Origin of the sequence: Thalassoglobus sp., assembly GCF_048270125.1 — a bacterium.
Classification (GTDB): Bacteria; Planctomycetota; Planctomycetia; order Planctomycetales; family Planctomycetaceae; genus Thalassoglobus.
Map to the genome: position 1 here is coordinate 1 of NZ_JBLWTN010000036.1, position 57,671 is coordinate 57,671.

Annotated in this window: 44 protein-coding genes and 1 tRNA gene (1 of these 45 running past the window's edge); 23 read left to right on the top strand and 22 right to left on the bottom strand. The window is 50.7% G+C overall.

Annotation, left to right across the window (positions count from 1 at the left end):
• Positions 1-106: 106 nt before the first annotated feature.
• Positions 107-328, top strand: a complete 222-nt coding sequence (locus ACN0YR_RS23040; RefSeq protein WP_417851564.1) for a hypothetical protein — start codon at positions 107-109, stop codon at positions 326-328.
• Positions 329-838: 510 nt separating this feature from the next.
• On the opposite strand, the gene ACN0YR_RS23045 is transcribed toward ACN0YR_RS23040, so the two are convergent.
• Both ACN0YR_RS23045 and ACN0YR_RS23050 read right to left on the bottom strand, forming a co-directional pair.
• Positions 839-2,284 (bottom strand): DUF1501 domain-containing protein, encoded by a 1,446-nt coding sequence (locus ACN0YR_RS23045; RefSeq protein ID WP_417851565.1) that lies wholly within the window; start codon positions 2,282-2,284, stop codon positions 839-841.
• Between the two features lie 189 nt (positions 2,285-2,473).
• A complete protein-coding gene (locus ACN0YR_RS23050; protein ID WP_417851566.1) occupies positions 2,474-3,892 on the bottom strand; it encodes a sialate O-acetylesterase in 1,419 nt (472 codons plus the stop codon).
• Between the two features lie 176 nt (positions 3,893-4,068).
• Here ACN0YR_RS23050 and ACN0YR_RS23055 point away from each other — a divergent pair, with 176 nt between their 5' ends.
• Entirely contained in the window at positions 4,069-5,277 is a 1,209-nt protein-coding gene (locus ACN0YR_RS23055; protein WP_417851567.1) for a hypothetical protein, read from the top strand.
• 107 nt (positions 5,278-5,384) lie between these two features.
• On the opposite strand, the gene ACN0YR_RS23060 is transcribed toward ACN0YR_RS23055, so the two are convergent.
• The 3 genes from ACN0YR_RS23060 to ACN0YR_RS23070 all read right to left on the bottom strand — a co-directional run bounded on the left by ACN0YR_RS23060 (position 5,385) and on the right by ACN0YR_RS23070 (position 8,953).
• Positions 5,385-6,968 carry an N-acyl-D-amino-acid deacylase family protein gene (locus ACN0YR_RS23060; RefSeq protein WP_417851568.1) on the bottom strand — a complete coding sequence of 528 codons (1,584 nt, stop codon included), beginning with the start codon at positions 6,966-6,968 and terminating at the stop codon, positions 5,385-5,387.
• A gap of 228 nt (positions 6,969-7,196) precedes the next feature.
• Positions 7,197-8,249 (bottom strand): SGNH/GDSL hydrolase family protein, encoded by a 1,053-nt coding sequence (locus ACN0YR_RS23065; protein ID WP_417851569.1) that lies wholly within the window; start codon positions 8,247-8,249, stop codon positions 7,197-7,199.
• A gap of 221 nt (positions 8,250-8,470) precedes the next feature.
• Positions 8,471-8,953 carry a SixA phosphatase family protein gene (locus ACN0YR_RS23070; RefSeq protein ID WP_417851570.1) on the bottom strand — a complete coding sequence of 161 codons (483 nt, stop codon included), beginning with the start codon at positions 8,951-8,953 and terminating at the stop codon, positions 8,471-8,473.
• Positions 8,954-9,054: 101 nt separating this feature from the next.
• Here ACN0YR_RS23070 and ACN0YR_RS23075 point away from each other — a divergent pair, with 101 nt between their 5' ends.
• Positions 9,055-10,563, top strand: a complete 1,509-nt coding sequence (locus tag ACN0YR_RS23075) for a DUF1570 domain-containing protein (protein WP_417851571.1) — start codon at positions 9,055-9,057, stop codon at positions 10,561-10,563.
• A 114-nt stretch (positions 10,564-10,677) separates the two neighbouring features.
• Positions 10,678-10,751 (top strand) — tRNA-Met (locus ACN0YR_RS23080).
• Between the two features lie 395 nt (positions 10,752-11,146).
• Here the strand turns inward: ACN0YR_RS23080 and ACN0YR_RS23085 are convergent.
• The 4 genes from ACN0YR_RS23085 to ACN0YR_RS23100 form a co-directional block, all read right to left on the bottom strand.
• Positions 11,147-11,710 carry a hypothetical protein gene (locus ACN0YR_RS23085; RefSeq protein ID WP_417851572.1) on the bottom strand — a complete coding sequence of 188 codons (564 nt, stop codon included), beginning with the start codon at positions 11,708-11,710 and terminating at the stop codon, positions 11,147-11,149.
• Positions 11,711-12,256: 546 nt separating this feature from the next.
• Positions 12,257-14,017, bottom strand: coding sequence for an ArnT family glycosyltransferase (locus ACN0YR_RS23090; RefSeq protein WP_417851573.1), 1,761 nt, complete (start codon positions 14,015-14,017; stop codon positions 12,257-12,259).
• Positions 14,018-14,289: 272 nt separating this feature from the next.
• Positions 14,290-14,862 carry a helix-turn-helix domain-containing protein gene (locus ACN0YR_RS23095; protein WP_145196568.1) on the bottom strand — a complete coding sequence of 191 codons (573 nt, stop codon included), beginning with the start codon at positions 14,860-14,862 and terminating at the stop codon, positions 14,290-14,292.
• A 1,100-nt stretch (positions 14,863-15,962) separates the two neighbouring features.
• The gene (locus ACN0YR_RS23100; RefSeq protein ID WP_417851574.1) at positions 15,963-16,307 is read right to left on the bottom strand and encodes a hypothetical protein; all 345 of its coding nucleotides are present in this window, start codon (positions 16,305-16,307) and stop codon (positions 15,963-15,965) included.
• 216 nt (positions 16,308-16,523) lie between these two features.
• Between ACN0YR_RS23100 and ACN0YR_RS23105 the strand changes: the two genes are divergently transcribed.
• From ACN0YR_RS23105 to ACN0YR_RS23125, 5 genes are all read left to right on the top strand, one after another.
• The gene (locus tag ACN0YR_RS23105) at positions 16,524-17,234 is read left to right on the top strand and encodes an OmpH family outer membrane protein (RefSeq protein WP_417851575.1); all 711 of its coding nucleotides are present in this window, start codon (positions 16,524-16,526) and stop codon (positions 17,232-17,234) included.
• Between the two features lie 57 nt (positions 17,235-17,291).
• Positions 17,292-18,221: a UDP-3-O-acyl-N-acetylglucosamine deacetylase gene (gene lpxC, locus ACN0YR_RS23110; protein ID WP_417851576.1), complete on the top strand. Its 930-nt coding sequence runs from the start codon at positions 17,292-17,294 to the stop codon at positions 18,219-18,221.
• A 33-nt stretch (positions 18,222-18,254) separates the two neighbouring features.
• Positions 18,255-19,112 carry an acyl-ACP--UDP-N-acetylglucosamine O-acyltransferase gene (gene lpxA / locus ACN0YR_RS23115; RefSeq protein ID WP_417851577.1) on the top strand — a complete coding sequence of 286 codons (858 nt, stop codon included), beginning with the start codon at positions 18,255-18,257 and terminating at the stop codon, positions 19,110-19,112.
• Between the two features lie 142 nt (positions 19,113-19,254).
• Positions 19,255-20,361: a Gfo/Idh/MocA family oxidoreductase gene (locus tag ACN0YR_RS23120; RefSeq protein WP_417851578.1), complete on the top strand. Its 1,107-nt coding sequence runs from the start codon at positions 19,255-19,257 to the stop codon at positions 20,359-20,361.
• Between the two features lie 403 nt (positions 20,362-20,764).
• Complete coding sequence (locus ACN0YR_RS23125; protein WP_417851579.1) at positions 20,765-21,283, top strand: hypothetical protein; 519 nt, start codon at positions 20,765-20,767, stop codon at positions 21,281-21,283.
• Between the two features lie 112 nt (positions 21,284-21,395).
• Here ACN0YR_RS23125 and ACN0YR_RS23130 read toward each other — a convergent pair whose 3' ends face one another.
• The gene (locus tag ACN0YR_RS23130) at positions 21,396-21,800 is read right to left on the bottom strand and encodes a VOC family protein (protein WP_417851580.1); all 405 of its coding nucleotides are present in this window, start codon (positions 21,798-21,800) and stop codon (positions 21,396-21,398) included.
• A 390-nt stretch (positions 21,801-22,190) separates the two neighbouring features.
• On the opposite strand from ACN0YR_RS23130, the gene ACN0YR_RS23135 reads away from it, so the two are divergent.
• Together ACN0YR_RS23135 and trhA are read left to right on the top strand one after the other, a co-directional pair.
• Positions 22,191-23,024, top strand: a complete 834-nt coding sequence (locus ACN0YR_RS23135) for a TIGR03067 domain-containing protein (RefSeq protein WP_417851581.1) — start codon at positions 22,191-22,193, stop codon at positions 23,022-23,024.
• A gap of 199 nt (positions 23,025-23,223) precedes the next feature.
• Positions 23,224-23,874 (top strand): PAQR family membrane homeostasis protein TrhA, encoded by a 651-nt coding sequence (trhA, locus tag ACN0YR_RS23140; RefSeq protein WP_417851582.1) that lies wholly within the window; start codon positions 23,224-23,226, stop codon positions 23,872-23,874.
• Between the two features lie 61 nt (positions 23,875-23,935).
• On the opposite strand, the gene ACN0YR_RS23145 is transcribed toward trhA, so the two are convergent.
• Complete coding sequence (locus ACN0YR_RS23145; protein ID WP_417851583.1) at positions 23,936-25,564, bottom strand: glycine--tRNA ligase; 1,629 nt, start codon at positions 25,562-25,564, stop codon at positions 23,936-23,938.
• A 461-nt stretch (positions 25,565-26,025) separates the two neighbouring features.
• Between ACN0YR_RS23145 and ACN0YR_RS23150 the strand changes: the two genes are divergently transcribed.
• The 3 genes from ACN0YR_RS23150 to csrA all read left to right on the top strand — a co-directional run bounded on the left by ACN0YR_RS23150 (position 26,026) and on the right by csrA (position 29,501).
• Positions 26,026-27,270: a M16 family metallopeptidase gene (locus tag ACN0YR_RS23150; RefSeq protein ID WP_417851584.1), complete on the top strand. Its 1,245-nt coding sequence runs from the start codon at positions 26,026-26,028 to the stop codon at positions 27,268-27,270.
• A 191-nt stretch (positions 27,271-27,461) separates the two neighbouring features.
• Positions 27,462-29,015 carry a lysine--tRNA ligase gene (gene lysS / locus ACN0YR_RS23155; protein WP_417851585.1) on the top strand — a complete coding sequence of 518 codons (1,554 nt, stop codon included), beginning with the start codon at positions 27,462-27,464 and terminating at the stop codon, positions 29,013-29,015.
• Positions 29,016-29,240: 225 nt separating this feature from the next.
• Positions 29,241-29,501: a carbon storage regulator CsrA gene (gene csrA, locus ACN0YR_RS23160; RefSeq protein ID WP_417851586.1), complete on the top strand. Its 261-nt coding sequence runs from the start codon at positions 29,241-29,243 to the stop codon at positions 29,499-29,501.
• 178 nt (positions 29,502-29,679) lie between these two features.
• On the opposite strand, the gene ACN0YR_RS23165 is transcribed toward csrA, so the two are convergent.
• Together ACN0YR_RS23165 and ACN0YR_RS23170 are read right to left on the bottom strand one after the other, a co-directional pair.
• Entirely contained in the window at positions 29,680-30,438 is a 759-nt protein-coding gene (locus ACN0YR_RS23165; RefSeq protein ID WP_417851587.1) for a class I SAM-dependent methyltransferase, read from the bottom strand.
• Between the two features lie 194 nt (positions 30,439-30,632).
• Positions 30,633-31,454, bottom strand: a complete 822-nt coding sequence (locus ACN0YR_RS23170) for a hypothetical protein (protein ID WP_417851588.1) — start codon at positions 31,452-31,454, stop codon at positions 30,633-30,635.
• Between the two features lie 260 nt (positions 31,455-31,714).
• Between ACN0YR_RS23170 and ACN0YR_RS23175 the strand changes: the two genes are divergently transcribed.
• Positions 31,715-31,939, top strand: a complete 225-nt coding sequence (locus ACN0YR_RS23175; protein ID WP_417851589.1) for an RNA-binding S4 domain-containing protein — start codon at positions 31,715-31,717, stop codon at positions 31,937-31,939.
• An 86-nt stretch (positions 31,940-32,025) separates the two neighbouring features.
• On the opposite strand, the gene dinB is transcribed toward ACN0YR_RS23175, so the two are convergent.
• Positions 32,026-33,225 carry a DNA polymerase IV gene (gene dinB, locus ACN0YR_RS23180; RefSeq protein WP_417851590.1) on the bottom strand — a complete coding sequence of 400 codons (1,200 nt, stop codon included), beginning with the start codon at positions 33,223-33,225 and terminating at the stop codon, positions 32,026-32,028.
• A 178-nt stretch (positions 33,226-33,403) separates the two neighbouring features.
• Here dinB and ACN0YR_RS23185 point away from each other — a divergent pair, with 178 nt between their 5' ends.
• Complete coding sequence (locus tag ACN0YR_RS23185; protein ID WP_417851591.1) at positions 33,404-35,206, top strand: ArnT family glycosyltransferase; 1,803 nt, start codon at positions 33,404-33,406, stop codon at positions 35,204-35,206.
• Between the two features lie 86 nt (positions 35,207-35,292).
• Here the strand turns inward: ACN0YR_RS23185 and ACN0YR_RS23190 are convergent, their stop codons facing one another.
• The 3 genes from ACN0YR_RS23190 to ACN0YR_RS23200 form a co-directional block, all read right to left on the bottom strand.
• A complete protein-coding gene (locus ACN0YR_RS23190) occupies positions 35,293-38,628 on the bottom strand; it encodes an SNF2-related protein (protein WP_417851592.1) in 3,336 nt (1,111 codons plus the stop codon).
• Between the two features lie 411 nt (positions 38,629-39,039).
• Positions 39,040-39,885 (bottom strand): SDR family oxidoreductase, encoded by an 846-nt coding sequence (locus ACN0YR_RS23195; RefSeq protein WP_417851593.1) that lies wholly within the window; start codon positions 39,883-39,885, stop codon positions 39,040-39,042.
• Between the two features lie 79 nt (positions 39,886-39,964).
• Positions 39,965-41,071 (bottom strand): DUF2817 domain-containing protein, encoded by a 1,107-nt coding sequence (locus ACN0YR_RS23200; RefSeq protein WP_417851604.1) that lies wholly within the window; start codon positions 41,069-41,071, stop codon positions 39,965-39,967.
• A 53-nt stretch (positions 41,072-41,124) separates the two neighbouring features.
• On the opposite strand from ACN0YR_RS23200, the gene ACN0YR_RS23205 reads away from it, so the two are divergent.
• The 3 genes from ACN0YR_RS23205 (at position 41,125) to ACN0YR_RS23215 (ending at position 44,535) form a co-directional block, all read left to right on the top strand.
• Positions 41,125-42,483 (top strand): SGNH/GDSL hydrolase family protein, encoded by a 1,359-nt coding sequence (locus ACN0YR_RS23205; RefSeq protein ID WP_417851594.1) that lies wholly within the window; start codon positions 41,125-41,127, stop codon positions 42,481-42,483.
• A gap of 201 nt (positions 42,484-42,684) precedes the next feature.
• On the top strand, positions 42,685-43,815 hold the full coding sequence (locus ACN0YR_RS23210) for an FtsW/RodA/SpoVE family cell cycle protein (RefSeq protein ID WP_417851595.1): 1,131 nt from the start codon (positions 42,685-42,687) through the stop codon (positions 43,813-43,815).
• 69 nt (positions 43,816-43,884) lie between these two features.
• Positions 43,885-44,535, top strand: coding sequence for a hypothetical protein (locus tag ACN0YR_RS23215; RefSeq protein WP_417851596.1), 651 nt, complete (start codon positions 43,885-43,887; stop codon positions 44,533-44,535).
• A gap of 306 nt (positions 44,536-44,841) precedes the next feature.
• On the opposite strand, the gene ACN0YR_RS23220 is transcribed toward ACN0YR_RS23215, so the two are convergent.
• Both ACN0YR_RS23220 and rpsO read right to left on the bottom strand, forming a co-directional pair.
• On the bottom strand, positions 44,842-47,004 hold the full coding sequence (locus ACN0YR_RS23220) for a polyribonucleotide nucleotidyltransferase (RefSeq protein ID WP_417851597.1): 2,163 nt from the start codon (positions 47,002-47,004) through the stop codon (positions 44,842-44,844).
• A gap of 661 nt (positions 47,005-47,665) precedes the next feature.
• Complete coding sequence (gene rpsO / locus ACN0YR_RS23225; RefSeq protein ID WP_145196603.1) at positions 47,666-47,935, bottom strand: 30S ribosomal protein S15; 270 nt, start codon at positions 47,933-47,935, stop codon at positions 47,666-47,668.
• Positions 47,936-48,292: 357 nt separating this feature from the next.
• Between rpsO and ACN0YR_RS23230 the strand changes: the two genes are divergently transcribed.
• From ACN0YR_RS23230 to ACN0YR_RS23240, 3 genes are all read left to right on the top strand, one after another.
• Positions 48,293-50,158 carry a vWA domain-containing protein gene (locus ACN0YR_RS23230; protein WP_417851598.1) on the top strand — a complete coding sequence of 622 codons (1,866 nt, stop codon included), beginning with the start codon at positions 48,293-48,295 and terminating at the stop codon, positions 50,156-50,158.
• A gap of 174 nt (positions 50,159-50,332) precedes the next feature.
• Positions 50,333-52,213 carry a vWA domain-containing protein gene (locus tag ACN0YR_RS23235; RefSeq protein ID WP_417851599.1) on the top strand — a complete coding sequence of 627 codons (1,881 nt, stop codon included), beginning with the start codon at positions 50,333-50,335 and terminating at the stop codon, positions 52,211-52,213.
• Positions 52,214-52,456: 243 nt separating this feature from the next.
• Positions 52,457-53,470, top strand: coding sequence for an aldose epimerase family protein (locus ACN0YR_RS23240; protein WP_417851600.1), 1,014 nt, complete (start codon positions 52,457-52,459; stop codon positions 53,468-53,470).
• An 84-nt stretch (positions 53,471-53,554) separates the two neighbouring features.
• Here ACN0YR_RS23240 and ACN0YR_RS23245 read toward each other — a convergent pair whose 3' ends face one another.
• Both ACN0YR_RS23245 and hisF read right to left on the bottom strand, forming a co-directional pair.
• Positions 53,555-53,803 (bottom strand): hypothetical protein, encoded by a 249-nt coding sequence (locus ACN0YR_RS23245; RefSeq protein WP_417851601.1) that lies wholly within the window; start codon positions 53,801-53,803, stop codon positions 53,555-53,557.
• Positions 53,804-53,822: 19 nt separating this feature from the next.
• Positions 53,823-54,692 (bottom strand): imidazole glycerol phosphate synthase subunit HisF, encoded by an 870-nt coding sequence (gene hisF / locus ACN0YR_RS23250; protein ID WP_417851602.1) that lies wholly within the window; start codon positions 54,690-54,692, stop codon positions 53,823-53,825.
• Positions 54,693-55,159: 467 nt separating this feature from the next.
• Here hisF and ACN0YR_RS23255 point away from each other — a divergent pair, with 467 nt between their 5' ends.
• Complete coding sequence (locus ACN0YR_RS23255) at positions 55,160-56,749, top strand: hypothetical protein (RefSeq protein ID WP_417851603.1); 1,590 nt, start codon at positions 55,160-55,162, stop codon at positions 56,747-56,749.
• A gap of 197 nt (positions 56,750-56,946) precedes the next feature.
• On the opposite strand, the gene ACN0YR_RS23260 is transcribed toward ACN0YR_RS23255, so the two are convergent.
• Positions 56,947-57,671, bottom strand: the 3' portion of a protein-coding gene (locus tag ACN0YR_RS23260) for a peroxidase family protein (protein WP_417851605.1). Its footprint extends 688 nt past the window's final position; the window shows 725 of its 1,413 coding nt (coding positions 689-1,413); its start codon lies beyond the right edge, outside the window — the gene reads right to left on this strand; its stop codon occupies positions 56,947-56,949.

Sequence of the window (57,671 nt, forward strand, 5' to 3'; positions counted from 1 at the left end):
CAAAGAGTTCCAACTGCCGCGAACACTGTGTATCATCCATCATTCGCCTCCCGTGCTGTAGAAGTTATTTTGTAACAACAACTTATACCCACGCGGAGGCGTCTCAGTGTCAACCCGGTGCGCAATTCAGGCTAGAGTGATGGGGCTCAATCCTGCCATTTCCTCCAAAGCTAAAGAAGATCCTGCGTCACGAAGTGTCGAACTCGATGCAGAGAAATTTCGTCAAAGTGATATCGTCGAACAACCGATCTGTTGGTTGGATGAATACCGTAGCATTCTTTCTCGTTTCGAGAAGGCAGCCAAGAACTTCGGTGGCTTGCTCAAGTGACATTCATTCATTGAACGTTTCCTAAAGCTTACATACCTCAACTTTGTTTTCATGCAGACCCAAGCACCAGTCTCAAACATCATGCTCGCCACGTCATTGTTGGCCCGCTACTTATTTAAGTTGCCATAGCAGCAACTGTCGGGCAAACAAAAGCGATGCACCAATAATTAAAATGTATGCACAAATCATTCTCCATCCGAGAAGTGAACGCGCTTGATAATTTGAAGAGGCCAATACATTTCGAGCAAGGAAGAGAAACAACAAGATTGAGGTCGCCTTCGTTGCTATCGCAACGGCTAATCCTCTATAGGACGATTCCGCTAATGCAAGTGCTTGGGTCCCAATTTCTATCCCAAGCAGATCTAACCAGATGGCTGTTAACAAGAACTGTGTTTGAGTCTCTTTCTGGCTACGAACCTTTTGTTTCTGACCTTCGCTGTTTCGGCGATATCGGCTCATATTCAATTTAACGGAAAATGAATTTGATCTGGACCACGATTCGGGTGCGTTTCAAAATAGCTCTGTGATTGGGAGGCCGTTTTCCTGGACAGCGAAGCGTGGGCGGTTTTGGTCGTCTTCGTAGGTGGTGTCGAGCGGGACTCCCATGTGGCGGTAGATGGTGGCTGCCAGGTCGCCCGGCTTAACAGGGCGATCTTTAATTTCTCCGCCATCTTTGGATGTCGCTCCGATCACTTGACCGTGTCGCAGGCCGCCTCCGGCGAGTGCCATCGACATCACGTTCGGCCAGTGGTTTCGACCGTCTGTGCTGCCTTGTGTCCCCATGACTGGGGTCCGGCCGAATTCTCCCATGGAAATCACAAGTGTCTCGTCGAGGAGACCGCGATCTTTAAGATCGCTGACGAGTGTCGTCACGATGTGATCGTAAAGTGGAAGAATCGGACCAAGTCCGCGAGAGATTCCTCCGTATGGCGGAATGTTGTCTCCGTGATTGTCCCAGGTTCCGGAAGCGGTGTGATAGCTGAGATCGATGGTCACGAAGCTGACACCAGATTCAACGAGGCGACGTGCCAGCAGTGCTTGTTGAGCCCACAAATGGTCACCGTATTTTTCACGGGATGCGGGATCTTCTTTTGATAGGTCAAAGGCTTCGCGTGCCGCACCACCCAAGAGCATTTCATAGGCTTGCCGCCCGTAGCTATCGAGGGCACTCATTGCGTTGGATTGATCGAGTCCTCGCTGTAAGTCGTCCAGATCTTTGAGGAGTCCTCTCCGATTTTGAAGCCGATCGTGGTTCAGTCCAGATGGGAGGCCGAAGAGTTGTGCACCAGAGGTTCCTCCGAGCGGTTTTCCGACAAGATCAAGCTTCGGCAAAATGGCAGCCTTGTTCCCATCGAAAGGATCGTATTCTCGACCGAGCCAGCCGCCCCATGCAACATGACTTTCATGCTTTTGAAAGACGACATAAGGAGGCATTCCAGGAACATTTGCGCCTCGGTGTTTAGCGACAATTGAACCGATCGCGGGGTAACGATCTCCTTTGGGATTCGATCGTGGAGCGGCGTCGCGGTGACCGGTTTGCATCACCTGATTTGGTTGGTGGCTGCTCTTGCGGCAATCGACCGAACGGATGATTGAAAAGTCTTCCATCATGGCAGCTTGCTTCGGCAAGTGCTCACAAATTTGAATACCGGGGACAGATGTTTCGATGGGAGAGAAAGGGCCACGGTTGATCGCGGGACGTGTCGGTTTCATGTCCCACATGTCGATATGGCTGGGACCACCTGTCATCCAGAGGAGAATGACACTTTTTCGTGAGAGCGGTTTTCCATCTTTTGATGCAAGCTCTCTCGCCTGCAGCAAGCTTGGTAATGACAGCCCGGCGACACCGGCCAGCCCCGCTTTCAGCATGTTCCTTCGACTGCGGACAACGACACCCTCGTTGGAGAGCGGATTCCAACTGGAAAATGCATGCGATGCGTGAGAATTGACAGCCATAGTCGCCCTCGAAGGTCAAAATTCGTAGTCCACATTATAAGTTCCGCTGACGGGACAAACAACGTGTCTTCCTGAAATCGGCAAATTGGAATCGGTTCAGCCTGTTGAAATCATTGATTTTCACGCAAAAATCGCCACTGAATCTCTCCAGTGACGATTGTTCACGTCGAAAACATAATGATTGAACGCTTACTTCTCACCGGCTCGGAATGGTGAGGCTGGCAAGCCGTTCTTGTTGGACAAGTTGGGTTCGTCTGTCTGGTGCCAGGAGTAGCGGACAGATTTTGGTGCTTCAACGGCATCGGCATGGACGACAACGGTGTTGCCTTCAATGCTTGCGTTTGCGTCCACATAGTTGCCATCGGCTCCGGCGATTTGGAAGTGTGATGGGGCTTTCCCATCGCGGGTTGTCAGGCCATCTCCCACATGATCGAAGCTGACGATGATCTTGTTCCCGTCGACCTTCATCGATTTGTAAAGCGGTCCGGAGTAGACAATCCCTTTCTTGCCGTAATCCTTCGCCAATGCCCACAACGCGAGTCGCTTGCCGACATCCTGTTTGTTGCGAGGATGGATGTCTGCTGTGTTTGAAATATCAACCGTGACAGCCATCCCGGTGTGCGGAATCGAAAGCGTTGCTGTCTGTGCTTCCTGAATTTCGGCCAGCGCAGTTTCACTTCCACCGTACTTGTAAGGGGCCAGTTGCACGAAGTAAAACGGCATTTCCGGTTTGTTCCAGAGGGAGCGCCAACCTTCAATGAGTGCTTTCTTCTTTTCAAAGTAAAGCATTCCTTCGCCACGATTAGATTCGCCTTGATACCAGAGCGCCCCACGAATTCCGTAAGGGACCAACGGAGCAATCATCCCGTTGTAAAGTGCCAGCGGTGATTGATGATTGATTGCACCGTTCGCCTTTCTTTGTGGGAAAGAGTCGAGGTTGTCTGCAATGTTTTTCAATGCCGGAACATTTTTGAATCCGACAGGGGGAGTCCAGGGTTCGATACGTGTGCCACCCCAGTTGGAACCGATCAGACCGATTGGAACATCGAGTTCCTTGTGAAGCATACGAGCGAAGAAATAGCCAACGGCAGTAAAGTTTGGAACAGTTTTAGGAGTCGTTGCCTCCCAGCCTGATGATGTGACATTCTTTTGAGGAGTCGCCATCGGGGTGTGAGGAATTTTGATGTGCCGAATGTTAGGGTAGTTTGCGGCAGCGATCTCTTCTTGCGGGTTGTCTGAATTACGGACGATCCATTCCATGTTCGATTGGCCAGAGCAGAGCCAAACTTCTCCGACTGCAACGTTCTTTAATGCAACTTCATTCGTTCCTTTGATTTTCAATTCGAGGCCGTCGCCAGCCTTCATCGATTTTAAGTTGACGAGCCATTTCCCGTCGCTGTCCGCTTTCGCACTGGCAGTCTGGTCGCCAATCGAAACGGTGACTTGAGTGCCGGGATCATCCCAGCCCCAGATCGGGACTGCTTGCTCTCGTTGCAAAATCATGTTGTCCCCAATGATCGAGGGGAGTTTGAGTTCTGCAACAGCTGCCGTCGACAGCAATACCAGTGTCGACATGCACATGATCGTCAAGTGAACGTTTTTCTTCATCGGGGTCTTCTCTTGGTTCCAAAGTGGCTTTGCCAGCTTTCATCAAAGCATCAGCGTTCATTGATCACGATAGCCACCGCATGAAAAACCTTCAAGCTGCGGTCTCAGAGAGATCTTGACGAGACAAAACCGGTCCCCTTAAAAGCAGGGACATGAACTCATAGCAGGTAAATCCAATGCATCGAGTCTCTCAGCAGGAGTCCCAGCATCTCCAAATCCTTCTCTGCTTGTTTTTACTGAGCGTTTCTTACGTTCAGGAGATTGCAGCGGATGAAATCCGCGCCTCGCAACCGGTAGAAACTACCGATGGGGCACGAATCTTGGATGAATTCGAACTTCCAAAATTCGACCTGGAATTCGAGCCTGACATTGGTGGATTGAAGCCGGTCGAGTATGTGCAACCGCTGTGGGCTCCTTCGTCTCAGTCGGTTGATGAACCAGCAGGTTCAGAGAATTTCGATGCACTCGCTCCGTTGGACTTAGAGACAAAAACGAACCCCGAACAGGCTCGTGGGAATAAAGTCAAAGTTGTGGAAGAGAATGTGGACCTCCGGGTTCCCACTACTTCTTCGCCTGAGGAGGCAGATGTTGTCTCTCCGAGTTGGGTGAATCCGTTCATCGACGACCACATTTACCTGTGGCATGAAAACCGCGAAGAGCTTGAAATACTGTTTCAAGACAAAGATGGTTTCGGAATGACGACACTCGCCTTCGACGGAAAGGTTCATGATGACGAGGGGCCGATGTGGGCGAATTTTAAATTTGCCTGGCACTTTCTGAAAGGACCTCTTCAGCCAGATGTTCGTGCTCAAACTTACGACCTGACATTTGAACTCAATCATGCCGAGCAACTCAACGATACCTGGGGTGTTCACTTTCAGATTTCACCCACTTGGGCGACAGACTGGGATAACAAAACGGGTGACGCCTTTCGTTTGATTGGTGGTGGTTTGATCTCAATGAAGTACGACGATGGAGTCTCACTCTTGTTGGGGGCGACCTACCTGGATCGCCCGGACCTCCCGATCGTTCCGACAGCTGGCGTGAGAATTTGGGGTGAAGAATTCGAGCTCGATCTCGTTGTTCCCCGACCTCGCATTGCATGGAGAACAGATACTGGCGAGAACGAAAAAGAGACGTGGGTCTATTTCGCAGGGGAACTCGGCGGAGACTCTTGGGCCATTGAAAGAGAATTCAATCGTAAAGATATTCTGGGCTACCGTGATTATCGCCTGCTCGTTGGCTGTGAAACCAAGGAGCAGGACGGATCACGACAAGTTCTCGAGTTCGGCTGGGTCTTCCACCGCCGGCTCGACTTCGACCGCTACGGCGGCAGCCAGCATCTGGGCGACACAGCCGTGATTCGAATGGGGCAGACGTATTGATTGCAGACATGCGAATTGATTGCAGGCATGCGAAGTGAATCGCAATCTCATGACTTCATAAACAACTCGCTACGGGCAAGACGTCAGGACCAAGATGCGGGCTGTGTCTACTTCGCTGAGTGTCGGAGAGCTTTGCCTGCCAATGCGCCAGTCACTTTTCCATGCGTCATCGCGGGAACTCCATTGACGTAAACGAAGACCATCCCGTCGGCGTATCGATGTGGGTCGGTGAAGGTCGCTGTGTCGATGAACTCTTTTTCGTTCCAGACCACAACATCGGCTGCGAAGCCTTCTCGCAGGTATCCCCGATCTGTCATTCCCATGATATCCGCCGGGAGTCCGGTCGAGCTTCGCACGGCGTGTTCAATCGGAATGTTCTGTTCACGGATCGCATAAAATCCAATCTTCCGAGGGAATGTTCCGTAGCTGCGCGGGTGAGGGACTTCGTCACTGGGGATTCGAGCGGAGCCATCCGAAGCGGTCGCCACCCAAGGGAGCGTCATGACATATCGGACGTCATCTTCGTTGATGCTGTGATTGACGATGCTTGCTCCACCGTTCTCTTCGATGTGAATGATCAGATCGTACGGAGTCATTTTTTCCTGCTCAGCGATTTCGTCCAACCGCATTCCCGCCCAGTCAGGACGCGGACGGTGTCGCGAAATTTGAATGCGATGGCCGTTGTCCGTCAACTCGATTTTACGTTCGATCGATTCACGAATCCGCCGACTCTCTTTCGTGTCGCTGGCGAGACGCTCCAATGTCTTTTTCCGCCCGCCGGCGCGGGCCCAGGACGGAATCGTTGTGGCGCTCAGGGACGTACTTGACGCAGTGTAGGGGTATTGATCGGCAGTGATCGGCTGACCTTTTGCCTGCGCCTCCTGAATGATTTCTACAGCAGTTCGCACGAGCCCCCATGAGGATTTCCCGGACGATTTGAAGTGAGAAATGTGCAGGGGTAAATCGCCTTGCTGTCCAATTTGAATCGCTTCTTTCACAGCTGCCAGAAGTTGCGTTCCTTCACCCCGAATGTGACTGGCGTAAATACCATTGTGTTCTCCGACGACTTTAGCGAGTTCAATCAGCTCTTCGGTGTCGGCGAAAGAACTGGGGACGTAGATGAGACCGGTCGACATCCCCCAGGCTCCGTCTTGCATTCCCTTTGCCATCAACTCTCGCATCTGCTTGATTTCTTCAGGTGTCGCTTTGCGCTTTTCGTCACCGATCACTTCGTCACGAATCGCACCTTGCGGAATCAAATGTGCCACGTTGACTCCGATCCCAAGGTCATCAAGCGTCGAATAATACTTGTCGACATCAATCGGCCCGCTGCCACAGTTTCCGGTCAGCATGGTCGTGCAACCTTGCGTCAGATAGTTCATTGCTGATCGTGTGTCGTTTCGAGTAACGCCTCGGTCGCTGTGATTATGCAGGTCGATAAATCCGGGACTCACAGAGAGCCCTTTGCAATCCACGCGGACTTTCACTTTCCCGATCGGGAATTTTCCAACCGCAACGATCTCTTGACCACGAATGGCAACGTCCCCGATTTCCGGCTTCGCACCATCTCCCAAATACAGCAAGCCTGCTTCAAGCAGAACATCGGCGTCAACAGCTTTTTGGTCGGAGTCCTGGGCGCTGGCAACTGTCGACAAAACAGAGATCGTCAAACAGAACAGGAAAGTGCCCATGGTCAAGATTGACCTGTTCTTCAACAACCTGTCCAGCAAGGCAGAACTCGTGATTGTCGACCGATCGCAGTTGATCATCCGCGTTAATCGTTGAAGCATTTTGAACCCATGTGTCACGACGTCAAATTTCACGTCTGGATGAAGAGACCAAGATGAATTAACCAAATTGTGAAGGTCTCATCCTATCTTTCAGCGATCGAGAAATCCATTAAGCTCACGTCCTGAACATCATTGAATGACGACGCTCGTTTTGGAGACCGCATTGGTTTGTTGAGTTGAAAGTCGCGCCGGCACAACCTCAGCGATTTTGTTGAGATACAATCTTCGAATGGCATCGTAGCCACGGTCGTTAGGATCTTCGAGATTATCGAAATACCAATAATACGGATCTTCTTTTCGATAGGTTGCTTTCCAGAATTTTTTGCAGTGAATTCCATGACCCTGAAACGTGGAGTGAAGATCAACGAGGTGCACGTTCGGCCGTTGTTCGCACGTCGTTTTGATGATCTGGTTGTACCGCTGCAACACCTCCAGGCCATCATCCCAGGCAGGTAACCCCGCATTCAGCGTATCTCCGACTCCATCTGTCGGGTCGTAAATGTTGCCCAGGAAAACATCACAACCACCGGGGAATTTTTGTTCGACGAGATCGAGAATCGCCGTTAAACGAATCTCGAAGTTTTTAAACCAGGGCTCCGCTTCTTCCATTGTCGCTCCGTACATTGCACCTTCGCGTGGAGGGGTTCGCCCATAGTTGTGGATCACATCATTCCCACCCGTGGTGAGTACGACAATTCCGAAGGTCTCCGCAGGTTGCTCCTCAATTTTCGGAAGCGAAAACTCAAGAAGCTCAATTGACGTCGTCCCCGAAAGTGAACGGTTTTCGCTTGTGAGATTCGGCAGGACTGCGGAGAGCGTGAGCCCTTCCATCTCTGAGAACTCATCGCTGGGATTCTTGAGAAGTCTGTAGAAGTATGATTTTCCGGGACTGGCTCCAAACCCACTGGTGATGCTGTCTCCCAAGCCCAGCAGGAAGACTTCGCGATCACTCCACTGTTTTTGAAATGGACCACGATCAACCACCGGAACCGTTGGCCCGCTTCCCATCTCGTGATTGTGCCAGAAATGAATATAGAACAGGACGCCCAGAATAGAACAGACTCCAGCCAAGAGCAGGATCTTGAGCCGCTTCTTGAAGTTCAAACGCGAACGTTTCCTGTTCCCTCTTATACTGTTTTCACCAGACGTACCTTCATTCGGGATCGCTTCAACCGCTTCCATCGTGGTCCTCCTGAAGCTCGATTCATGTCGGTGAGTCTGCAGCTCTTCTGTCTGGAATTCTTTATTACGTTCAGTCCGCCACGTTCGTTGGATGATTCCGGTCTTTGATGATCCTTCGGGGCGTTTTGAAAAATGTACGCGAACTGTCTCGTGGAGATGAGTGCTTCATCACATGAAATCACACTTCACGGACACAAGAAATACGAAGTGTTCCGGCATTCTCAGTCAAGCTCTTTCGGTCTCCAGACTGTTTGCAGCGAGAGCTTCGTCAAGATGTCGTCAGCCTGCTCCGCGTCCTCCTGAATTTCAAACCAGGCGACGGCGGCTGTTGGCATCCGTTCATAGTTCGCAGCGACTCGGCTCACGAGTTCTTCCAATCCAGGGTTATGCCCGATGGCCAAGACGATATCGTTGTTGAAGTATGACTTCAGGACGTGTTTCCAGGTTCCAACGCTCGCCAGATACAGGTCTTCAACCACCTCGACTTTTTCATCAAGAGTGAGTGCAACACTTTGAGCTGTCTGCTGCGCCCGAAGGGCAGACGAAGAGAGAATCAGACTCGGAATGAGTCCTCGTTCTTTTAACCAGTTTCCCATTCGTGGAGCGTCTCGAATTCCACGTTTGTTCAGCGGACGATCATGATCGTCCATCCCCGGTTCCGACCAACTCGATTTCGCATGTCTCATCAGTAAAAGAGTTTTCACGCTGAGATCCTCAATCAATTTCTATGTGATGACTCTGATTTTTTGTGGTGATCCTGAAACCAGACTCTCATCTCGATTCTGATTTTTGTATGATGTTCAACATGAGATTTGATCGACATTCCAAGCTGGAGTCTATTGTGCAACTCAGACTGTTCCTGCTTTTCATGATTTCGGCGTTTTTGCATTCGTCATCTCTGCTTGCTGAAAGCTACACGTACGTCGATGAAGACGGAAAGCAAGTGACACTCGAAGCGCGATCGATTGGGGCAGGGCAGGGCTTTCAAGCTTTGGAGCGACGTGACGGGCAACTTCAGATTGTCCCCAGTTCCGCCATCGTGGACCGTTCTCCGGGAGAGGGGCCAGAACGGTTTGATCGTGAAGAAATGTCGGAAATGCTGGCGAAGCGGTTCGGCGAAGACCTCACCCGCTTTCAACTTCAAGGCAATTTCGTCATTGGTCTCGTGTTAACTGCACCGATCGAGAAATCAGCGGAGTCCAAAGCGGCAGCGTTCATTCAGAAAGCGAGCCGATTTATGAATCGGGTGGACGAAGTTTTTCTCCGCTACGCGAAGTCTCGAAAATTCCCTCTTTACGAACCGCAGTTTCCTTTGGTTCTCTTGATCTTCGAAAGTGACGACGATTTCAATGAATACGCTGCCGAAGCAACAGGAGGCACAGGTCTTTCAGCTGCGAACATCGCGGGCTTTTATTCCCCGATTACCAACTGGCTGGCAGTGCGGATGAGTTCGTGCGATTCCTTCGAGGTTCCGCTGCACGAGGCGATTCATCAACAGATGTACAATCGTGTGTTGCAGCGCCTTGCTCCCATTCCTAAATGGTTTGATGAGGGGATCGCTACCGGGTTTGAAGGGGAGGGAGAACGGATCAGCATTTCGCCAGCCAAGGTCAACCCTCGCTATGCCGCGCAAGCTCAGAAGATGTCGGGCCGCGTGAACTGGAGATCTGTCATCGAAAACGACGGGGCCTTCACTGCGGATGTCCTCGCAGGCGAAGCCTATACGCTCGCCTGGTGTATGCACTGGTTGCTGGCCAACAAATATCAGGAGGAGTACGAGGCCTACGTTCAGGAACTTGCAGCACGCGAGCCTTTAGGGCGACTCGATGCAGAAGAACGTGCCAACCGGTTCAAGGCGGCACTCGACGTCTCTATTGCTGATCTCCAAAAAGAATTTCCGGACGCTTTGAATTTTGCAATGAAGAGGCAGCGTATCCGCCCCCAGCCGATTCGAACCGATGGGGGAAGCACCTCCGCTCAAGCACTTGGGCTGGCAGAGCTGAAAGTTGTCGGCTCGCGAATTGGGAGGCTCACGGCATCCGGAACGTTTAAGAATATGTCTCCATTAAGATCAATGACTTTTTATCTCACTGTTGAGTCCGGGGACGGAACGTATGCTGAATGGGTCATTGTTGATCTGAAACCTGGACGCCGCCAGGAAATCGACAGCCAGCAACTCACGAAACGATTCCGTCCGGCGGTTCAGATGCCTCGCGGAACGTACCGAGTCTTCATTCGCTCGACGCCTGCTGACACTCGTGACTCATCCAACTGGGCGAATGGGACTGTTCCCGGCCCTTATCTGGCCCGGTAAACCGCAAACTTTCACTGAATTCGCTGACCGACACCGGGAACTCTTGAGAATTCGTAATTTCTTTGAAATTGTGGGTCGACTTTTTATTTCAGACCGATAGTATTCCAAACATAACGCGGGGTGGAGCAGCCCGGTAGCTCGCGAGGCTCATAACCTCGAGGTCGTAGGTTCGAATCCTGCCCCCGCCACTAAAACCCCACGGTTGCGAAATTTGCGACCGTGGGGTTTTCTTTTGCGTTCTCACAGAGACAACCGCGATTCCGTCTCGATATCGCCAGTCTTCGAAATATGTTGCGTCCTCAGCCGACTCGCTCACCCACATCGCCGACCACAAGGAGAATCAATCCGTCTGGGTTGTCAGCCCATCCAATGCGGCAACGTGGATTCGAGTTTTCAAGGAAGGGATAGGGCTGTTTGCTTTTCCGTGTGAGCGTGTAGAACGCATTTCCCTAGAACTGATCCTGAAACCTGAACTTGTTCTCTCAAACACTAAGAAAAGTCATCATTCCACAAGTTTCCCGACTGGTTCTAGTGAAATGCTGTTGGCCACAAGGCAGAACCTGCAAACCAATTCGAAAGTGTTCTAGCGGTTGCCACGTTCTCCGGCAGGGTAGCCACCTCGATCTCCACCTTCGCCGCGTTCACCTCCGGGAGGGCCACTTCGGCGTTGCATTTCATTGATGAGTGCTGCTGCCATCTTCGTCAGCTCACTCTTGTTGAGCATTCCATCATCGTCCGCATCGAATGTGAGCGCGTGAGTCAAAAACTGTTCAGCAGAAGGAGGGCCTTGTTGGCTTGATCGGCCACTGAAACCACTCTGTGAAGGGCCACTCTGACCAGCTCTTCCGCCTGGGCCACCACCAGCGTGAACTTCATTCGATGTCAGTTTGCCGTCGCCGTTTTGGTCCAACGCCTTTAACGCTGTTGCGGCACTCAAAATCTCTTCTGCGGAAATTGTGTGATCACCGTCGGCATCAAGTGCAGCCATCACAGCATTGGGGGATCCGCCCCGTTCTCCACGTTGACCGCCATCCTGCTTCTGGCCTCTATGCCCCGAAGGAGGACCACCGCGGCCGCCTGGGGGCTGTGCGAACCCAGAGATGGTACAGGTCATCAACACTGCCAGAGTTAAAGAAATTCGTTTCATCAGTCGTTCCTCTTGGGTGTTCAATTTCCGAATTAGGCATTGGTTCTTAAGAGTTAAACGCCAAGTCTGAATACGCGCTACTGGAAAAATTCAAAAAAAGGAAACTCTCGGTGCGAAGGGATCATCCAACTCCGCATTCCTGTGCATTCACCGTCTCGATGTTTTGAATTCATCCCTGACAGAATGATCGCATGAACGTCAGCCAGAGGAATTGAAGAGTGTCGATTATGACAAATAGAAAACTTCACCTGACCTGTGCGGTGACCGACAAAACAGAAGCTGAGACTCTCCGAATTCAATCCAGAAATAAACCGGATTTCGTCAATGAATATTTCCGGGAATGCTGTTGAAATGATTCATCTATGACAGGAAAGGAAGAGTACACTATGCGGGCTGCCTCAACCCTGATGGTTTGAACAGAGGTCTGTTCATTAGAGCAGTTTGCTCTACCGTGTGCCCGTGAAGAACGCATTTCTCTAGGAAAAATGCTGTTTGCCACGAGGCAGAACCTGCAAACCAATTCGAAAGATGCTCTAGACACTGTGGCTACTCTGCGGGTTGCCGAGTCGCGGCGTTGGCGGGCAGTTTCAGGACTTCGGCCAGTACGACGCCTTGCTTGGTCACTTCGGCGAATTGTTCTGTTCCCTCAGGTGGAGGTGTCAGTGACTCCCAAGGATCAGCCTTACGACGGATGACGAGAACATATGGCGAGAGGTCGCTTCGGGCGTCGTCATAAGCTTTCAGGACGATGTCGGGGCGATTGCGAAGCCACGAGCCGCGTCTCATGAATTCAAGCTGCAGCGGGTGTAATACAGGCGCCACTTCGAGAACGGCTCCTTCCGGAAGTTTTTCCGCAGCTGCTTGAAGAAGTTCTGGTGTGGCGCTATCACCCCAATAAGTGGTTTCGAACCCTAAATCGTTTGCTTTCCAAAGTCCGGCGACCGCTTCGTTGTAATAACTCAAGTGGCAAGGATGCAGGGTGATCATGTTGTAAATGGGGCCAGCGAGTCCCAAAACTGTCAGGGTCACGATCGTGAATTCTCCACTCTTCATTTGTAAGCGGTGAACAATTCGCTTGGCCCCCAAGCCAACAAAGATCGCGAAAAGTGGAAATGAAATCAGGAACAAGCGGACGCCGTCGTAAACTGTCACCTTGGGTAAAGCAAAAACGATCAGCGGCAGTAGCCAGGCACCGAAGATGAGTTGCGAGCGTTTGTCGCGGAGTGCATGCTTCGAGTTTTCGTCATCGGTTCGATTTGTCATTCCGATCACGGCGGTTCCGAGAAATCCAAGGGGCATCGTCACCAGAAACATGATGAATGGATAGTGCCAGGGAACGTCTGTATCTGCGAATTTCTTGCCGAAGTAAAAACAGTTCAAACTCGATCGCTCAGTAGCTCGAGAGAAGTATTCGTTGAGGTGGTTGAGTGGATCGCTCCACAGCCAAGGCCAGCCTACAAAGAAGACAACACCACCCACGACGCACAAGAAGACAAACGCAATCAGAGACCGCAGCCCCCAGTTCCAGAGAAACCAGACGAGCACGACAGGCAAAATGAGGACAGCATGAATCTTGGTCAACAGCGCCAGTCCAAGTAAGAATCCAGGAACCAGCACTTGGCGAAGCCCGATCCGATCGTCCCATTTGCATCGGTTCGCAAGAGACAAAAAGAAAGCGGTATAGGTAAGGCACATGCACATTTCGAGTGATGCAAGATGAGCATGTCCGAATAGACGCGGCATGCAGATCAACGAGATCGTCGTTGCACATGAGGCGACCGGACCGAACCAGCGCCTCGAAGCTAAAGAAATGATGAGAACGAGTAACCCAAATTCAATCGCTGAAGCCACACGAGCATAGCTGACCAGATAAGGTTGGCCCGTTTCGACAGGGAGAAAGTGATTCAGAGCTTCGCTGGTGACGCCAATGGCAATTCGACCGAGCGGCGGATGATCGGGATTGTACAGCGGGTTGCTGTAGATTTCCTGAAGTGTTTCTGGATGGAAACTGCTGGTCCCGGCTAGCTGAAAGGATCTCGCGAGAAAGACGCCGACTTCGATATTGAAGCCTTCATCAAATGTGAGTCCTGGACCTTGCAAAGACCAATGCAGGTCATCAGCAACGTCAATTGTTGTGATGACAAGGCTCGCTGCGAAGAGAGCAGCCAACCAGGGAAAGAGAGGGGATAAAAAAAACAAAGCGACCCTTTGGGAAAGGGTCGCTTTGAACTTGATGGTCGAGCCGCTCATAAACGAGTCCGGAATTCCATCCTGTAAATACTGGCGAACTGCAACAAATTTATTCACAACAAGTCAAAAGTGAAAAATTTCATCCTGGTCACCTCAACGCAAAGTCAATCTCGACTCAAGACGTTATCAGAACTCCCCATAGTTCTGAAGTGGTGGACCCACGAAATCAGTCGATTTCGCTCTGGTTCAAGCTTCCACGATTCGTTGTTCAGCATTCTGAAATGCATGATTCACTTGTTGAACTCGCCATCGGATTGTCATCCATGACGACAGGTCAGCGAAACGCCCGACACTTCGCAAGTCCGGCTTTGTTGCCAAAGCCGGGGTGCTTACGCAAGCGTCTTACGACGACTGACCAACGTCCGAATACGTTCAGCAAGGAGGGCAGCATCGAACGGTTTACGAAAAGTTTCGTTGAAAATCGTTCTGTCGAAGCCACTTGCAGTGTCCTCATCACTCAAAAGAGCGATCAGTACAGTATCAGTGTAGTCGGTGTTTTTTCGCAGATTCTGAGCAATCATCAAGGCTTCGTTGCGGCCCATTGCGAAGTCAACGACAACGCAATCGGGATGCAGTGACTCAGCCTGGATTCCAGCTTCGAATCCACTTGCGGCAAGTTCTACTTTAAAGTCTTCAATTGGAAGAACTCCTTCCAATCCGCCACGTACGGTACTATCAACGCCAACGAGCAAAAGTTTGCCCATTGCTTCGTCTTCTAGTTCACCGAGTGGCATACCGTGTTCTTTCAGGAACCGGATCAAGTGCTCGCGGGGAATGCGACGGTCCTGGGAACCGGGAATCCGGTACCCTCGGAGTCGTCCTGAGTCGAACCACTTACTCACAGTACGTGGTGCAACTTTGCAAATCTTAGCGACTTGACCAGTAGTGAAGATCGTCCTCATTGCGGGCTCTCCAATCACAATCTGTCTGGGTCAGAGCAGGGATACTGCTCCAGATCTTCACCCCAAGGTTTGACACAAGGCCGGCTCTCCTAGCCCGTGGGTCCATGGCATAAACCAGCGTCAGTTATGGGGTTTGTCTCAGGTAAAAATCACGCACAAGTTAGTTACTGTGCCCGCAACAAAGTTTGTTGCGATACCCATGCAGTAACATGTAAAACGCCATTGAAGAGGAAGTCCAAATGAGCTAACGCAATGCTGGCATCATCCGACTCACAAGTGAAGAAATCCCCCTTGAGTCCCAACCCCCGTTGAAACAAAGAAGAAAGCGGACATCTTGTCTGCCTTCCTCTTACGTTCACCAAGAATTGTGAACTCCCCCCTTATTGGTAACTTTCTCTTTTCAGCTGATCGCATCTTGCAATCCTCCGGGGAGGCACCCCCGGACTGAACAGTCTCAATCACCTGATGTACATTGTCGGCGTGGATAGGGCAGCAACTTCAGTCGGATTCAGCACTACTTTCAAAGCGGACGGTGGAATTCTACTCCGCGTCACAATCGGTCCGGCAAACTAGACCGATTGTGGCGAATATGACGTGCAAATATTCCAAATATATGTCATAAACATTGCAAACGCCCTAATTTGCTCAAGTTTTCGAAAAAAAATTCTTGGGTAGTAACGCCTTCTCAGGGTGTGACCAGACGTTCAGGTAAATGAGCTTTCATCGAAAACTCCACACTGCTTATCAAAATACGAGCCTCTGACGTTTGACATTTGTATGCCCCTAAACTACCTATTCAATCAATTCAGCGTGACCGGCAGTGTTTGCCAAGACGAAGGATTCGGAATATCACGCTTAGCTAGCCGGGTAGAGAACTCAGGACCGGTCTGGCGACATTTTGCGAATCCCTGAGGAAGATGTTCATTCGGAGTAGAAGATAATGACTCGTAAACTTCTGAGCTTGTTTGCAGTTGCTGCACTCGTTTTGGCAGTGACAACCGATTCCGCCGAAGCAGGTCGCAAGGACTGCTGCAATGTTCGCCAAACGCGAACAAAGTGCCACAAAGCACCACGTGTCAAAACTTGCCGCACTCCACGCGTCAAAACTTGTCACACACCACGCGTGAAGTCCTGCCACCAAAGCCCATGTGCAACTCCATGTGCAAGCCCATGCGGAAGCTCACCATGCGGCGTTGCATCACCTTGTGCAACTGGCGCATGCCCAACTTCAGGCACAACAACTGTGACTGAAGAAGTGCCAGCAGCACCACAGAACGCACCAGCTCCACCACCAGAAACTCTCTAGTATCGTTTCCGTTTTGTTTGACAGGAAGCATGCCGCAATCATTGACACGGTCACTGATCTTGCTGGCATCTTCAAGAATCTGTCTCACCGGAACGGTTCGACCACTTGAGTTTGGGTTGAAAGCTTTAGAAATCCTCATTGAACACTTTTTCAATGAGGATTTCTTTTTGCACACATGAAATTTTCAGCAAGGAGCAGAAAACTCATCTTGACCCGTTTTCTTGATAATTGGAGAATGAGTTTGAATTAGAAACTGTCTGGTGACCTATGCAGTGAAGAAATTCATCCTGTATTAAAAGATGAATCCAGCTCTTCAGATCAGTTCGAAAACTCAGTTCCAGCTTTCTGAAATCACATGAAGTGTCCATCAGGAAGCGTCCCCACAGCTGAAGATTGCGGGGCGATCAACGAATTTTTGCAATGGAGTGCAAACGCTGTGCGATACCTCAACCTCTCTCTCGCTGCACTCATTCTGGTTGCAGTTCATGCCTCACCCACTTTTGCTGAGGCCCCTCAAGTCAAGAATCACCAGGTCGGCCTGATCGACATGGCGCATGTTTTCAAAAACTACGAAAAGTTTGCTGCTCTCACCGAGGCGCTCCAGGAGCAAATCGCTCAAAGTGAAACCGGGATGAAATCCAAGGTTGAGGAAGGCCGCAAAATTCAAGAGCAAATGAAAGCTCTCACGACTGGAAGCCCAGACTTCGAAAAGCTCGAAGGTGAGCTTCTCTCAATCGAGGCAACTCTCAAGAAGGCTCAACTCAGAAATCAACGCGAGTTCATGCGACAGGAAGCAGAGTTGTACAAAGAGCTGTACCTCGAAACGCGGAACGCTGTCGACAAGTACGCTCGGTACTATAACTATTCGCTGATTCTTCGCTTTGACCGATCAGGAGTCGCGTCGGCAGACAATCCACAAGAAATCGTGGAAGGGCTCAATCAGCAGGTTCTCTACCATCGAAATCGTGACGATCTCACTGATCCGATTTTGAACTATCTCAATGAGCAGTGGCGTCGCGAGCAAAAACAGGCGGCCGCTCCATCAACTCCAGGCGCTCAACAGTAGTCTCGATCCCCCCCCCTCGATTATCTCGCTTGGTCATCCGCTCAAGGAAAAATGCACGTGCAGGATTTTTCGCAACGTTTGCAAAACACCATCGCCCGCCCCGTTCAGGTGTCCGGGTTTGGATTGTTCGGCGGAATCGATGTGACTCTGGAGTTTTGTCCAGCAGATCCCGATCACGGAATTGTTTTTGAAAGAGTCGATCTCAACGGCTCAGTTCGTATTCCAGCTTTGATTGAGTATGTCGTTCCAAAACCTCGCTGTACGGTCATTGCTCATCAAGAGGCATCAGTCTCTGTGATTGAGCATGTGATGGCGGCATTGGCGGGGCTTCAAATTGATAACTGCCTGGTTCGCCTCAACGCTCCGGAACCTCCTGGTTGCGATGGATCAAGTCTGGCATTCGTTGAGTCACTCTTGAAAGCAGGGGTTGTTTCGCAAGATTCACCTCGAAAATGTTTTGTCGTCGATCAAACATTGATGGTGACCGAAGTCGAAAACATCGGAATTGCCGCCCAGCCGCCAAAAACATCCGAGTATGAAATTGGTTTCATCCTCGATTATGGAGATGGTCCGATCGGGCGTCAGTCGTTTCAGACTCAAATCACACCTGAGCTTTTCGAACGGGAACTTGCTCCGTGTCGGACATTTGTCCTCGAAGCTGAGGTAAAGACCCTGCAGGCCAACGGAATTGGAAAGCGGGCGACTCCACAGAATGTGCTCGTCTTCGGTGACCAGGGACTGATCGAAAATAGTCTCCGCTTTCCAAACGAGTGCGCACGTCATAAAGCTCTGGATTGCCTCGGAGATTTTGCACTCCTGGGCTGTAGTCTGGTAGGACGATTTATTGCCACACAATCCGGGCATCGAACCAATCATGCCATGATTCGAAAAATTCGTGAACAGATGATCCAGTCGAATGCTCCAGCGACGATTCCGCTGCCGACTTCGTGCTTCACCCCTCCATATCAGCACCGCGCAGCCAGTTAGAACTGTGTCTTCAACTCCGTCAGGATGATGATCATGCCGACAACCATTTCTCCTCTCGCACATGTCGATCAAAATGCTCAACTGGGCGAAGATGTGACAATTGGGCCATTTTGCTATGTGGGGCCGAATGTCATTCTCGGTGATCGCTGCATCCTTGATAGCCACGTGACATTAACTGGGCACACAACAATTGGTAGCGAAAATCGGTTCTGGCCGAATTCTGTGATCGGAGCCGAGCCGCAAGACTACAGCTATAACAACGGGGCTCCGACCGAAGTGGTGATCGGAGACAATAACCAGTTCCGTGAAGGAGTGACCGTCAATCGTGGAGCCGAAAAAGAAGATGGCATCACACGGATCGGAAACAGCAACCTGCTGATGGCAAATGCTCATGTGGCTCACAATTGCCACCTCTTCAACCACACCATGCTGGTCAACGGGGTTCTTCTGGGTGGGCATGTTCACGTCCACGACCGGGCGATCATTTCCGGTAACTCTGTTGTGCACCACTTTGCAACGATCGGCTCGCTCGCCTTTGTAAGTGGAGGCTGCCGGGTCCCCACCGACATCCCCCCATACATGATGTCTGCTGGGAGTGATAACCCACAAATCCGCACAGTGAATCTCATCGGCATGAAACGGTCCGGGATCCCGGACACTTCGATCAAGGTGATCCGCAAGGCACAACGGCTTTTATATCGTGAGCACAAGTCTCTGAGTTTTGTCAAAGATCACTTCCAGCAAGAGCTCGAAGGAATCTTCCCGATCGAACTTGTCATCCTGTTGGATGCGATTGATAAACAGCGTGCAGGTCGAATGGGCCGCGCACGCGAAGCTGCCAGAACAACTCCTTTGGTCGAATCGAAAGAGAGCCAAAAGAAGTCCGCTTAGAACACTTTCACTTTCCGTGGTTTTGCAAAGATCGCTTCTCATCTGCTTGGCCACTCATTCCACGAGACGGAGCACGGACCACTTTTTAATAATGCACTAACGACACATCTCAAGTGTGTCACGTTTTAACGTAGTCGGAATCATGAACGAATCTCTTAAATTAGCAGTCGTGGGCGTGGGTGCCCTGGGACGACATCACGCACGAATTCTCTCTGAAATGGAGGGAGTCGAACTTGTCGCAGTTGCAGAACCGAACGAAAAACAGGGGCTGGCTGTTGCCGAAGCCTGCGGTTGCGATTGGACAAACGACTATCGCACTTTGCTGAAATCGGTAGATGCCGTTTCAGTGGTCGTCCCGACCTTCTTGCATCGCAAAGTGGGAGAAGCGTTTCTCAGTAACAGCGTCCCTGTCCTGATGGAGAAGCCGCTCACATCGAAAGTTGAAGATGGAGAAGTCCTTGTTCGCCTGGCTCAGGAACATGGCATCCCGCTTCAGGTTGGTCACATCGAACGCTTCAATCCCGGATTTCAGCAACTTGCCGACTGGACGAGCGAACCAAAATATCTCCGCACCGAACGAGTCAGCCCATATGCATTCCGTTCGATGGACATTGGCGTCGTTCACGACCTGATGATCCACGATATCGAACTCTGCTTGTCGCTCACACAGGAAATGCCGTCTCGAGTTGAAGCCTTCGGCGTTAGCCTCGTTGGTGGTCATGAAGATGTTGTCCAGGCAAGACTGAGTTTCCCCAACGGTTGTATCGCTGACCTGACCGTCAACCGTGTCACTCCTCAGCCAGCCCGGACAATCCAATGCTGGTCCGATGCCGGTTGTGCGATCGCTGACCTGACCGCGCGAACCGTTCAAACGTTCTCACCAAGTGAGATGATGCAAGCAGGACAACTTCCGTTTGAGCTGGCGCAGGCAGGAATCCAATCGGTGGACGACCTCAAACCACAAGTTTTCGGAGGATTCATCGATCGCCATCAGTTCCAAGCGACAGATACTGACGCATTGACTGCGGAACTCTCATCGTTCGTCGATTGCGTCCGCAACCGCCACCAACCCGTTGTGAGTGGTGCTCACGGACTGGCAGCCCTGCGTGTCGCACAGCACGTTCTGGAGTGCGTTGAAGCCCATCAATGGGATGGAGTCCCCGACGGCCGCACCGGTGCAAAAGCTCTCCTCAAACATTACCTCGGCCAGACCCACTCAGGCGAAGAGACCGACGCTGCGGCAGCGTAAGAAATCTCAACGCCTGAACAAGCACAAACCGGGAATCGCAATCTTTGCGTCACCCGGTTTGTGGCGAGTGAACCAAGCGTAGAGATAGGAAACCTCGGTCAGAATAGGCTGGGACGTTTTTCTCATTGCTCCAGACTCGCTATGAATTGGGTTGCATCGTAACAAGCGTTTTCACCGCCTGCGTTGAGTGAGGACAGAGCATCGAGTTACGGTTGATCCCTGAGGAGATTTCCTCTTCTGCCAACGGCTCCCAGCTACGAATGGTTGAGCCATCCCGCACTTGGGAAAATTCTGCCCAATCCAGATGATATGCTCGAAGTTGAGGAAGTAGTCGGAACAAAACGTCGTCTGCCGCGTCTTTTCAGACACGACGATTTCCCACACCCTCCAATGGAGACGTGACATGCTTCGACCACTCATGCTCGCTTTCGCTTTTACATTCCCGCTGACCGCCCTACAGACCGCATCTGCAATATCCCTGCATATCGACGTGACTCCAGAACTTGCTGGTGAAAATGGAGTCATGATGAAGCCGCTCGATGACAAGACGACTCGCTTCACGATTCGAGTCAGCACGAAGAATGATCCAGAAGAAATCAACCCACGGTCTCCCTTTGTTCGCGGAGGAACGCTCGATGTGAGGGGCGAACATGGGCGAATTCTCCGGTGTCCTGTCCACCCTAAAGAGCAAGGCGACGACCTCTTGTACACGTTCGAGCTAGAGAATGAGCACGCTAAGAACTCCAGGTTTGTCCTCACAGAGCATTTGGATGACGGGCAGGTCGGTGGCGGAAAAGTTTTTTCGTATCGACTCATCGACTTCATCGATCCCAGCTACCGTGCAAAGGAATTCTTAGAGAACATCCGTCCTGTTGTTCTTCCTGCGGGCACTTTCCCTCCTGACACGAACAAGCCAAAGTAACAAAACGACTCACTTGAATTTCAAGGGAGCCAGGACTGACCGTGAAACGAACCGAATTTGACTTTCAAGTTGGTGCATTACGCTCATCGCTTCACGTCCTCTTCGGATTGTGTCAGCTTGTCATTGCAGCTGGGTCCATCCACATCATTTCCCAGACATGCCCATCTAAATCTGCCAAATTACGGTTGTACATGAAGCCGTGATCCTGCTTCGGGTTGATGTCCGCGGTGCCTCCATTCTCAGCTGCGGTGTCGTTCAACTTGTCGACAATTTCGCGGCTCTCACACGACAGGCATAACATTACCTCGCTGGAGGTTACGGGTGGGATCGGCCGACTGGTGAATGTCTTCCATTTATCGTGAGTCAGCAGCATGACGAAGATCGTCTCACTCCAAACCATGCAGGCTGCCGTTTCGTCTGTGAATAGAGGGTTGTTCTCGAATCCGAGCGCCTCGTAGAAAGCCATCGAAGCCTTGAGATCAGAGACAGGCAGATTCACGAAAATCATTTTGAACATGGGATTCTTCCGATAATGGGGTTCATTAAATTTAAAAGTGCTTCGAACAACCCGAAGCCGATTTCTTGCCTGGTAGTCGATCCGCATCACGCCAAATCGACAGGCAATTCATAAATTTTCTCTTCCGGTTTTCAATATTTTGAATGAGGGCTAATGGAACGGATTGAACCAGATCGGAAGCGACATTCAGGATACTGCGGTCCACCTCAGCCCAGAGTCCCCGCTCTGGCAACAGCTTTATAAAAAATAACAGCACAGGCTGTTCATTGGCATTAAAGAAATTCTTCCCAAAGCTGCCGTGATTCTTGTCGAACCACAAATTGCCTGTCAGAATCCCGTTACTGACTCAAAGGCAAAATGGTAGGGATAATTTTCTTGAAAGGATTCACTATGATGCGTTACACGTGCTTACTTTGGCTGACATCAACCCTGGTTGGGGGATCGTTCGCCGCAGCTGACCAAGACTCCGACTTGAAGCAATTTCAAGGAAAATGGGAAGTCACTGAACTCGTAGAGGATGGCAAAGTCGTCCCCAAAGAGGCAATCCAGGAATGGCTCCCATCGGGAGGGAAGTTTGAGATCGTCGAGAATGCGATCATTTTTGTCTCACCCCATGATGGGAAGAAGCAGGTCAAACTGTTTTCGTTGGATGCGACGCAGTATCCGAAGGGGATTGATCTCAGTACACGGGACAAGAAAGATGGTTCAGGCATTTACCGGTTCGACAACGGGAGTCTGATCATATGTTTCTCCGATCCCGACGAGTCGAAGCGTCCCACAGAGTTTTCTGCGAAGGCAGGCTCAAAACATCTGCTCATGGTTCTTCACCGGGTCACCGAACGACCAACTGTCGCCAAAATTGAACCGGCCGGGACTACCGCCAAAGTGTTGACTGACGCTCGGGTCGCGGAGATGTTAAGAGGTAGCTGGAGATACACCGATAACATTGGGGCACTATTCGTAACATTCAATGCCGACAATACTTTCAGCACAGTCCGAGAAGTGACAGAGATTCGGCTCTTCCAGAAGTTCTTTGTTCAGACTCCTGTCTCAACAGGCAAATGGAGTGTCGCAAATGGCAAATTGACGTTCCACATTCTGACTTCCGTTCAACCTGATCGAGTTAACAAGCTGTTCGAGTTCAATGTGCGGTCAATTTCCGACGGGGACTTCATTTTTGTAGATTACCTCGGTCGGGTAGGACAGGCTTCCAGAGTCAGGTAATTTGAATATGTTGCTCTAAGGTCTTCGCTGTCCAATTTCGCCCTCGGTGGATAAACCACTGGGGGCGAAACGACCGCCAAAGATGCAGCGATATTCCAGCAAATCTACGATCGCTTTGCTCTGGCAGGGATCCCAATTGCTGTGTGTCGTGACTTTTTTGTAACCTCCATCAATAAGGAGAACAAACTGGTGTCGGACGATGAAGCAGTACTCACGCGGAGAATTCAGACCTGAAGGTGAATATGCCAATCTCACGACTCATGGAGTTGGACTGGTCCTGAGCATGATTGGAGCTGGCGTCCTTCTCAAAACGCTTGATGAGCGACACAGCCCGGATCTGAGGTTGGCATGCTCGATCTACTGTTTCTCTCTCGTCGGTCTCTACGCTGCTTCCACGCTCTCACACGCGTTTTATGATATTGAACGTCGACGGTTTTTTCGAACGGTCGATCAAGCGTTCATCTTCATTCTGATCGCAGGATCATTCACTCCTTTTGCGTATGTCTACGGCCCTTCTGGCTGGACTTCGCCGATCATGATCATCGAATGGTCCATCACATTTGCGGGGATTCTGATGTGCCTCTATTTCAGAAATTTGCCCTCGCGCCTGAAGCTCATTTATGGCATTCAGGGCTGGCTCCCGGCATTCACGCTTAAACCAGTCTTTGAAATCGGCTCTGCGGAGATGGTAGTGTTGCTGGTCGCTGGGGGACTTTTCTACAGTTTCGGAGCGTTATTTCTGGTGTTCGATCACAAAGTGAAATACTTCCACGCCTGCTGGCATCTCAGCGTCCTGATGGGCAGCACGTGCCACTTCTTCGCAGTGATGGATCTTGTCCGAAATCAATAGCTGGTATTAGCTGGTCAGCATTCCGCCGGACACTGAATGTGCCCGGCGAAACGCATTTCCGTTACCGCAGACGTCTCAGAATTTCATCGGTCACGTCTTCGACTTTGACGCGGACCTGCTCCAGAGAATCACGGTCTCGAATGGTGACGGTTCCCTGTTCGAGTGTGTCTCCATCGATGGTAATGCACCATGGAGTTCCGATCTCATCTTGCCGACGATACCGACGTCCGATTGCTCCCTGCTCATCATAAGTGACATTCAGGCCAGCACTCTTGAGTGATCGGAAGACTTCCTTCGCTTTCTCTGGTTGCCCATCTTTTTTGACCAACGGAAAGACAGCCGCTTTGATCGGAGCCAGGCGAGGATGGAATTTCATCACCACGCGAGTCTGCATGTTGCCTTTGTCATCGGGTTGTTGATCTTCGTGATAGGCTTCACAGATGAACGCAAGTGTCGCTCGATCTGCTCCTGCTGAGGGCTCAACGACATGGGGGATAAATCTTTCACGAGTTTGGTCGTCGAAGTACGTCAGATCTTTTCCGGAACCACGGTATTTGGGCTGACCATGTTCATTGAGTTCGACCTCCAGCGTACCTTCGTCGGTCGCTTTCAGTTTTCCTTCCATGTGCGATCTTAGATCGAAATCGCCACGATGGGCGACTCCTTCGAGTTCGCCATATTCTCCTTCAACGAGAAACGGAAACGCGTATTCGATGTCAGCTGTCCCGACAGAGTAGTGAGCCAACTCATCTTTGTGGTGCTCGCGCAGGATCAACTTCTCTTCCGGAATCCCCAACTCGAGGTACCAGGAGTACCGACGGTTGCGCCAGTAGGTGTACCATTCTTGTGACTCATCAGGTGAGCAGAAGAACTCAATTTCCATCTGTTCGAATTCACGTGAGCGGAACGTGAAGTGGCGCGGAGTGATTTCGTTACGAAAACTTTTTCCGACCTGACAAATCCCCAAGGGGAGTTTGACCCGACTGGAATCAACAACATTCTTGAAGTTGACGAAAATTCCCTGAGCCGTTTCCGGTCGCAGGTAAGCTGTATCTTCGACAGTTCCGAGTGCTCCGATGATCGTTTTGAACATCAGGTTGAAGTCCCGAGGTGCTGTCAGCGTTCCGACTTCGGTCGCTTCGGGAGCGACAACAATTCCGTAATCTTCAACTGGAATTTCGGTCAGGTTGATGACCTCACCTTCCCATTCCAGTCGATCAGCATATTTCTTCTTCAGACCGAAGAACGCCAAGGCCTGAGCTTCAATCTCTGGCTTGTCCCCGACGGCGGTCACAAAGACGCGAATCGGATCGGATTCGCCTTCTTTGCTTTTTCGTTTGCCTGTAATCCAGCGACCGTTGACATGGTCATGGCGATAACGTTTCTTGGCTGACTTGCAATCGACCATTTTATCAACGAACAGATCGAAGTGTCCGCTGGCTTTCCAGACCTGTGGATTCATGATGATCGTTGTTTCCACTCCGACCATTTGAAACGCATGTGGAGCCCCTTCCGGGGCATCCAGCGGATCGTGTCGTGCAATCATGTCCTGCCACCAGGCTTCGCGGACATTTCGTTTCAACTCGGTTCCGAGAGGGCCATAGTCCCAGAATCCGTTTTGACCACCATAAATTTCGGAGTCCTGGAAAATGAATCCACGCCGTTTACACAACGAGGTTATCTTATCCATCAGCTCTGATCGGTCCGTCTGAGACATCTTGACTACGCTTTCCTGAAGGTCGAGGTTTGTGTGGAAATCAAACTTGCATGGGCATCAAATAGTGTGAACAGCCCAGAGTTTAGGGTCTAAGGCGCCAGAGTGCCAAGACCGGTCAGATCAGTCTCACGGTTTCGAAAGAGAAATGGCCAAACTTGAGACAGCATCATCTCGCTGCGTGTGGACTTTGAGCCGTTCGATTCGCTGGGAAAAGCAATCAATGCTTCTGGAATCCTGATGATTCGCTGAAATGATGACCTCGTGTTCAGGTTTACGTCAGCTCAAATAAGTTTCTGCTTTTGAAAACAGAGAAGCGGCCAACAGAATCGAATTTTCACCCCGTCTCGCCTACACTTCGTTTCTTTAAGCCAAAAGTCGTCAATATCTATCGATGAAATGGAAATCGCAGCCACTACGGCCTCGCTTCAAATCTAATGCCTGAACAATCAATTCACACTATTGAACTTTCCAACGGCCTGACGCTTTTGGTCGAACAGATGCCGCACGTTCAATCGGCAGCCTTTTCCTTACTGACTCCAGCGGGGACGATCTATGAGAATCGTGGGGAGAACGGAATGGCTGCGGTGGCTTTGGATATGATGACTCGCGGAGCGGGCGAGCGAAATAGTCGACAACTCTCAGCGGCACTCGATTTTCTGGGCGTGCAGGGGAATGATAACGTTGGTTGGAATTTCCTCTCGTTCTCCGGGGCGACTCTGGCGGAGAACCTGCTTGACGCACTTCCGATCTATGCTGACCTCGTGCAGCGACCGTTGTTACCGGAAGATCAATTTCCCGCTGTCATGAACGGTGCCGCCCAGGCACTGCTTTCGATTGAGGATGAGCCACAGCGGAAAGTCTTTGTCGAACTGCGGAAACGTTGCTACGACGACCCTTGGGGACGTTCGACAGATGGTTCGCTCGAAGAACTGGAAAAGTTGAACTATCCATCAGTCGTTGAGTACATCAAGAAAACTGTCCGGCCAAATGGGTCCTTAATCGGAGTCGCGGGGAATGTCGATGCCGAGGAAATCCGTGCCCAGGTCGAGAAACACTTCGGCGATTGGAAAGTGGGTGAAGAGCCTGTCATCGAGCGACAGGCCTGCTCGGGCGGAGTCCATCATATCCCTCACGAATCTTCGCAAACACATATTGGGATCTCTTACGAAAGCATTCCGTATTCGAGCCCCGATTATCTCACTGCCTGGACCGCAGTCAGCATTCTGAGTGGCGGCAGCAGTTCTCGACTCTTTACAGAAGTACGAGAAAAACGCGGATTGTGTTACTCCGTTTACGCCACGCTTAACAGCTTGCTGACAGAAGGTCGCGTCCTCGCTTACGCCGGGACAACAACTGAACGTGCTCAGGAAACACTGGATGTCATGCTCGCAGAGATTCGTAAACTCGGCGAAGGGATTGACGACTCGGAACTGAAACGCTGCAAGGCGAGAGCGAAAAGTTCGCTGATCATGCAGCAGGAATCGACCGGAGCCCGAGCTGGCTCGATTGCTCGCGATTGGTTCCACCTCAAGCGAGTAAAAACACTGGACGAAATTCACGACGAAGTTGAAGCGATTACCGTCGACCGGATTTTGGAATACCTGAACCAACACCCATTGAAAAATGTCACCGTCTTGACGATTGGTGCACAGCCGTTAGAAGTCAACATTGAGAACTGAGCCGAAGACTAAAAATGGTCTCAATGCCTGAGGAAACCCCTGGAATGGCTGCTTTTCTCTATGTTTAGAGGACGAGATCAGGTGAAGCGATCAATTCTCATTGACCGAAATATTGCCCATCCCTGAAACGGCGAATCCGTTTCAGCTGAAGAAATCTCTTTTTGTTTGATTGTAAGTTTGAAGTGAAAATTATGGCCAAGCCGCAGAAAGTAGACCGTTTTGAAAAAGCCCGACTCGACAAGTTGGGCAAAATCGTTGAACTCGGACACGATCCGTTTGGCCAGCGATTTGATGGTCATTTAAAGATTGAAGAAGCTCGAACAAAGTGCCCTGAAGAGAGTGGAGCAAACGGCGAAAAAGTTCGTGTTGCAGGGCGGATCATGCTCCGTCGAAAAGCAGGCAAGCTACGATTCTTCGATATCGAAGATGCAACCGGAAAAGTGCAATTACTGTTCTCTCGCGGCGACCTTTCCGAAGAGCAATGGCAACTGATGGGGCAGCTCGACCTGGGTGACTTGATCGGAATCGATGGAGCGATGCGACGCACCGATTCCGGCGAAGTCTCGATTTGGGTAGAGAACCTGACGGTACTTTGCAAATCACTGACGCAACCCCCAGAAAAACATCATGGTGTCACTGATATCGAAACGCTGCTGCGGCATCGTGAGCTGGACCTCATTTACACTGATGGAGTGCGGGACAAGCTCGTCCTGCGGAGTGTGATTCTTGATTCGGTTCGGCAAACATTAAGAGGTCAGGATTTCACGGAAGTTGAAACGCCGGTTCTCCATGCCATTGCTGGTGGGGCCGCAGCTCGACCATTCACAACGCATCACAACGCACTCGACATCGACTTGTATTTACGAATTGCCCTTGAGCTGCATTTGAAGCGATTGATGGTCGGTGGGATTGAGCGAGTTTACGAGATTGGGCGTGTCTTCCGAAATGAAGGAATCGACGCTACTCACAATCCTGAATTTACGATGATCGAGATCTATCAGGCGTATGGCAATTACGAATCGATGATGGACTTGACCGAAGCGATTGTCGCGGATGCGGCTCGCATTGTTCTGGAGAAATCGGGGAAGACTCGGGAGGACGGAAAACTCATCTTGCCGTGGGGCGAATCCGAGATCGACTTCACAACACCATGGCCACGCAAAACTTACTCTGACCTCTTCAAGGAACACGCAGGGTGCGACATGACGGACGCTGATGCAGTCCGGGAGAAGGCGCGGAGCTTGGCCCAGCAGGGGAGTATTCAACAGGAATTTATTCACCAGATGGAGACGACAGACGTCCATCCCGATGTTGTCGTCAGCGAAGTCTTCGAAGCGTGCGTGGAAGATTCTCTCGTCGGTCCGGTTTTTGTGATTGATTATCCTGCTTCCATCTGTCCGCTCACCAAACGCAAGCAAGACAATCCGGCGATTGCGGAACGTTTCGAGCTGTTCATCCATGGGATGGAACTTGCCAACGCATACACCGAACTCAATGATCCGAAGCTTCAGGAAGAACTCTTTTTGACCCAGTTGGGGGGACTCTCCGAAGAAGATTCTATGGCCAAAATGGATCGAGATTTTATCTCTGCCCTAAAAGTCGGGATGCCTCCAGCTGGTGGTCTCGGGATTGGAATCGATCGTTTAGTCATGCTTCTGACGAACAGTCAGTCCATCCGTGACATCATCTTCTTTCCACTTCTTCGCCCGGAAGTCGTTTCTACGGAAGGAGATACGGAGAAATGACAGGGTAGGGGGATCAGGTAAACACGAAAAAGACGGGAAGAGAACTCGACGTAACCTCTTGTGCTGTTTAGAAATCGGTAAATTTTACAATTTGACTTATTGACCAGCTACAGACCCATTCGTAGGATGTCAACCGAGAAAGCAACTTTGTTGATGTTCAGCAGAGTTGGGGTAATTAACCGCAGAGGTTCTCTTCTCGCCTGCCATCCCTTTAAGGTCACTGAAATGCTGGTTCTCTCGAGGAAGAAAAACGAGAGCATTGTGATTGATGAAAACATCATCATCACCGTGGTTGAAATCCGCGGGGACAAAGTCCGCCTCGGAATCCAAGCGCCACGAGAAGTGCCGATCCATCGTCAAGAGATTTTTGAAAGTCTGATCAAACGAGGCCATCTCGAAGAAATGGCTCCGCCACAGGAAAAGACGGAGCAAAAAACTCCTGATTCTGACGTCGATGCTCCGATTGAAAACGAATCAACAACATAATTCGTGGCCAGTCCAGCTCGCACTCGATGCCGTTCGTACTGACTGAACAATTTGATTTTTACTCCACTTGCTTTCTCAATTTGTTTGTGGCTCTTTGAGTCATTGGAATTAGCACCTGTCACAGGTGCTTTTTTTATGCGCTGATTTCTTGCACCCGATGGAATTGGGATGGGGCAGCTTACCGACTCGGCTTCACCAGTTTGAAAACTATCGACAAAGGACGTTCCTGGTAAGTTTCCAGAACCTGCCGATTGGGGGCAAGGTGATACTGGTCCGGAGTGATTCGTGGTTCGCGTAATTCTTCAACACGAAACCCTGCTGTTCGAAATGCTTTCCAGTAGTCTTCAACTGGTCGATGAAACCAGATGAAATCGCTTTTGAAATGTTTCCAGGGTGGGTCATTCTGCTGGGACTGCTCGTAATAAGAGTGCTTCCAGTGGTAAGAGACCGTGCCATCCGGATGAACATCCGCGACTCCTTGAGGAAAGCAGGGATGCGAGACAACAACGACTGCAATGCCAGCCGGGCGAAGAGCACGGAACATCGCCTGAACCGCTTCCGAAAGATTCGGCGTGTCCATGAGGACATAGTTTGAGACAACCAGATCCATATCCCCATCTTCGATCGTTGACAATGATTGACAATCATCGACACGAAAATCGAGGTCGGGATAGTGATGTCTTGCTGTCCGAATCATCTCAGTTGAGAGATCAACACCAATGACGTCTGCTCCCATCTCCGTGAGCTTGTTCGACAGATAACCAGTCCCACAGCCAGCATCCAAAATATCTCGATTCCTCACTCGTCCCAGCAACTCGAACAACACAGGGTCCGAGTTGAGACGCCGGTTCCAATCCCCCTGATCCCCCACCTGTTTCTGCCAGTCATCAGCTTTGGAATCCCAAGATTTCCGAACGTCATTCAGCGAATCCGTCACAGCGAGTTGACCTCAATAGAGCATAGTAAAAAATGAAGGACGTGTTCTGTCTCGTGGTGAGTCGTCTAAGTATTCTCGTCTAAGTAGTCGTGAAAGTGATCAGCACGGGCACAGAAAAGGGCGAACCAGTCCGGAAACTGGTGGAATAGTTATTTCTCAGTGTTTAAGAGAAGTTTCAAGATTCAGGATCAGTTCTAAAGTTTTTTGGCTGGTCGTGCAGCTTCCCAAGTGTTGCGTTGATCAAGGAGTTGATCCAGTGTCGCTCGCTGTTCGTCAGAGATTTTTGGGAATCCCTGTGTCGTCCGTTCCTGCCCAAAGGTTTCTCTCATCGCGTTGTGCATCAGGTAGCGACCGGTTTCGTTTTTCATGTGAATGGCATCCCGGTAAATATCTGTCACCGCATCATAAGGGGCATCGCCAGCTTCGATTAAACTTTCCAGTTCAATCAACATCCGCATGCAGTGCGTCGTTCGAAATTCCGTATCCGGAAAAGCTTTACGAAGTTGAGCGAGCAGTTCATTGAAATACGCTGGGCTGTGCGTCAACTTGCCGTCAGGGGAATCGTCTTGATGTTCTTCCAGCAGCGAAGCACTCTTCGCCCACCCGGTATGAATGATGATGGTCGCCTGCGGTTGGAGTTCGATCCATTTCGAAATCGTCTCCAGATCCTCTTGAACTGTTGTTCCATAGTGCGGCTGAAATGAGATGAGATCGAATTTCGTCTTCTTAAGTGCAGTTGGCCACAGCGTCGATGTTTTTACGCAAGGTTCTTGAGGGTTCTCGAATATATATTTCAGGCTCTTTCCACAGTCGACGTGCCATTGCACATCACCCTCCAGTTTCGAAGGAACCGTATCCCACGTCAGCGAATTCCCGATCAGGTAAATTTTGGTTGAGGAATTTTTTGATGCACCATCGGGGTTGTTCTCGGCTGCTGAAATCTCGCTGCTCAATAAAGCATGAAAGCAGAAAGCTGTGAAGCAGAACATTATCAAAATCGATTTGTGTTGTTTCATCGCGATCACATTCAAAAAAGTTACGTTGCTGTGATCCTATCTCTTCACCGCATGAATATCGAGTCGCCCAAGTCATCAGGCAGAACCATTGCTCTTTTCGCTCCCGGGGAGGGAGCAGGGGCAATCGCTGTGCGTTCAACATTCCCCATCAGCCCACTGGACTCAGGGTTTGCGTGCTCTACAATTGGGCGGACGTGATTTGCGAACGTGAACAACGTAAAAAACTAACTGACTGAGAAGTCACCGACCGAGAAAAAATTGTGCCTGATGAATCGAAGCCACCGTCGACCGACCATGTTCGGTTGGATCATTTTTTGAAACTCTGCGGTGCTGCCGAGACAGGTGGTCAGGCGAAAATGATGATTCAGGCCGGCGATGTCTTCGTCAACGGCGAGGTCGAAACACGTCGTCGCAAGAAACTCATCATGGGTGATGTCGTTTTCGTTGGAGACGAAGAATTTGTCATCGAATCGCTGGACGATTAACCGACCAGAATCCGCAAACGAAAAACGAACCACAATAGACCTGTGATAGCGATGGCGAGTTTTTCTTAGGGCTGCGTGAGGAAGGGTTAAACATCCTCACGATTTTCGTGAGCCTTTGTCTTCGTAATGTCATGAAGCATACCGATTCCCCGGGCGAGAGAATTCAAACCAAACTTGTCCTGAATCTGGTCTGCGACAGAATCGAGCCGCTTTTGCTTGGAAGAATCTTCGTCAGCAAAGAGTGACTTCTGAACTTTCCCCGGTTGTTCGAAGTGGCTCGTCCCCACTCCAATCAGCCGGACGCCGTTGTGTCGTTCGGGAATTGCAGCTGCAATCATTCTCGAAACATGCGACCACAAAATCGCTGTCACGTTGGTCACATTTTCTAACGTGTAAGACCGTGTGATCGTTTTGAAGTTCGCAAAACGGACTTTCAGGTGAACTGTCCGTGCCAGCAATTTGTGTCGACGTAGACGCCGTGCAACTTGCTCGGTCAACTCCATCGCCCATGCGTTTATGGACTCCTGATCAAAAATGTCAATTTCGAAAGTTCGCTCGTGAGAGATGGACTTCGCTTCGCGATCAGGGACGACTTTGCGAGTATCGATGCCTCGGGCGAGTTTGTAGAAATGCTCTCCCTGCGAACCGAATTGAGACTGAAGCACTCGCAGGTCGAGTTCTCGTAAGTTTCGGATCGTCCGTATTCCCATCCTTTCGAACTGTGTGCCTGTCACTTTGCCAACGCCCCAAATCCGCCCAACGGGCAGAGGATCAAGAAACTCCTGGATGCGTTCGCCATCGACAATGACCAAAGCGTCTGGTTTCTCCAGATCACTGGCAATCTTGGCGAGAAACTTATTCGGAGCAACTCCCACCGACGCGACGAGTTGTGTTTCGCTGAAGATCTCAGTTTTGATTTTTTGAGCGATCTCGGGTCCGCTTCCGAAAAGGTTGCGACAGCCGGTCACATCCAGAAACGCCTCATCAAGAGAGAGCGGCTCGACCAATGGGGTGTAATGAAAGAAAATCTCACGGATTTTTCGGGAGACCTGCGCATAGAGATCAATTCGAGGAGGAATGGAAATGAGTTCCGGACAACGCCGAAAAGCTTCGCGAGCAGGCATGGCACTATGAATGCCGTACTTTCTCGCCTCGTAATTTGCAGCTGCCACAACACCACGACTCTCTTTGGTTCCACCAACAATCAGTGGTTTCCCTTGAAGCTCAGGTCGATTCCGCTCTTCAACAGAAGCGTAAAACGCATCCATATCGACATGCAGAATCATGGCACCAATTCCTGAATCAAGGTTTATCTTCTGTGAGTCGACTCACTCAATTTTGAGAAGTATACGCCTGATCACATTCTTTGCAAAATAGGTATTGAGAGACCTCTTTAATACGAACTATAACTTGTCACCCTCGATCTGTCTTGGGGCGAAAACTGTTGAAGTGCAAAGGATTGCAATGAGCCGGACTGTTCGTGACCTGGTGATCATTCTCACGATCACGAGTTGTTGTTTCTTTTTGAATCTTGGCGGCACACATTTGTGGGATCGCGATGAACCTCGCAATGCCGGCTGTGCTGCGGAAATGCTCGCTGCCAGCGACTGGATCGTTCCGACCTTTAATGCCGAACTTCGAGAGCATAAGCCAGCGCTGACGTACTGGTTTATGATGTTGTCTTACATGGTCTTCGGAGTGACTGAGTTCGGGGCCCGGTTTCCGTCAGCGATGTTTGGAGTTGGGACAACACTGCTGACATACTTCATGGGGCGAAGACTCTTTCGTCCCTCTGTCGGACTTTGGGCAGCGATTGCGATCTCGACGACGATGATGTTCGGAGTCGCATCGCGCGCATCCACTCCCGACGCCCCACTGATTTTCTTTTCAACACTTGCTTTGGCGATCTATGTTTGGGGAACAACAACTCCTGACAGAACCGGTGAACAAACCGGGAAATTCGTTTCTCTGTTTCCTCAAAACTGGGGAGTCGCTGCGCTTCTGTATTCAGTCATGGGGCTCGCGGTTCTCGCAAAAGGTCCGATTGGCCTGGTTCTCCCCACAGCCGTTATCGGCATGTTTCTATTGATTAAACGTCTTCCGGTGCGCGAGCAGGCAACAAACTCCCCGACAACATGGTGGTCGCGAATCATCGTGATGGTTCGACCTTTTGCACCGATTCATTTTCTAAAAACATGCTGGTCGATGCGCCCCGTTACAGCGATCGCCGCTGTTCTGGTGATCGCATTGCCCTGGTACATTCTGGTTCACCTCAAAACGGATGGAGAATGGACGTACGGCTTTTTCGTGAAACATAATGTCGGACGTGCAATGAACGCGATGGACGGGCATCGTGGAAATTTCCTGTTCTACCCGCTCGCCTTAATTGCTGGCTTTTTTCCCTGGTCAATCTTTTGGATTCCGACACTTTTAGATGGCATTAAACAGCTGAAGGGGAATTCAAAGTGGAGTGATGGATACCTGTTTGCCTTTTGCTGGGTTGGCGTCTATCTGGCTCTGTTTTCGCTCGCGAAAACCAAACTCCCAAGTTACATCACTCCATGCTATCCGGGGGGCGCACTCGCTGTTGGACTCTTTGTTGATCGCTGGGTGAGCGGAGAATTCGAACTTGCAAAAATTTGGCCGCGATTGGCGTTTGGCTCACTGATCGCCGTCGGTTTAGGAGTGCTGGTTGTCATTCCAATCTTGGCAAACATCTATGTTCCCGATGAAGTTGTCCTTGGTCTCTTGGGATTCATCCCACTCGTTGGTGGGATCGTTGCATTGCTGGCAGCTGAGAAACATCAGATACGTCAAGCAGTTTATACAACAGCCATCACCGCATTCTTGATGTCTCCAGCGATCTTCGCATTCGCAGCCGATGAGATCGACGAACATCGACAGGTCGACGCTCTCGTCGAGATGATGTATCAGGGGAAGGATGTCAACGAAATCGATTTGGTGAGTTTTTCCAGCACTGAAGCGAGTTGGGTCTTTTATGCTCGCCAGCCGATCGAAGAATATGTCGACCCACAAGAGGCATCCAAAGTGCTGATGACCAGAGCGGTCTCTGGCCCGCCGCGAGTGCTTGTTACGACGAGAACACGAATGAGCAAACTCAAGCCGTTCCTGAACAGTAATGACATTTCAGTTCAGCAACTCCCTTACTTCATGGAGGGGACTGATATCGTTGTGGTCCGCCCCAAAGCCAAGATCAGACAAGTCTCAGCAACAGTCGGCTCGACAACACCAGAGCCGGTTCAATAGCACAAGCCTGTTGCATAAAAATTCCCAGCAGACTTGCAATGAAGTCTGCTGGGAAACGAATTCTTTGAATGGCGAAGACCTGCTCGTTACGAGAGCAGCATTTCCAGGTCTTCCGCTGTCAAATCGGTTAAAGGAGTGTTTTCGCCTTCGAGGATGGCATCGGCCAGTTCTCGTTTCTTCTTTTGAAGTTCGAGAATCTTCTCTTCGACGGTATCCCGACAGATGAGTCGGTACGCAAACACCTGATTTGTCTGTCCAACGCGGTGTGCCCGGTCGATCGCTTGCGCTTCGACAGCAGGATTCCACCACGGGTCGAGCAGGAACACATATTCGGCAGCTGTCAGGTTGAGACCCAAACCACCTGCCTTCAGCGAAATCAGGAAGACCTTTGTGTCATCATCATTCTGGAACTGATCGACAACCTGTTTCCGTTTTCGTGTTTGCCCATCCAGGTACGCATACTTCACACCTTTCTCGTCGAGATGCTTCTTGACGATGGACAGCATGCTCGTGAACTGCGAGAAGACCAGCGACTTGTGTCCTTCTTCGATGAGTTCTTCAAGCTGCGGAATGAGGGTGTCAAGTTTGGCGTATCCATCATCCTCGCTTCCACGATCAAGCAGAGCAGGGTGGCACGCCGCCTGACGCAGTCGAAGCAGTGCTTCGAGAACATGCATGCGAGTTTTGCCCATCCCCTGTTCCTTGACGAGGCCAAGCAGTGAGTCTCGGTAGTGGTCGCGGAGTTCGGAGTACAGTTCCTGCTGGCGTTTTCCCATGCTGCAGTAAATTGTTTCTTCGAATTTTTCCGGCAAGTCCTTCGCAACTTCGCCTTTTGTACGACGCAGGACGAACGGCCGAACACCTGCGGAGATCAGCTGACGTGATTTTGCATTCGCAGCATCGGTCGCATGAGTTTTGAAGATGGAGCTGCGCCCGAGCATCCCGGGGTTCAGGAACTCGAAGATTGACCACAAGTCACCGAGGTGGTTTTCAATTGGAGTTCCCGAGAGGGCGACACGATGGTTGGCCTTCAAGAGTCGTGATGCTTTCGCAGCCTGAGACGACGCATTCTTAATTGTCTGTGCTTCGTCGAGCACAACGTAGTCAAACTCCTGATCTTTCACTTCCATGATATCGCGACGCAAGGTTCCGTAAGTCGTCAGGACGATATCTGTTTTCGGAATATCCGCAAAGCGGCTCGAACGTTCGGGGCCGGTGTATTCCAGAAACGTTAAGCCCGGTGCGAACTTTTGAATTTCTTGAACCCAGTTGAACATCAACGATTTCGGAACAACGACCAGTGACGGAAGTTTTTTCTTTCGCGTGGCGGCTCGTTCCTGGAACAGTGCCAGCATCTGGACTGTTTTTCCCAATCCCATATCGTCCGCCAGACAACCACCAAAGTGGTAGTCTTGAAGGAAGTGCAGCCAGCCCAAGCCTTCACGTTGATACGGACGAAGCTCTCCACCGAAGTTCTCGGGTTCTACACGTTCCTCGACACCATCAAAGGCGGCCAGCTTCGCTTTGAGTTCGAGATACTTCTCGTCAAAGTCCACAAATTCCTGGGCAGACAAGAGAGCGTCAACGATTCCAATTTGAGTTGTCGAGAACTTCAAGCCCTCTTCGTCGATCGTTCCCAGACCTGCCAGAATTCCGTACTGCTGCAACCACTCTTCCGGGAGGATTCCAAGTGATCCATCGTCGAGACGGATTGTTTGATCTCCCCGTGTTAAAGCTGCAAGGAGCTCGGGGAAGTTGGCTTTCCGGCCTTCAAAGTCGACATCTGCTGTCAACTCGAACCAATCAATTCCTGAGCGAACATTGAACTTCACCGATGCCGGCTGACGAACTTCTTTTCCATCGGCATGGACTTGCCATCCATCGGAAACCAGTTCACGAACCGAGCGCCCCAGTTCGCTGACCGGGATGTCAACGTCGTGAGCACTCTGGCGGTGATCCACCAGTCGGCGGAAGCCAAGCTCGTTCAGTTTTGACCAATACTCGAATTCCAACTCCTGATTTCTCAGCAGGCAGCGGCCTTCTTCTCTCTGAACAATCGCCCACTGCACGTTCGAGGCAGCGACACTTGTTCCGAGGTATTCGAATTCGATTTTTCCTTGAATCCGCTCGTGTCGCCAACCCCGTTTGCGCGGTGATCGAAAGACGAGTCTGGGGATTGGGTCAGGACGGACTTCTTCAAGCTGTAATGACTCTGGAAGATCCAGCTGAGGGAGAACCGGCATGTCGAGTAACCAGTCGACAAGATCCTGCTCTTCGCCATCTTTGGCACTGAGTTGATGCTCGCCTAACAGCATCGGAACCCAGTCGTAGGCTCCGAAATCTTCCAACTGATAGATTGCCTCGTTGGTCGCGACGAGTCCCCCCGGCAGAACGAGTTCGCACTCGGACAATTGCATTTTGTCCTCGCCCCGGCGAACTTCTCCTTTGAGTTGCCACGTCCCTTCTTCGTCATCCTGCCCGAGAACAAGACAAAGCTTCCACGCTTCGGACTCATCCCAAACCAGGGGAGTCCAGTCTTTCTCCGGGCTATTCAGATAACGGAGGCGTGCAGATTTTGACATCAACGGGAGAATCAAACTACAGAGTTCGTAAGGAACGCGGTAGCGAAAGATTGACGTTTGAAATTCCGCCTGCTGCGCCATCCAGCCAGTTCGCTCTGGAGTTCCGCCTGCTAGGAAAGCGAGAATGCGGCGGTCGTCGGCGTGTTCAATTTCTTCGAGACGGTTTGGCCTCAACTTGAGTGGTTTCAGCTTTCCCCATTGACCGTTACTTCGTCGTTGACGCTGAGATGTTTGAATGACAAGTTGCTGAGCTTTTTGGCTTTCAACGATATCGATTTCGAAGAAGATTTCTCGCTCACGCGATTCCGCCGTTGATCCCGATTGAGAAGATCCGGGCATCTCGGAGCGGAGTGACTGGAGCTTAACTTCCCAGTCGCGCAACTGCCTTTTGGAGGGCTTTGCAGATGTTGTCGTCGTCGCTGTCGTCGTAGAAGAAGAAGACGATGAAGATTTAAACAACTCCAGAGAGTCGAACTCGTCTTCGATTTCTTCAATCAGGTGTGATGGAGTATAGGTGGTGTCCGCTGCGAATGGCGGAATGTTGCCAGCGCGCGGAACTCCGGTCAGATACTCACCCTCGTCGACCGAAAGAATCGTAGCCCACAAGTGTTTACAGGCTGGTTCTTTAGCTTGTGCATCACCGACGCACGAGCAGAACATCCGCAACTCACCTTCCTGGCGGCTCAGATGTGTTTGATATTCGACTCCATCACGGACAATGCCATGCAGATCATCCGGTGAGACGCGTGCAATCGAGACTCGTTCTGCCTGAATATAGGCTTGTCCACGAAAGCGGATGTCTCCACGAAAACGACTTTCAAGAAGCTGTGCCAACGACACAAACGCCTCCTTGCCTTGGTATTTTAATGTCGAGCGAACATGCAAACCACGATCTGCAAACCTCGACGAAAATGAAAAATCAGAAAGGAACGCCCAAAATTTGGAGCGCATCCTACAAGCCTAATCGAATCGCACGACCCATTGCCAGAGAGCGCTCACGGGAATTTCACGATTCCCAAGAGTTCGCAAAGATGCGAACTTCAAAATCGGAGTTCACTGATTTGAACTCAGACACAATACTCGCGATCGATTACTTCGGAGCAAGTCTACTTGAGTCTTCAGCGTATTCTATGGTAACCAAACTTCCGCGGCAATGAAGCAAAAAAACGACTCCGCAAAGACAACACTGTGAAATGGCAGTTGAATCCAACGGCCAATCCGCCGCCGCAGTGCTCTGCGTTGAACTTCGTTTTATTCAATGCTCACAGGAATCCCATCCTGAATTGTCGGTCGCAGTAACTTCACTCCTAACTCATTTCGAATTCGTAAACTGTCACAACGTTTTCCAAAGTCTGCTGACGGCTCGTCTGGCATAACCGGGGCAGGGGTCTGGAGGTGTTTTGCCAACTCCGAATAAAACTCGAAGCGGCGATTCGGTCGCTCATCGCTGAGCAGATAGAGAGAGGAGGAAGGGGTTCCGCTCGCTAAAATGAATAAAACTTGCAGGATGTCGTCGACATGAATCAGGTTCAGCCACCCATCAGGGTTGCCTGAAATTGGTTTCTGTCCGCGTAATTGTTCTTTACGACCGATCAAACGCCCGGGGCCGTAAATTCCCGAGAGGCGTACGATTGTTGCATCACGATTTAGGTTGCGAGCGTAGACTTCATTGACAACTGCTTCTGCGTCGAGGCAAATCTGTCCACTCTCATTCGCTGGTTCGCAGGGTGTCTCTTCATTAACCCAATCACCGGTTGATTCGCCGTAGACACTCGTGCTGGAAACATAGATCAATCGCGGGATTCGATCAGCGATTTCACTCAGAACATTTTTCAATCCCGAGACATAGACGTCCCGTTTGTTCTCATTTGCACTTCGATCATACCCGACTGCATAAAGGCACAGGTCCGCTTGCGGTAATGCTTGCAACGACTTCGGCTCGAGAACATTCCCGATGACAGGTCGGATGCCAGCCAACTGCAAGGCTTCAGCGCGTTTCTGACTGCGAGTGAGTGCAGTCACTTGCCAACCACGCTCTACCGCCTGCTTTGCGAACCGCTCACCTACATACCCACAACCAATAATTAACACATGCATTGAAACTCACTTTGGAAATTGAGCGTGACTTCACGCATCAAGTCTGGAACGCGACTCATTTGTCTTTCAACCATGAATCTTACGCATTGCCCCACGTTTTGACGATCCGCTGGAGGACAGCATCCGCAGAATTCAAAACAGTTTTCCGCCAGGATTCTCCTGAAGGACAGAATGCCTCTCTGAGTTTCTGTTTCGCTGCTTGAAATGTTTTTGAACCTCGGTCTCCCCAATGATAGGCAGCGTTCTCTGCTCGTAAAGCTGCCAAAACTGAAATTGAGTGCGATGTTCCAAACTCCCAGCAGAGGGAAATCGCTGCGGGATGCTGATGGCGAATCCAGTGAGAGAGACTCCCTCGCGCGTTATAGGCCGATCCCAACTGCTGAGCGGGAAGGTTCGCTCCCAGAGACTTGTTCAACCAGTTCCGCTCTTTGGCGGCGAGTTCGTAGTCCAGCAAATACTCGAACGCACCACGTTTCCCGAGCCCAGAATGCAGGTCCAGATGTAGAACCGCCTCAGCGGACTGGAATTCCGGGAGGATTTGCGATTCAAAAAATCGCATCGTTTCAGCTGGTTCGCTTCCGCCATAAAACAGACCTAACGGAAAATCGTACTGGCCTTCGGCAATCGCCTGTTTCAAATTTCCCAGACCATATCGCATCGCTTTGGCAATGGCTTGCAATTGTGCCGGAAGCTCACGTTTCGGCCAGGACTTTGGATTCAGGAAGGGATCGAGTTTTCGGTAAAATTCATGCGAGCCTTCATAGAGCTCGCCAGTGATCAAGAAGTTGCGGTTGAGGTCAATGTTCGACTGGTCCATACGCCGAGATCGTGCGAATCCAAACGGGTTCAACGCATGCACAAGAACGATTTCAAGTCCACTTTGGGCGAACTTCTTCGCTTGGAGATTTTGCAGTGCTTGCAACTGGATTGCCGATCCAAAATAACCTTCGACGCCATGCAGGCCGGAACTGATAATGAGCCTTCTATCAGGTGATTCAGCACCAATACGAGCGACGTCCGTCCAGAGTTCTTCATCTCTCCCACCTTCGCGAGGGTGAGAACTTAGCGACCATCCCCGCTCTTTGGCTGTTTCGCAAAATCGCTCCCGTGCAGTGATGTAGTCCGCAGAAAATTGAGATTGGATGGTCAGAGCGTTGCTCCCTCTGATAGAAATTGAAACACCGATTTGACTACTATCACGCTAGGTAAATTTTCGTCAATCATACAGGACTCGATCACATGCGTAAGTTCCTTCTTTCATTGACCCTCTTGGCGATGGTGAATGGCCATCTCGCAGCTCAGGAAGCCGAGCCGGTCCAATTCGCAAAACCGCTCGCTCAACTGGAACTCCAGGATGGTGATTCCATTGTCTTCCTGGGAGACAGCATCACACATCAACGCCTCTACACGCAATACGTTGAGGATTATTTCTATACGCGGTTCCCGGAAATGCGGCTCAAAATTCACAACTCTGGAGTTGGGGGCGCACGTGCATGGGACGCCTTGCAACGATTTGACGATGACGTCGCTGCTTACAAACCGAAGTACGTTACAGTTTTGCTGGGGATGAACGATGGAACCTACGTTCCTTACCATGACGAAACATTTCAAACGTACCGACAGGACATGATCAATGTTGTCGACCGGATTCAGGACATTGGAGCGACTCCAATTTTGATGACGCCGACCATGTTCGATGCCCGCGCTGCTCGACTGAACCCGCGCCGGAAACGCGATCCCGACGCAACAGCTCTCTACAATTCCGTGCTGGCCTACTACGGAACATGGTGCCAGGAGATCGCCACAGAACGGGGGCTGGGCTTCGTTGATATGTGGTCACCGCTGAATCAAATCACGTTCAATCAACGGAAAACAGATCCCAACTTCACCCTCATTGCTGACGCCGTTCATCCAGGAGCTGCAGGGCAAGTGGTGATGGCGACCGCCATGATCGACAACCTGGGACTTCCACGACGTGTCTCGAATATCAAAATCTCCAAAGCTGCCAACGGCGACTGGGCAGCGAAGGTGACTGGGGGAGAAATTACCGAAATCAAAGAAACAGAGGACGGCATATCCTTTCATTGGGAAGCTGATTCACTCCCGTGGGTCCTTCCGGAAGAAGCTGCAGAAGGTGTCAAACTGACACGCCTGGGACATCGCCTCAGCGGGGAAATGCTCGAAGTCCACGGACTCAACCCGGGAAAATACGACCTTCTCATCGATGGCCAAAAGGTCGGAACGTATGACTCGACAGCTTTAGGTCGACATATCGAATTGCAAGGCAATGCGAAGACACCCCAATACCAGCAAGCGCTCGCCGTTGCGATGAAGAATAAAGAACGCAACGAAACCGTTATTGGGGAGTTGCGGAAGGAATGGCTTGGTTTTCAGCGATATGCCCGAACCAGAAGAAGTGCTGAAGCGGCTCCAGATAATGAGCAACTCCAGAAGCAGCTGAAAGTTCAAGAAGCTGGTGTCGAGGGGATCGTCGAACGGTCTGCAAAGCTAACAGCTGATGCGACGGCTCTCGAAGACGAAATCTTTGAGATGAACACTCCGCCAAAGCGAGAATACGTCCTCAAATTGGCGAACTGATCTTTTCCGATTCTGCATTAACCGCCTAAACTTACAGTCCCGAAGACAAAATGTTTTCGGGGCTGTTTTTGTTGTTGCGAAGAAAGATGTACGGATTCTGTCTCGCGGAGATGTGCAATTTGCCACATGAGAAGCACTCTTTGCGGGAATATCATTGCGGCCTGTGAAAACTCCTCACACACTTAACTCCTGACTTTCCAGATGCATCACGGAAGAAGCATTCCCTGGACTCTCGTCGCCGTTCCGATCATCACCCTGCTTTTGTTGTTGCTGGGGATTTCGGGAATCGGTCGTGGAGACGAACTTGCAAGTGCAGGGGTGTACGCACCTCGTCAGGTAATGTGGCTGTTCTTTGCAGCCGCTGCGATGGTTGCCAGTTTGGTTGTTCCTTTTCGGCAGCTGAAAGAGTGGGCTTACCCAGCTCTCATTTGCACGATCGTCATGTTGGTCGCGGTTTACTTCTTCCCTCCTCGCAACGGAGCCCGACGCTGGATTCCACTCGGATTCATGTATTTGCAGCCTTCAGAGCTTGCCAAAGTCGCCTACGTTCTGGCGATCAGCCGTTACCTGATGTTCCGTGAAAATCATCGAACCGTTGTTGGATTGATCGTTCCTTTTCTGATGACCTGTGTCCCCGTAATTCTCATCCTTCGCGAACCTGATCTGGGGACTTCGTTACTCCTGTTTCCAGTGCTGTTTGCGGTGTTGTTTGCAGCGGGGGCCAGGTTTCGACATCTCTTAACAACAGTGATCGCTGGGGTATTGATCCTGCCGATGCTCTGGTCTGTCATGAGTGTTGAGCAGAAGTCTCGCGTGACAGCAGTCTTCCGGCAACGTGACTCAGGCTCACCACAAACCGGTGATGGCTATCACTTGTGGCAATCGAAGCAAATGCTCGCACTAGGCGGAAAATGGGGGAGTTCCGTCGACGGGATGCCGCTTGACGACCCGGCTGCTTATCGGCTTCCCGCCGGACGAACCGACTTCGTTTACTGCCTGATCGGTGAAAAGTGGGGGCTTCCGGGGACACTGGGAGTGCTGGCACTTTTTGCAGCGTTCTGTTTATGCGGACTCCACATCGCAGCGAAGACACGTGACCCGTTTGGTCGGCTTGTTGCAACGGGAATCGTCGCCATGATCGGGACGCAGGCACTCTTTAACATGGCAATGACCGTCGGTCTGGCGCCCATTACCGGACTGACACTACCGCTCCTCAGCTATGGTGGTTCATCTTTAGTGACGACATGTCTGAGCATCGGTCTCCTCGCCAACATCGCCCTTCGCCCCGGCTACGACCTCGCCGGCCAACCGTTTCAGTTCGATGGAAAATGAGTCCCTGAGGAATTGACAAGTTGAGTTTCTATGAATCGTTCCTGTAGAAGTGAGTAGAACGACAGCTCTATGAAGCACCAACGCCTGACACTGAAAAGGCAACGAGTACAGCCGACGGATGCGACCGGTTGCGGCTGGGCATTTTTCGCGTTGTTGTTCGCGATCTTCTTTGGTCAGTTTTCAGTTTGGGGCGGAGTTCTGCTGTTGCTCACCATCCCATTCTGCCTGATCTGGCAAGTCTGGAGGTGGGTTGCTCTCTGGAAGGTTCACCAAGCTGTCTTGAAATGGTGCAAAGAGCATTATCCTGATGCTGGAGGGTCGCCCATCGTGGATTTGATGTTTGCGATCACAGAAGAGACTTCAGTTCCAATCGAGTCGATGCAACCAACAACATCGCTCGACTCACTGAACTCTGAGCTAAAACTGTTCGATGAGGAGATCGCTGAACGATTCACTCGGCAAAACCAAGAGATCCCGGACGATTTTCTACAAGAGTACTACGAACTTGAAATTGGTATCGATTTCGAAACTGAACAGAGTGAAATCGAGAATGTCACGCTCGATCAAGTTCGAAACGAACTCCGCCTCAACTTGATCTTTGGGCTGCTCCATGATGCCCGAATTCTGGATCTGAATGCAGAAGATTTCGAGGGTGCAACTCTGGGACAGTTAGTTCAATTTGTGGTCACCGAGACACGACGTAAGCAGATTCGAACCTGATGGTGACGTTCAGCCTCGTGGGGTGCGGCTCATAGAGTCGGGGAAGGGGACTTCACGGGCACAAGAAGCATTGAAAATGCTCTTGCAGATTCGAACTTGATGTTGGCGTTCAGCCTCGTGGGGTGCAGCTCATAGAGTCGAGGAAGGAGACTTCACGGGCACAAAAAGCATTGGAAATGCTCTTGCTGCATAAAAAAAGCCGAGGGGATAAATCCCCTCGGCTGAAACATATTCATGATTTATTCATCGTGAAAAAGCCACGTTACTTCTGAAAGTGGCAGCGGCTCATTTCACGAGGCGTTTGGATTATTCCTCTTCGCCATCGTAATCGTCGTCGTCTTCGTCATCACTTTCGTCTTCGCTGTCGGTGAGACCTTGCTCAGCGAGAACAGCTTTGCGAGAGAGTTTGACGCGGTTTTGGTCATCGACAGCAATCACTTTGACATCAATCGCTTCGCCAACTTTAACGACATCGGCAACAGATTTCACGAACCCGTCTGAGAGTTCGCTGATGTGCAGCAGGCCATCTTTTCCAGGTGCGATTTCAACGAAGGCTCCGAAGTCTTTGATCGAACTTACAGTTCCGCTGTAAATTCGGCCGACTTTGATCTCTTCGGTGAGTGCTTCGATGTGAGCGAGTGCTCCTGAACAAACTTCTTTGCTGTTTCCAGAAATCGTGATTGTTCCATCGTCGACAATGTCGATTTGAGCTCCGGTGCTCTCCTGAATCGCGCGGATTGTTTTGCCGCTTGGTCCGATCACAAGGCCAATTTTCTCTGGATTGATCTTGGTCGTAACGATACGAGGTGCTGAATCGGGAAGTTCCGGACGAGGACGACGAATCGTGGAGAGCATGGTTCGCAGCAGTTCTCGGCGGGCAATTTTCGCCTGCTCGAGGGTCTTGCGAATAATCTCTTCGTTGATCCCGTCGATCTTGAGGTCCAATTGAATCCCGGTGATTCCTTTTTGTGACCCGGCGACTTTGAAGTCCATGTCACCGAAGTGATCTTCGTCACCGATGATGTCGGTCAACAAAACGTAATCATCACCCTCTTTGATGACACCGACTGAGATTCCAGCAACCGGTTGGCTGATTGGAACACCAGCTGCCATCAGTCCCAATGTCGCACTGCAAACCGATGCCATCGAGCTCGATCCATTTGATTCGAGGATGTCGGAGATGATGCGAATCGTGTATGGGAAGGCTTCTTTCTTCGGGAGCACTGGAACGATTGAACGCTCAGCCAATGCACCGTGACCGATTTCACGTCGACCCGGTCCACGAATCGGACGGCATTCGCCAACGGAGAATGATGGGAAGTTGTAGTGCAGGTAGAAACTCTGACTGGTTTCGTCAAAGAGCCCATCCACACGTTGCTCGTCGCGAACGGTTCCGAGAACAACTGTTGCCAACGATTGCGTTTCGCCACGTGTGAACAGGGCTGAACCGTGAACAACCGGAAGTAAGTCGACTTCACAGTCAATTTGACGCAAGTCTTCTGTTCCACGACCATCGAGGCGTTTGCCTGCCATGGTCAACGAGCGGCAAGCTTTCATGTCGATTTGGTAGAAGGCTTCCTTCAGATCGCCAAGCGTTCGGCCATCTTCAAGTTCTGTTTCATCACCGGGGAAATACTTCTCGATGACTGCGTCACGGACAGCTTTTGTCGCTGCTGAGCGTTCTACTTTTTTGGTGTTCTGACGAGCCTCTTTGATTTTTCCGGAGAATTCTTTCTCTACAATCGAGAGCCATGGATTCTCTGGTGGAGCTTCGTAGTCGAAAGGCTCGATACCGGCCTTTTTGAAGAGTTCAGTTTGCATTTTGCAAATTTCGATGACCGCTTTGTGCCCGAACATGAGGGCGTCGACCATCTGGTCTTCAGGGATCTGATCTCCGAAGCCTTCGATCATCAAAACGGACTCTTTGCTTCCCGCCATGACAAGGTCGAGGTCAGACTCTTTCATTTGCTCCACAGTCGGGAACAGAATGAATTCGTCGTCGATCATCCCGACGCGAACACCTGCAATTGGTCCCTGGAATGGAAGGGGAGAGACGCCCAAGGCTGCGGAACCACCAGTGATGGCCCATACATCGGGATCATTTTCTCCGTCGCAAGACATCACGTTGATCATGACCTGCACTTCGTCGCGAAACATCTTCGGGAAGAGCGGGCGTAATGGACGGTCGGTCAATCGGCAGGTGAGAATTTCACGTTGTGTTGGTCGACCTTCGCGTTTGAGGAATCCCCCGGGAAATTTTCCGGCAGCTGCGAATCTTTCGCGATAATCAATCGTCAAAGGGAAGAAGTCTGTCCCTGGTCGAGATGGCCCTGTTTGTGAAGCGATGAAGAGAGAGGTGTCGCCGTATTGAAGAAGAATCGACCCGCTTGCCTGCTTGGCAAGCTGACCGGTGGTCAACGTCAGTGTCCGGCCGGCAATTTCTTTTGAAACCTGAACTTTTTTACTCACAATATTTTCCTACTAGTGCGGATTTGTGAATGGTGTAGCACGCAGAACTTTAAGAAACGCTGCGCAATCAAAACCGCGGGTGCAAAATGAATTAGCAAAATGCTAAAAACAACAAAAACAATACAGAAATTACGATTGATTTCTTTGAGAAATACAGATCGTGCTTCTCGAACAGGGGAGCATCACGGCTGACCTAAAGCGAACGTTGCCAAAATATTCTGCCCTCTGATTCCGGGCTTGTTCCCGGTTGGACCTGAAGTGACACGACTCTCGAAGTCTTCCACAGACTCACTCACCTGCTCATCAAACGTCGCTGAAGCCAACTCAGCCTTGAATGTGAATGCTAGAGTCTTTCCAGCTCTTTCCTTGCCAGTGAAGATCGTTTTACGACTTCATTGACTGTTCGTCACGAGTGCGGAAAGCCAAAACAAGTGCTGAAATCGCTTTAGACGCTTCACGAAAGTGATGATCATTGAATTCGGAGAATCGAAAAAAGCCCTGCCACGAAAATCGTGTCAAGGCTCATCGGTTGCTCAATCAATCAGATGGTTCAACATCTGATACACAAACTTCTTGTCCGAATTGCAGACCATAAAAATCCCTTACCAGCAGACATCCCGGGACCAGTAACGACCTGACTCGGACACGTCTTGAACTGGGGCTACTTGCGGATTCCCAAGCGGGTGATCAGGTCAACATAACGACCTGGGTCTCTTTTCTTGACATAATCCAGAAGACGACGACGACGGCTAACCATCATCAACAAACCTTTGCGGCCTGCATGATCCTTGTTGTGCTCTCGCAAGTGCTCAGTCAACGCATTGATACGATGAGTAAGCACAGCAATCTGCACATCCGGTGAACCAGTATCGGTACTGGAGTTCTGGAACTCGCTGACCAGTTCCGTTTTACGTTCTTTCGTAATTGACATTCCACTCGGCTCCTACGCCGCTTTTGCCACCGGTGTGGCAAACTCTCTATTGAAATAACTGTTTTTCAAACAAGTTGGGGACTTTATCAGCTTTTGAGACCAAATCAAGAGTCCCGGCAAACGCTCTCGGTCAAAAAATCAGGTTGAATCAATTTGATGTCACGAAAACCCCGGATTTCGAAGAATGTTTTCAAGCTGAGAGTGGTAATTATTAATAGGGGATGGTTTGCCTGTACAGGTGCATCCACTCATTGGGGAAGATTTGATTGAATACCGATCGATTTTCACCTATGATATCAAGCTCGAGGTGAATGACCTCAGATTCTGTACTCTCTTGAGAAATAAGGGGTTTCGACGATGTCGAAAGCAATGCGAGATATGCCTGCTTGGGGTATCAGCCTGGTGATCAACCTGTCGATCCTTGCTGCCTTCAATTATATCGTCCTGGAGTCTCAGAAAGACCTCGACAGCACGACGATCACCAGTGTGGTCGACGACAAATTGCAGGAAGAAGAACTCCGGTTCAATGAAACTGCGATGGATCAGGTCGGAACCGACGGAACTGGCGTGAGCATGTCGCCATCCTTGCAGGTTGCGACCGCTGTTGCTGATAAGGCAGAATCGCGGGAGCAGGAATTCGACGAGGTCTTTAATCCAGAACTTCGCGATTTTGCCAGCGAATCCATTGATCACACATCAGAAGATCTTGCTCAGGAATTCGAAAACAAAGGGACCAGCGACAAGGTTGAAGGTGGCGTCGAAGGAGCTTTGGATCGTGCTGCCTATGAAATTCGCAACTCTTTGCGGTCTCGCAAGACAATGGTCATTTGGCTGTTCGATGCATCTGGCTCTCTTGATGAACGCCGGGAAGCGGTCGCCAATCGCTTCGACAACATCTACAAGCAGGTTGGTGAAACGGGCGACACCGATTCTCTATACACTGTCATCGCTTCGTTCGGCGAAAAAGCAAATCTTCACACACCAGAGCCACTTCAAGACTCTGCTAAATTGAGCGAAATTGTTCGCAAGGAGATCAAGAAGGACGAGTCCGGAAAGGAAATGGTCTTTTCAGCCGCCAAGATGACCCTGGAGAAATTCCAGAACTGGCATCGCAGCAAAGGCCCCTGGAACAAGCTCGTTTTCATCATTACAGATGAAAAAGGGGATGACGCGGACCAATACCTTGAAAGCGTCATCACACTTGGGAAACGAACGAACACACGCTTCTTTACCATCGGAAACGCAGCCATCTTCGGTCAGCTGAAAGGCTACGTGGAGTACACATTTGAAGATGGGTATGTTGACTATCTGCCTGTAGATCAAGGACCGGAAAGTGCGTTCCCTGATGCCGTTCAACTCCCATTCATTGGAAGTGGACAAGACTGGAAGCTGAAGCAGATGTCTTCGAGTTATGGGCCATACGCCTTGACTCGCCTCTGTGCAGAAACCGGTGGAATGTACTTGATCACTCAGGAAACACGCGGATACAACTTCGATCGGGCAATCATGAGAAGATACGCTCCTGATTATCGTCCTGTTCGCGTCATCAAACAAGAAATCGCCAAGAATGGAGCGAAACGGGCATTGGTGAATGTTGCAGAAATGACATATCGCTCAAGCTCACCGATTCCGGAGCTGACATTCCGTGGCTACAACGACAACATTCTCCGTACTGATATCACGGAAGCTCAAAAACCCGTTGCTGAAATCGACTACGAATTAAAACGTCTCTACGATGGTCTCAGTACCGGAACTAAAGATCGAGACGCTTTGCGAGAACCTCGATGGCAGGCCGCCTTTGACCTTGCAATGGGACGTATTCTGGCAATGCGTGTCCGGTACTTTGGTTACAACACCATGCTGGCAAACATGCGTGTCACGCCGAAGCCATTTGCAGATGAGAAAAGCAACATGTGGCGACTTGTCCCTTCAGATGAAATTCTGACAGGACCGGAAATGCGAAAAGCTGCCGCGTCCGCCAAGGAATACCTTAAGCGAGTCATTGACGATCACCCCGGAACTCCCTGGGCGATGCTCGCGACCAGAGAACTCGAAATGGACTTGGGTTGGTCTTGGGAAGAGTACAGCGAAGCAATTCCCGGTTCAAACGGAATGCTCCGTGCAAATCAGGAAGAAGTCGCCCGACTCCTCCTCGCCGATGAAGAACGCCGAGAAGTCGCTCGGCAAAAAGCTGCCAAACCACGCGCAAGACCGAAACTGTAAATTCGCTTGAACTCTCGCTCTGAAGGTTCAACCTCTTACCTAAATCTCTCAGCTGCCGTACAATCTGGAGAGGACGTCTGCATGGAAGCATGTCCTGTCATTCGTTTTCATTAAAAGCTATCGTTTGGGCCACCTGAATGTTGGACTGATATTTCAATTGATTTGAGACATGACATGCTCGGAAAAAGTGCTCCCCCAATTATTATTTCCATTGTTGTCCATGCAGCACTGCTTGGCGCAATGGCATTTTATAAGCTTCAACTCAACGACGAGTCTGATGTCGTCGCTGTTGAAACTGTCATTGCGGACGAGCGTGATCAGCAGGAGTTTGAGCAAGAGCTGACAACGGACATGAACGTCTCTGAGAATCTGTCCGTACAGTCCGGCGGGATGGTCACAACGAATCTTGGCTCAGCTGCCGCTTCGCCAGTCGCTCAGACGAAAATTGAAGCCTCTGAGGCCCTGAAGGACCCAGAGATCAACGTCACCACGATTGCTGATATCTCACTCCCCGGTCTAGGCGAAATTGCAGTCGATTTGGGGGAAGGCGAAGTCTCCGGGGAAGTCGGAGCACGGGTTGAAGGGTACGGGGCAGCGATGCACCGGATCACTCTTGAACTGACTCGCATGATGAAAAAGCAGCCCGTCATGGCAGTCTGGCTTTTCGATGCATCAAGCAGCCTTGCCGACGACCGTGAAGAGATTCAAAACAACTTCGATAAAATTTACGAAGAGCTCGACATCGCCAAGAAGCAAGCGACTTCGGGCAAACAGCGTTACGCTGCACTTGAGACAATGATTGCCAGCTTCGGAGAAAAAACTTACCCACATCTGAAGAAGCCGACGGGCGATCTAGATGAAATTCGTAAAGCGATTGGTGAGATCAAAGAAGATCCAACCGGAAAAGAAAATATGTATACCGCGATTGCGGGTGCAATCGACCAGTACTCTGTTGGGGCCAAACGATCGGATCGTAAGCTCGCCATCATTGTCGTCACAGATGAAACCGGTGACGACGAAGCGATGCTCGAAGAAGTTATTGCGAAAGCAGAACGTGCTGGCTCCCCAGTCTACTTCCTCAGCCGCGAGGCGATCTTTGGGTATCCTTACGCACAAGTTCGCTGGGTCGACGAAGAATCCAAACTGCCATTCTGGATTCGAGTTGATCGCGGACCAGAAACCGCCTTCCCGGAATGTTTGCAGTACGATGGATTCCACCGTCGTTGGGATTCCGCATCAAGTGGGTTTGGACCTTATGGGCAAGTCCGCCTTGCCAAGAGATCTGGGGGGATTTTCTTCCTGCTCAACAGTGAAGAGAAGAACATGACTGGTGCTTTGGCGCAAACACAGAGAAAGTTTGACGATCTCGCCATGAAAGAGTACGAACCTTTGCTGTTGTCTCGCCGAGACTACGAGGCATCGCGAAACAAAAGTGAATTCCGCAAAACGATCTGGCAGGTCATTGTCGCCCTCAACCCGCACGCAGGGTATGACCCTCAACTCAATATCCGTCATGATCACTACCCTATGGATATTGCTGAATTCAAAGCTGAAGGAAAGATCCAGTTCGACAAGGTCGTTCGAGCAATGGCCAAAGTCCAGGAAGGGGTCAATCGACTCGAAAAGGTAAAGTCACTTCGAGAAGAGGAACGAGAGCCACGTTGGCGCGCGGCTTACGATTTAGCTTACGCTCAGCTCCTGTGCTATCGAGTTCGTCAGTTCCAATACCTGCTTGCTCTCGACAAGCATGTAAAAGAGAACCCGAAGCCCAAAGACCCGAAGGACAATGAGTGGATCAAGGCATACACCAAGAATATGCTTCCACCTGATGAGCAACAGGTGAAGGCGACGAAGGTTGACATGGAAGAGCTCGAGAAGCAAAAAGCTCTTGCTTTCAAAATGTACGATCTGGTGATCAAAGAGCATCCAGGCACTCCTTGGGCACAACGTGCTCAGGCAGAAAAAAGTTGGGGGTTTGGAGTAAAATTCGAGAGTCGGTACTGGAGCCCCAGGTACGATGATCCGAAAGTCCAGGCTCGTGTTCCAAAGTTTTAATGGTGTCGTCCTCGACAAAATACTAACGACCGAAGAAACTCTCTTCGGTCGTTTTTTTGTTCCAATTCATTGTGTGATTTCGAGCATCGAGGTGCATCTCCAACACCACGATGTGAATTTTCTAGAGCAGTTTGCTCTATCATGTACCCGTGAAGAACGCGTTTCATTCGAAAAGTTGCTGCTCGCCACGAGGCAGATCGCGAATGCCAATTCGAAAAATGCTATAAAGGATTGAGGAGACCAATGCCTGATAACTGGACAACAGTCGGACAAACGCAGGACGGCCAGGAATATGGACGTCTTCAGCTGCAAAATGAATATCTCCGTGTGAATCTGACCAATGCCGGGGCGTCGGTCGTGTCAGTTGAAGCTCCTGACAAAGCAGGGAACTGGGCAAACATCACAGTCACGGCTCCTGATCTCGAATACTATCTGTCGAACCCGTCATCTCTTGGAGCCACTCCGGGACGCTTCGCAAATCGAATCGCCCGTGGGCAATTTGAACTCGACGGAAAGACTTACAACCTTGCGATCAACAACGGTCCCAACCACTTGCATGGTGGAACCAAGGGGTTCGCGAAGAAAGTCTGGCAGCTACTTAACCCGCAGCAAGATCAGGTCACGTTTCGTCTCGTCAGCCCTGATGGAGATGAAGGCTACCCGGGAGAACTCACTGTCGATGTCGTGTATCGTCTTGATGGACACGACCTTGTCATGGAATACAGTGCAACAACAGACGCCCCGACTGTGCTCAACCTGACGAATCATACTTATTGGAATCTCTCAGGCGATGGGGAGGTGTATGATCATGTCCTCAAGCTGTACGCGGATCGAGTCCTGGAGAACGACGCCGACGTCCTTCCGACTGGAAAGGTTCTTGATGTTGCAGAGACTCCCTTCGATTTCCGATCTCCAAAACGCATTGGGGAAGACATCGACAAGGTCGGCAATGGGTACGACAACTGCTTCCTGATTAACCGTTGGAATCAGTCACTCAAACTTGCGGCTGAAGTTAGCGATCCACATTCCGGACGCACGATGAAAGTGCTCACCACCGAGCCAGGCGTTCAGCTCTACACCGCTAACCATTTCAACAAGAGTGAAGCGACAGCGGGGAAAGATCGGCACACCAGTTTTTGTCTGGAATGCCAACACCTTCCCGACACTCCTAACCACAAGCACTTCCCGACAACAGTCCTTCGCCCCGGCGAGACCTATTCGCAACAAACGGTTTACCGCTTTGGCATCGTCGAATAGAACTGTTTACTACGAGGCGGAACTGCAAAGCCAATTCGAAAAATTTGAGAGTGCAGCGACCTGTGTCTCGGTAGCTGACAGAACTTATTGGTTCCAGCCTTCCACGTAATCGTCGCTAAAGAGAAGTTGAAGACGTTCTGCGCGGTCGTCGCCTTCGCTGGCGACGATTTGAATCGCGTCCGCAAGCTGTTTCATTCGTGAATCGTTTTGGACATCACTTGCTCCGTCCGCCCGATGAATTCGGTCCAGCGCGGCTGCCAGATTCAGAAGCTCACAGCGCATCTCGAGAAATTGACGTTCAAAGATATCTTGAGCAGATTGCAAACTTGGCATCGGATTCTCCTGTCAGTGATTATTCTGCTTTGGAAGATGCTGCCTGTTCGACCATGCGAACAGTCACACCTTGCTGAGCCATATATTCTTTTGTTTCCTGAATTGTGAACTCACCGTAATGGAAGATGCTCGCAGCCAGTGCCGCACTCGCACCACCTGCGGTGACTGCATCACATAGATGCTGAGGATGTCCGGCTCCACCGCTGGCAATGACCGGAATGTTCACAGCCTCGGAAACGGCTTTCGTGATCTCGATATCGAAACCATCCTTCGTGCCGTCGGCATCCATGCTCGTCAGGACCAATTCTCCAGCTCCCAGACGCTCTACTTCTTTCGCCCATTCAACAGCATCAAGCCCCGTCGGCTTCCGACCTCCATTGACGTGGACGTCCCAATAGACTTGCTCGCCCTCGCCGTTCTTGCCCGGTCTCGGTCGGACTCTCAGGTGCTCAGGGACTGATTCGGGGATTGTAGCCCCTGCAACCGGGACTCTTTTGGGGTCGATGTTGACGACGATGCACTGGCTCCCAAATCGCAGGGCCGCCTCCTTGACGAAGTTTGGATCAGTGACAGCTGCACTGTTAATTGAAACTTTGTCGCACCCGGCACTCAGTAGCTTTCGAATATCATCAAGTGTGCGAATCCCTCCACCGACAGTCAGCGGCATGAAGACGACTTCACTTGTGCGAGCGACTACGTCGAGAATGATATCCCGTTCTTCGTGGCTGGCGGTGATATCAAGGAAAACAAGTTCGTCAGCCCCCTCATTTTCATATCGAGCAGCGATATCCACCGGGTCTCCAGCATCGCGCAGGTTGAGAAAGTTCACACCTTTCACAACTCGGCCAGCGTGAACGTCTAAACAGGGAATGATTCGCTTCGCCAACATAATGTGATCTCAGCAGGGAGTGATCGTTTTGTGAAGGACCGATTCGAAAACCAATTTCGTAAGACAGCGCGCAAATATGTGCGATTTTCCACATAAAAGCACTCTCTACGAGCACAAGGAGCACGGAAGTGTTCTAGAACTGGTCTCAAAACTTGCTGTTCACTTCTCCGGCACAGAGAAAGGTTGCAATTCCATAGGTTTTGAGACTGCTTCTAGCGAATGGCTTAAGTTCCGAGACCAAGTTCGACTTTTCGGATCAGTACCAAAGTTTGTCCAGAACAGTCATGATATTCTTCAATGCCTTAAATCACAACGAATGATAAAATTGACGCTTTATGGTTGAGTCTGCATACTGACACTTCGGCTGAGACTCACCCTGCAGCAAATCCGATATTGGTCTTTACAGCAGCACCAGCATTTAAAATGCTTGAGACCGATAAATCCCAGAGATGAATAAGGAAAGTTTGATGTTCGACCCGGCGATGTTTCAACGCAGTGCAGATGTTCGCGGTGTTTACCCAAACCAGATCAATGAAGAACTTGCCTGGCTCTCCGGAAAGTATCTCGTTCGCAGCTTGCGAAAAACGTTGGGGGAAGATTCTACGCCCGGGATTCTCGTTGGTCGAGATGGAAGGACGTCATCGCCAGCTATTTATGCTGCTCTGATTCAAGGGATCTCCGCTGAGGGAGGACGTCCGATCGCCAGTGGGCTTGCCACGACCGACATGATTCAATGGGGAGTCGGGGAGGGGACATGCGGTGCTCATGCCGGAGTCATGATCACTGCTTCTCACAACCCAGCTGAGTACAACGGCATTAAAAGTGTTTTCAAAAATAAAGAGACCGGCGGGGTGGACCTTATGCGTCCGTCCGATCATCTTGCTCCACAATTTGAAGAAGATGGCGACGACGGCTCCGCGACCGACTCAGTGACTGCACCGTTTCCAACAGCTGGCAAGATGAGTCTTCAAGAAGATTTTGTGGAAGCCGCTTTGTCTCGCTCGGACCGCCTGGGCGACTCCTCCGGGAAAATCGTCCTCGATCCCGGGAATGGAGTCGGCGGATTGTTTCGGCCACTCCTGAAAACAGCCCTGGAACGACGCGGTGCAAAAGTTGAGTTGCTCGCAGTGGCTGAGCAGATCGATGGTCGATTTCCTACGCGCCCATCCAATCCCGGCCTGCCAGGAGCGGTTGCGTTGTTGCAAGAAACTGTCATCGCAGAAGGGGCTGCTTTCGGGGCTGCCTTCGATGGCGATGCCGACCGAGTCTTCCTGGTTGATGAATGGGGTCAGTTCGTTTCGGGGTCGGTCATGCTGGCTGCCTTAGCCAAAAACATGGTCGAAAAGAACAATAACAGTGGGACCGTAGTCTACTCGGCAGTCTCTTCGTGGATTGTTCCAGAAACAGTTCGCGCCGCAGGAGGGCAGCCGATTCTCTCCCGCGTTGGTCAAGACGCTGCCAAGGTTGCACTCGCAAAAACAAAAGCAGTTTTCGGTGGTGAATCGTCCGCTCACTACAACTTCCCCGACACATACTGTTTAGACTCTGGGTTGTTTGCGATGGTCACGTTCTGGGACATGCTTCTTGAATCCGGACTGAGTTGCTCGCAACTCCTCGGGCAACTCAAGCCATGGCCGAATAGCGGAGAGGTCAACCTCCGAGTTGAATGTGCCGATTGGAAATCGATGAGTACCGAAGTCATTGCCGCGATCAAAACGGAATTCAGCGATGACTCAAAAAACAGCTACGTGCTCGATATCGACGGCGTAAGTGTCTTCAATCCAAGAGTCCCTGAATACGCAACCACGGACGACGTCTTCACAATCGACCAACAGGGTGACCCGACCGGACGGATCTATCGACAGGTTGAGGATTACACTCCTGATTGGTGGTTCAATGTTCGAGCATCCAATAACGAACCGTTGCTACGGTTGAACTTCGAATCCCGAGACGGCTCTGAAGTCGCTGGACGAACTTACTCACTGATCTCCAGAATCCGTGAACTCTGCGGCGATCGAGCCAAAATTTCTGTCCAGGATTGGGGAAACCTGAAGTAACAAGAGCAAAGTCAATTTTGGACTTCACACGCATTGCCTGTGCTGAAACTCCTTTAGCCGGACACTTGAAGTGTCCGGCTTAAGGAATAAAGGATATCGTATTCGCCTTTGGTCTCCTGACGTTGTCGGTCAGTTCAAACGCTTCTGAAAAAGTTGAACGACCCTTCCCATCGAACCGTTTCATTTTGTTAACAAATTTACTTCTTCTTTGAGTCGCTCTTGCGACGGTTGTCATTTCGCGGAGAGTGGTTGTCTTCGTTGTCTGGGTTTGGTGAGGTCCCGGAATCGGTATCACTCACCAGGAGATTTGTGCGAGCAAAAAGACTGATAAGACTATCGTTTTCATCTCCCAATGCGATTACAACATCGTTGAGTTCAACTCCCATGAGGACAACGCGATCATCGCCTCCGCCAAAGTCGACGCAGAGGTTCGGTTTGCGACCTGCCGGAATGGTGACAGTTGTTTCGCCGTTCACCAGACTTCCATCGCTTGCAATGATGGTGATTCCGAACTCCGATTCTATCACCATAACGGAGTTGTTTTCTCGATTTCCGGTCATGTGAATTCGATTGCTTTGGTCATCAAACTCCACAAGTATATCGCTCTCCTCCATCGTACCTGTGAAAAACGGATTGACAGAAGTCTTGCGAACAGTCGTGTTCGCGAGGACAACTTTTCGCAGCGAAATGTTGTCCAGATCGATTATCGCTTCAACCAACGATGACTTCAGATCGGGATCGTTTGTATGATAGAACTCATCTGCTGACTGAAGACGGGAAAACTGATCGAGCAGGACTGTCCGGATGAGTAACCCAGTGCTCCCCCCGGAGACATGATCCTCTGCCAGTCCACCAACCCAGGCATCCACGTTATCAACGGTTCCATACAAGTTTTCTAACTCCGTTTGTATAGTGGCGTCGC

Bases quoted from the DNA above. Each gene is read 5' to 3' on its own strand.
- hisF (WP_417851602.1), bottom strand. From the start codon at position 54,692: ATGTTGGCGAAGCGAATCATTCCCTGTTTAGACGTTCACGCTGGCCGA.
- lpxA (WP_417851577.1), top strand. From the start codon at position 18,255: ATGCCGACAACCATTTCTCCTCTCGCACATGTCGATCAAAATGCTCAA.
- ACN0YR_RS23065 (WP_417851569.1), bottom strand. From the start codon at position 8,249: ATGGAAGCGGTTGAAGCGATCCCGAATGAAGGTACGTCTGGTGAAAAC.
- lysS (WP_417851585.1), top strand. From the start codon at position 27,462: ATGGCCAAGCCGCAGAAAGTAGACCGTTTTGAAAAAGCCCGACTCGAC.
- rpsO (WP_145196603.1), bottom strand. From the start codon at position 47,935: ATGTCAATTACGAAAGAACGTAAAACGGAACTGGTCAGCGAGTTCCAG.
- ACN0YR_RS23125 (WP_417851579.1), top strand. From the start codon at position 20,765: ATGCTTCGACCACTCATGCTCGCTTTCGCTTTTACATTCCCGCTGACC.
- ACN0YR_RS23230 (WP_417851598.1), top strand. From the start codon at position 48,293: ATGTCGAAAGCAATGCGAGATATGCCTGCTTGGGGTATCAGCCTGGTG.
- ACN0YR_RS23145 (WP_417851583.1), bottom strand. From the start codon at position 25,564: ATGGATAAGATAACCTCGTTGTGTAAACGGCGTGGATTCATTTTCCAG.
- ACN0YR_RS23120 (WP_417851578.1), top strand. From the start codon at position 19,255: ATGAACGAATCTCTTAAATTAGCAGTCGTGGGCGTGGGTGCCCTGGGA.
- ACN0YR_RS23185 (WP_417851591.1), top strand. From the start codon at position 33,404: ATGAGCCGGACTGTTCGTGACCTGGTGATCATTCTCACGATCACGAGT.
- ACN0YR_RS23235 (WP_417851599.1), top strand. From the start codon at position 50,333: ATGCTCGGAAAAAGTGCTCCCCCAATTATTATTTCCATTGTTGTCCAT.
- ACN0YR_RS23060 (WP_417851568.1), bottom strand. From the start codon at position 6,968: ATGGGCACTTTCCTGTTCTGTTTGACGATCTCTGTTTTGTCGACAGTT.
- ACN0YR_RS23100 (WP_417851574.1), bottom strand. From the start codon at position 16,307: ATGAGGATTTCTAAAGCTTTCAACCCAAACTCAAGTGGTCGAACCGTT.
- ACN0YR_RS23255 (WP_417851603.1), top strand. From the start codon at position 55,160: ATGTTCGACCCGGCGATGTTTCAACGCAGTGCAGATGTTCGCGGTGTT.
- ACN0YR_RS23135 (WP_417851581.1), top strand. From the start codon at position 22,191: ATGATGCGTTACACGTGCTTACTTTGGCTGACATCAACCCTGGTTGGG.
- ACN0YR_RS23205 (WP_417851594.1), top strand. From the start codon at position 41,125: ATGCGTAAGTTCCTTCTTTCATTGACCCTCTTGGCGATGGTGAATGGC.
- ACN0YR_RS23150 (WP_417851584.1), top strand. From the start codon at position 26,026: ATGCCTGAACAATCAATTCACACTATTGAACTTTCCAACGGCCTGACG.
- csrA (WP_417851586.1), top strand. From the start codon at position 29,241: ATGCTGGTTCTCTCGAGGAAGAAAAACGAGAGCATTGTGATTGATGAA.
- ACN0YR_RS23085 (WP_417851572.1), bottom strand. From the start codon at position 11,710: ATGAAACGAATTTCTTTAACTCTGGCAGTGTTGATGACCTGTACCATC.
- ACN0YR_RS23045 (WP_417851565.1), bottom strand. From the start codon at position 2,284: ATGGCTGTCAATTCTCACGCATCGCATGCATTTTCCAGTTGGAATCCG.
- ACN0YR_RS23055 (WP_417851567.1), top strand. From the start codon at position 4,069: ATGCATCGAGTCTCTCAGCAGGAGTCCCAGCATCTCCAAATCCTTCTC.
- ACN0YR_RS23095 (WP_145196568.1), bottom strand. From the start codon at position 14,862: ATGAGGACGATCTTCACTACTGGTCAAGTCGCTAAGATTTGCAAAGTT.
- ACN0YR_RS23245 (WP_417851601.1), bottom strand. From the start codon at position 53,803: ATGCCAAGTTTGCAATCTGCTCAAGATATCTTTGAACGTCAATTTCTC.
- ACN0YR_RS23195 (WP_417851593.1), bottom strand. From the start codon at position 39,885: ATGCATGTGTTAATTATTGGTTGTGGGTATGTAGGTGAGCGGTTCGCA.
- ACN0YR_RS23105 (WP_417851575.1), top strand. From the start codon at position 16,524: ATGAAGTGTCCATCAGGAAGCGTCCCCACAGCTGAAGATTGCGGGGCG.
- ACN0YR_RS23170 (WP_417851588.1), bottom strand. From the start codon at position 31,454: ATGAAACAACACAAATCGATTTTGATAATGTTCTGCTTCACAGCTTTC.
- ACN0YR_RS23050 (WP_417851566.1), bottom strand. From the start codon at position 3,892: ATGAAGAAAAACGTTCACTTGACGATCATGTGCATGTCGACACTGGTA.
- ACN0YR_RS23240 (WP_417851600.1), top strand. From the start codon at position 52,457: ATGCCTGATAACTGGACAACAGTCGGACAAACGCAGGACGGCCAGGAA.
- dinB (WP_417851590.1), bottom strand. From the start codon at position 33,225: ATGATTCTGCATGTCGATATGGATGCGTTTTACGCTTCTGTTGAAGAG.
- ACN0YR_RS23130 (WP_417851580.1), bottom strand. From the start codon at position 21,800: ATGTTCAAAATGATTTTCGTGAATCTGCCTGTCTCTGATCTCAAGGCT.
- trhA (WP_417851582.1), top strand. From the start codon at position 23,224: ATGAAGCAGTACTCACGCGGAGAATTCAGACCTGAAGGTGAATATGCC.
- ACN0YR_RS23215 (WP_417851596.1), top strand. From the start codon at position 43,885: ATGAAGCACCAACGCCTGACACTGAAAAGGCAACGAGTACAGCCGACG.
- ACN0YR_RS23075 (WP_417851571.1), top strand. From the start codon at position 9,055: ATGAGATTTGATCGACATTCCAAGCTGGAGTCTATTGTGCAACTCAGA.
- ACN0YR_RS23210 (WP_417851595.1), top strand. From the start codon at position 42,685: ATGCATCACGGAAGAAGCATTCCCTGGACTCTCGTCGCCGTTCCGATC.